The sequence below is a fragment of the Stenotrophomonas maltophilia group sp. RNC7 genome (assembly GCF_030910085.1).
GTDB classification, from domain to species: domain Bacteria; phylum Pseudomonadota; class Gammaproteobacteria; order Xanthomonadales; family Xanthomonadaceae; genus Stenotrophomonas; species Stenotrophomonas sepilia.
In genome coordinates this window covers 1-57,671 of sequence record NZ_JAVFVN010000993.1, presented here as the reverse complement: position 1 = coordinate 57,671, position 57,671 = coordinate 1, and the positions used below count along the sequence as shown (strand labels likewise).

Below are 57,671 nucleotides of genomic sequence, written 5' to 3'. Positions count from 1 at the left end.
GGTCAGCACGCGCCGCCAGGCTTCCGGTTGCTGCTTCGCAACGTCGGCCAGGCCGTCGATCAGCGCCTCCAGAAGTGCATGCTGCACCGCGCGGTACTGGTCATCGCGCTGCAGGTCTTCGCGGCTGGCGGTGGGCGTCAACCGCGAGGATTCGATCACCCCGCCGATGAAACCGGCCCACGGCGGCAGCAGGTCGCGCGCGTCGTCATCCAGCAGCATCCCACGCACGAACACCGACAGGTTGCGGTTGTCGCTGGTGCCATAGGTGGCGCCATCCTGCACCCACAGCAGGCCAGTGGCATCGCTGTTGCCATCGGCACGCAACGGCACGGTGACGATCGGCTCGAAATCATGCTCGAACCGCGCGGCGAACTGCAGTGCCTGCCGGCGGGCCTGCACCGGATGCACGGCGACATCCCCCTGGCCGCGCCACGGCGGCGGCTCGGGATTGAGCGCCTCGCCCGCAGCACCGATGAAGATCGGCTCGGACAGCAACGCGCAGTAGCGGCCCAGCACCTCATGCAGGCGCGCTTCGTTGGCCAGCGGCAGGAAGTCCGGATGCAGCTCCAGCTCCACCTCGGTACCCACCGCGCGTGCCGGCACTTCGCTGACGGTGTACTGCTCGGCGTTGCTGGACACGTACAGGTGGCCCAGATCCGGCGTCTGGTACGAGGTGGTGCGCACGCTGACCCGGCGCGCCAGCACGAAGGCCGACAGGAAGCCGAGGCCGAACATGCCGATCAGCCCTTCATCGTCCTCACCGCCCTGGCGCAGGCCACGGGTGTAGCCGACGCCGACGGTGGCCAGGTAATCGTGGATCTCCTGGCGGGTCAGGCCGGCCCCAGTATCGGTGATGCGCAGCACGCCGGCACCGGCATCAACCTGCACCGAAATGCGCGAAGGCACGTCAACGCCGGGCTGCTCGATGCGGCGGCGGATGATCGAGTCATGCGCGTTCTGTACCAGCTCACGCAGCGCCACCACCGGGGTGGAATACAGGTGCTTGCCCAGCACCGTCATCAGTCCATTGAGATCGACCCCGGCACGACGGATCTCGGCGTTGGGGGCGGTGAGTGCGGTGTCCTGCATGTAATCGTTTACTCCTGGGCACGGAAAGACGCCAGAGGGCGTCTTCGTCGAGCGGGAAAAACTAGCACAGTGAAGCTGACCGTTACTGCATTGGACACGTGTAGAGCCGAGCCCATGCTCGGCTGCTGTTCGACCACCAGTCGAGCATGGCTCGACTCCACAGAAAGCAGCCGAGCGTGGGCTCGGCTCTACAGGGCTGGCATCACGCCGCGTCGATGGCCTCGGACAGGCGTTCTACCGCGATCACCTCCATGCCTTTCACCGAACCGCCCTTGGGCGCATTGGCCCTGGGCACGATGGCGCGCTTGAAGCCATGGGTGGCGGCCTCGCGCAGGCGGTCTTCGCCATTGGGCACCGGGCGGATCTCGCCGGACAGGCCCACCTCGCCGAAGGCGATGGTCTTCTCCGCCAGCGGCCGATCCTGCAGCGACGACAACACCGCCAGCAGCACCGGTAGATCGGCGGCGGTCTCCTGGACGCGGATGCCACCGACCACATTGACGAACACGTCCTGGTCGCCGACCAGTACGCCGCCATGGCGATGCAGCACTGCCAGCAGCATGGCCAGGCGATTCTGCTCCAGGCCGACCGCGACACGGCGCGGGTTCGACAGCGGCGATGCGTCGACCAGCGCCTGTACCTCCACCAGCAGCGGCCGCGTGCCCTCGCGGGTGACCATCACGCAGCTGCCCGGCTGATGGGTGCTGCCGCCGGACAGGAAGATCGCCGAGGGGTTGGAGACCTCCTTCAGGCCCTTGTCGCCCATCGCGAACACACCCAGCTCGTTGACCGCACCGAAGCGGTTCTTGAACGCGCGCAACAGGCGGAAGCGGCTGCCGCTCTCGCCCTCGAAGTACAGCACCGCGTCCACCATGTGTTCCAGCACGCGCGGGCCGGCGATGCCGCCCTCCTTGGTCACATGGCCGACCAGGAACACGGCAGTGCCGGTTTCCTTGGCAAACCGCACCAGCCGCGCCGCGCTCTCGCGCACCTGGCTGACCGAACCGGGCGCAGCGGTCAGGCTCTCGGTCCACAGGGTCTGCACCGAATCGGCCACGATCAGCCGCGGGCCGGCCTTGGATGCGTGCTGCAGGATCGACTCGACCCCGGTCTCGGCCAGCGCATTGACGCCGTCCAGCGGCAGCTCCAGGCGATGCGCACGGCCAGCCACCTGCGCCAGTGACTCCTCGCCGGTGACGTACAGCACAGGCAGCTCAGCGGCCATCTTCGCCACCGCCTGCAGCAGCAGCGTCGACTTGCCGATGCCCGGGTCGCCGCCCACCAGCACCACCGCGCCTTCGACCAGGCCGCCGCCCAGCACACGGTCGAACTCGCCGATGCCGGTGGAGACCCGGCGATGCTCGGTCTGCTCCACATCCTTCAGCGCGGTGATCTTCGGCGGATCGATCTTGCCGGCCCAGCCTGCCCGGCGCGACGCCGGTGCCTTGGCCGCCGCCGCGCTCTCCAGCACGATTTCCGACAACGAGTTCCAGGCGTTGCACTCGGTGCACTGGCCCTGCCACTTGCTGAATTCGGCGCCGCATTCATTGCAGACGTAGGCGGTGCGGGCTTTGGCCATCGGATGATTTCCAGCAACGGGAACAGGCGTGGCAGGATAGCCGAGCCGGGTCGCAGCTGCTGCGACCGCTCAAGTCCTGCCCACCCGCGCCGATAGGGGTCGCGGGCGTGCGCCTTGCGGGCGCTCCCTTCCTCCCCCACTGGATTCAACATGACTGGCAGTTACAGTCAGAGCCTGGTCATCATCTCCCTGCTGGTGGCCATTCTTGCTTCGTACACGGCGCTGGACATGGCCGGGCGCCTGGCCACCGCCGAGGGGCGCGTGGCGCGCTGGTGGCTGGCCGGAGGCGCGGCGGCCATGGGCCTGGGCATCTGGTCGATGCACTTCATCGGCATGCTGGCCTTCGACCTGCCGATCCCGCTGGGCTATGACCTCGGCATCACCCTGTACTCGCTGGCGGTCTCGATCGGTGCCTCGGCCTATGCGCTGTGGCTGGTATCGCGCCCCAGCCTGCCGTGGCGCCGGCTGCTGGCCGGGGCCGTGCTGATGGGCCTGGGCATCGCAGCCATGCACTACCTGGGCATGGCAGCGATGCGCATGCAGCCCGGCATCGACTACCACCCGGGCTGGTTTGCCGCCTCCATCGCGGTGGCCATCGGTGCCGCTGGCGCCGCCCTGTGGATCGCCTTCCGCCTGCGCGCCGAGCAGCGCCGCACCCTCCTCCTGCGTGCGCTCGCATCGCTGGTGATGGGCCTGGCCATCGTCGGCATGCATTACACCGGCATGGCCGCGGCACGCTTCCCGGAAGGCAGCCTCTGTGGCGCCGTCGGCAGTGGCGGCATCGACACGCGCTGGCTGGCGGTGCTGGTGATCGTCACCACCGTGGCCACGCTGGGCATCGCCCTGGTGGCCTCGCTGATCGACCGGCAGATGCGCGTGCGCACCGGGCTGCTGGCCGATTCGCTGGCGCACGCCAACGACAAGCTGATCCAGGCGGCCCTGCACGACCCGTTGACCCAGCTGCCCAACCGCATGCTGCTGCAGGACCGCATCGAGCAGGCTATCGAGAAGGCGCGGCGCCGCAATCATGCGGTGGCGGTGATGTTCTGCGACCTGGATGGCTTCAAGGCGGTCAATGATGCCTATGGCCATCAGCTTGGCGACCGCCTGCTGGTGGCGGTGGCGCAGCGCATCGGCGGCCTGCTGCGCCCGCAGGACACGTTCGCCCGTCTCGGCGGCGACGAGTTCGTGATCGTGCTGGCCATCGATACTCCCGACGATGCGGTCGTGGTGGCCGAGCGCATCATTGCCGCCGCCGGTGAGCCGTTCACGCTGGATGCGGCCGAACTGCAGGTCAGCGCCAGCTTGGGCATCGCCCTGTACCCGGATGACGCCAGCAACGAGCGCGAGCTGATGGCGCACGCCGATGCGGCGATGTACCACACCAAGGAAACCGGGCGGAACGGCTATACCTTCTTCACGCCCTCGATGCAGCTCAGTGCCAATCGCCAACTGCGCCTGCTGCAGGACCTGCGCAAGGCCATCGCCCGCAACGAACTGATCCTGCATTACCAGCCCAAATTTCCGGCCGCGGGCGCACCGGCCACCGGCGCCGAGGCGCTGCTGCGCTGGCAGCACCCGGAGCTGGGGCTGCTGGCGCCGGATGTGTTCATTCCGATCGCCGAACGCAGCGGTCTGATCCTGCCGATCGGTGACTGGGTACTGGACCAGGCCTGCGCGCAACTGCGGGCATGGCACGATGCCGGGCATGCGGAATGGACGATGGCGGTGAACCTGTCGCCGTTGCAGTTCGCCTCGCCGGCACTGCTGGACAGCGTGCGCGAGGTGCTGGAGCGGCACCGGATCGAACCGGCACGGCTGACCCTGGAGATCACCGAGACCACGGCGATGAAGGACGTCGATGCCAGCTTGGCGATCCTCAGCGACCTGACCGCAATGGGCGTGCACATCGCCATCGATGATTTCGGTACCGGCTACTCCAGCCTGCTGTACCTCAAGCGGATGCCAGCCACCGAACTGAAGATCGACCGTGCGTTCGTGCACGACCTGGAGCGCAATGACGAGGACGCCGCCATCGTCTCGTCGATCATCGCGCTGGGCCGCACCCTGCAGCTGCAGGTGGTGGCCGAAGGCGTGGAGACGCAGGCACAGCGCGAATACCTGAGCGAGCTGGGCTGCGACCAGTTGCAGGGTTATCACCTGGGGCGGCCGATGGAGCCCGAGGAGTTCCTGCGCCGGGTGGGGTGAGGCCCCGGTTCCGGGGTCGGATCCCTTGCCGCAGGCAAGGGCTCTGACCCCATCCACGCATGGCGTGGATCTACCCGGGCCCCAGGGTCAGAGCCCTGTCCTGCGGACAGGGATCCGCCCCCATCCATCCGCCAACAAAAAGGCCGCCCGAGGGCGGCCTTTCTGCGCGGCAACGTCGCGAGGACGTCAGTGCATCATGTGCACGTTCATGTTGTGCATGACCCACAGGGTGCCGATCACGATGATGCCGATCACCACGACAGTGAAGGCCGCAGCGTTGACGTTCCAGCGACTTTCCGAAGAGCGGTCCAGGTGCAGGAAGAACACCAGGTGGACCAGCATCTGCAGCACCGCGGTGACCGCGATCACCACACCGTTGACGGTGCGCGAGAAATCGCCCGACATCACCATCCAGAACGGGATGACGGTCAGCACCACCGCCAGCACGAAGCCGATCAGGTACGACTTCACGCTGCCGTGGCTTTCGCCGCCGGTGCCGTGGTCGTGTGCATGGTTGTCATGTGCCATTACAGCGCTCCATTGAGGTAGACGACGGAGAACACGCCGATCCAGATCAGGTCCAGGAAGTGCCAGAACAGGCTCAGGCACGCCATGCGGGTCTTGTTGGTCGGGGTCAGGCCGTACTTCTTCAGCTGCACGAACATCACCAGCAGCCACAGCAGGCCGGCGCTGACGTGCAGGCCGTGGGTACCGACCAGGGCGAAGAACGCCGACAGGAAGGCACTGCGGTCCGGACCGTAGCCCTGATGGATCAGGTGCTGGAACTCCCACACTTCCATGCACATGAAGCCGAAGCCCAGCAGCCAGGTGATGCCCAGCCACAGGTACATCTGGCCCATCTGCCTGCGGTGCATGGCAATCATGCCCAGGCCGAAGGTCAGCGACGAGGTCAGCAGCAGCGCGGTTTCCCACGCCACGAACGGCAGCTCGAACAGGTCCTTCGCGGTGGGACCGCCATCGGTACCGCCTGCCAGCACCACGTAGGTGGCGAACAGCGAGGCGAAGATGAGGCAGTCGCTCATCAGATACACCCAGAAACCGAAGACGGTGTTGCCGCCGGTATCGTGGTGCTCGTGGTCGTCATGGCCATGGGCCGCCGCATGCGCGGCGTGCCCGTGGCTCAGGGTCGAGGTATTGGTGCTCATGCCTTCAGCTCCGACTTCACCAGGCCCTGGGCTTCCAGGTGCTTGCGGTGTTCGTTCTCGATGCGTTCCACCTCGGCGGCCGGGACCCAGTAGTCCACGTCCTGGTCGAAGGTGCGGTAGATGAACGTGGCGATCATGCCGACGAAGCCGACGATGGCCAGCCACCAGATGTGCCAGATCATCGCGAAGCCGAACACCAGGCTGAAGGCACCGATGACAACGCCCGTGCCGGTGTTGCGCGGCATGTGGATGTCGGTGTACTTGGCCGGCTTCGGCCAGGCTTCACCCCGCTGCTTGCGCTCCCAGAAATCGTCCAGCTCGGTGACTTCCGGCAGCGTCGCGAAGTTGTAGAAGGCCGGCGGCGAGGAGGTTTCCCACTCCAGCGTACGGGCATCCCACGGGTCGCCGGTCAGGTCGACGGTCTTCTTGCGGTCGCGGATCGACACGGCCACCTGGATGATCTGGCACAGGATGCCGGCGCCGACGATGAACGCGCCGCAGGCAGCAACCAGCAGCAGCGGCTCGTAGGCCGGGTTCACGGTGCTCTGCAGGCGGCGGGTCATGCCCATGAAGCCCAGCACGTACATCGGCATGAAGGTCACGTAGAAGCCGATGAACCAGCACCAGAACGCGCACTTGCCCCAGAACTCATTGAGGCGGAAGCCGAACATCTTCGGCCACCAGTAGGTGATGCCGGCGAACATGCCGAACACCACGCCGCCGATGATGACGTTGTGGAAGTGGGCGATCAGGAACAGGCTGTTGTGCAGCACGAAGTCGATGGCCGGAATCGCCAGCATCACGCCGGTCATGCCGCCGATGACGAAGGTGACCATGAAGCCGATGGTCCACAGCACCGGGGTGGTGAAGTGCACGCGGCCACGGAACATGGTGAACAGCCAGTTGAAGATCTTCACGCCGGTCGGGATCGAGATGATCATCGTCGTGATGCCGAAGAAGGCATTGACGTTGGCACCCGAACCCATGGTGAAGAAGTGGTGCAGCCACACGATGAACGACAGCACGCCGATGCAGGCGGTGGCGTAGACCATGCCCTTGTAGCCGAACAGCGCCTTGCGCGAGAAGGTCGCGATGACTTCGGAGAACACACCGAACGCCGGCAGGACCAGGATGTACACCTCCGGGTGACCCCAGATCCAGATCAGGTTGATGTACAGCATGGCGTTGCCGCCACCGTCATTGGTGAAGAAGTGCGTACCCAGGTAACGGTCCAGGGTCAGCAGCACCAGGGTGATGGTCAGCACCGGGAAGGCCGCGACGATCAGCACGTTGGTCACCAGGGCGGTCCAGGTGAACACCGGCATCTGCATCAGCTTCATGCTCGGGGTGCGCATCTTGAGGATGGTGATGAAGAAGTTGATACCACTGAGCGTGGTACCCAAACCCGCCACCTGTAGGCCCCAGATGTAATAGTCCATGCCGACGCTTGGACTGTATTCGATGCCCGACAACGGCGGGAACGCCAGCCAGCCGGTGGCAGCGAACTCACCGATCCACAGCGACAGCATGATCAGCACCGCACCGGACACGAACAGCCAGAAGCTGAGCGAGTTGACGAACGGGAACGCAACGTCGCGCGCACCGATCTGCAGCGGCACGGCCAGGTTCATCAGGCCGGTGATCAGCGGCATCGCCACGAAGAAGATCATGATCACGCCGTGGGCGGTGAAGATCTGGTCGTAGTGGTGCGGCGGCAGGTAACCCTCCGAGCCACCGACGGCGATGGCCTGCTGGGTACGCATCATGATGGCGTCGGAGAAACCGCGCAGCAGCATGACGAAGGCGACGATGAGGTACATCACGCCGATCTTCTTGTGATCCACCGAAGTGAACCACTCCTTCCACAGATAGCCCCACAGCTTGAACTTGGTGATCAGGGCGACGACGCCCAGGCCACCAAGAACCGCGCCGACCAGGGTGGTCAGCACGATCGGATCGTGGGGGATCGACTCAAGAGAGAGTTTTCCCAACATGTTCATTCTCCCGAACCCGCGTGGCCGGCATGGCCTGCGTGTTCGTGTTCGGTGGCATCCAGGTTTTCACCCGATTCCTTGGAATCATGCGCGTCACTCGGGGCGTGGCCCTCGTGCGCTTCATGGGTGGCGGCATCGGCAGCGGCGGCACCAGCATGCGAGTGCTTCATGCCGTAATGCTTGTTGTCGCCCATGTGCTTGGCGATGACCCAGTCGAACAGGCCTTCTTCGGTCTTGCCGAAGTAAGTGACCGGATACCACTCGGCGTTGCGTGCTTCACCCAGGGCCTTGAACGAGGCCTTGTCCAGGGTCTGCTCGCCGGCGCGGACCTGGTCCAGCCACTGGCGGTATTCGGCATCGGTGACCGAGTAGGCGGTGAAGTGCATCTTGGCGAAGCCCGCGCCGCTGTAGTGCGAGGACATGCCCGGGAATTCACCGGTCTCGTTGGCGATCAGGTGGAGCTTGGTCTCCATCGCAGCCATCGAGTAGATCATGCTGCCCAGGTGCGGGATGAAGAAGGCATTCATCACCGAATCGGACGTGATCTTGAAGTTCAGCGGCGTGTTGACCGGGAACTTGATTTCGTTGACGACCGCCACCTTCTCTTCCGGATAGATGAACAGCCACTTCCAGTCCAGCGAGATCGCCTCGATGGTGACCGGCTTGACGTCCGAATCCAGCGGACGGTACGGGTCCAGTGCGTGCGACGAGCGCCAGGTCAGGACCGCCAGGACCAGCACGATCATGCACGGGATCGACCACACCACCACCTCGATCGCCGTCGAGTGGGACCACTTCGGCTCGTAGCGGGCCTTGGTGTTGGAGGCGCGATACTTCCACGCGAACGTCAGGGTCATGATGATGACCGGGATGACGACCAGCAGCATGAGCACGGTGGCCGTGATCAGCAGGGTCTTCTCATCCTGGCCGATCTGGCCCTTCGGACTGAGGATGGCCACGGCATCGCAGCCGGTGAGCATCACCAGCAACGACAGCAGCAGGCCCGGGCGCAACCAGCGCCCAAGGGTTTTCAACGGAATCATCGGTCGATCCAATTGCGAGGGAATGCCGTTCCCCGTCCCTGCCTGTTCCGGCCAAAGCCGGTCCCACCGGTCCGGAAGACAGGCAGGGAGGTGGGGTCGAGTCAGCCTTTCAATTTTAGGCCGTCACCCACCATTTAAGAAAGACATTGACATTGATCGAGCGCAGGAAAGGCCCGATTCTGGCTGCGACACGTTGTCGCACCGCGCAGGCGCGGCGGGCAGAACAGCCGGGGGCGGCATCCTGGCATCGAGTGGTGGCCGGCGCTCCGCCCTCGTTCGGCAAAGTCATCTGAACCTGTTCAGGCGTGCTGGCAGGTGCCCGGCATGGGATGCTCGGCGCTGGAGGAAGCCCATGGACAAGATCGACTTCAAGAAGCGCGACCGGGCGCTCTATCAACCGCCCGCCGGCAGGTTCGTACGCGTGGATATACCGCCCCTTCCCTACGTGATGGTCGATGGTCGCGGCGACCCGAACACGGCCCCCGCCTACCTGCAGGCCGTGCAGTGGCTGTATTCGGTGAGCTATGCACTGAAGTTCGCGCTGAAGGCCGAAGGGCGCGACTACGTGGTGCCACCGCTGGAAGCACTGTGGAGTGCCGAGAACCCGGCCAGCTTCGTCGCGCGGCGCAAGGATGAGTGGGCCTGGACCGTGATGATCCGCACGCCTGAGGACATCCGGCCTGCGCAGTGGCAAGCGGCGATCAGCAAGGCGCGCGCGAAGCTGGGAGATGCGCCGCCCAGCCTCCGCCATGAACGCCTTGCCGAAGGCCCCAGCCTGCAGACGTTGCACGTGGGCGCCTACGACGACGAAGGACCCGTCCTGGCGCACCTGCATGACGAAGTAATGGCCGCACTGGGTTACACCTTTGCCGGCCCCCATCATGAGATCTACCTGAGCGACCCGCGCAGGACCGAGGCGGCACGATTAAGAACCGTGCTGCGGCAACCGGTGCGGCCGATTGAGCCTGATGAGGGCTCGCACACGTGATACATGGAATGCCATGCGCCTGATGGACCAGCTGCTGCGCTGGACCAACCTGCCCGCCGTGCGCTGCCTGATGGCCGCGCTGGGTGCTGCGCTGGTGATCGTGCTCGCCTGCAACCCAGTGCTGTCGCCGTTGCTGCCGGTGGTGGACGCGCTCGGGCTGGACGTGCTGATGCTGTTGCTAGGTGCGCAGGTGGTGGCGGTACTGCCTTGGGTGCGGGAGCGGGCCGCGCGCGGGATCAGAGTGCTCGCACGCCTGCTGATCGGCGCATTGGCGGGAGCTGCAGGTGGTTATCTCCGGCAGCTGGCGTGGTGGCTGGCGAAGGATGCAGGGATGACGAGGCGTTGATGAAGGCTTGCAGCCTTCAGTGAGGTGGCCATCCAAGGATCACCGGCGGGCGCAAACAAAAAGCCCCAACCAAGGCCGGGGCTTTTCATTACAACTGGTGCCGGAAACAGGAGTCGAACCTACATTTCATCTCAGTCCCGGGTCTGTCGGCCCAGCGATATTTCCGGTTCCGACCATCCTGTCCAGACTCTCCTCAAATACCTCACCATCTTCAATGTAGAGCTGGACTTCGTGGTCGGATGATAGCCGGATGTCCAGTACCCATACTTGCGGCGCGCCGGCAAGCGCATCGCACAGATCACCCGTAGACACCTCTAACGGCCTGTTCACCATCCGCTCTCGAAGATGACCCAAGGTCGCTTTTGACTCCGCTCCCGAAGGGACATCCAAATGCGATAGCAGCCAAATATCATTCGTGCTGAAGTTATCTCTTAACGCCTCAACTACCCTGTCTCCCGTGATTGGGAAGTCCCAAGCGTTTACCGTCATGACTATCCGCCTCCGTTAAGCGGCCGCGCGGGTCCGCGTGAAGGAGTGCCCCCGGTAGCACTCGGCTCATAAGGATGTTCGTGCGGGTTCGTATGACTGCCCGGCCGGCCGTGGTCAGTAAAATCAATAGTCTTTACCGGCCTCCCGTGACCGTCGAATTCACTCGCCTGATCGTACTTTCCATTTCTACCATCTCGCTGCCCCAGTTGCGTATGCGGGCCAGCCGCATCCGGTTCTGGTGCAGGCTCACCATTGGGCTTCGTGGGTAGTGGTCGGTCGGGGAAACGATTGGGTATTGGCTGCCCGTCTCGCCCCCGCCGAACTGTATCCCGACCTGCGGGACGTTCAGTGGGCCTCGAAGTCGGCCTTCCACTTGGCCCGCTCTCGCGATTCCCCCCGGATGTATCCTCACTGCGCTGGATGTTTCCACCGGGGTTGGGAACCGGGATGGGAAGGATGTAAGGGGCCGGCATCGGAATCGCCTGCCGTCCATCAGGATCAGTGAACTTGTACGGATTCCCGTTCGCATACCGATACCGATTGAACTGCCCAACCGGCTGCTCATACGCTGTCACCGGATCCACCGACAGGAACACTCCCAACTGCGGATCCATGTAGCGCTGCTGCATGTAGCTCAGGCCAGTAGCCGAGTCGCTCACATGCCCGGTATACCCCGGTCCGTCCGGGACTTCCCCGCCTACCACGGCACCGTAAGGCTCGTAGTCATAGCGCTTGATCACGTTGCCGTTGGCATCGCTCTCGGCCACAACCGAGCCCAAGGCATCCGTGTGAATGTACGTGACCGTCGTCTGGGCTATAGCGGATGGCGACAGGCCAAAGCCGATCAGCAACACGCAGCACAGCCAGGCGCCCAATGCCCCCAGCTTCCGAATTCGATCTTCAAATCCTCTGAAGCGGGTCGACACACCGCCTGCAGTTCCCCCCGAACCTGCGCATCCTTCCAATCCCTGAAAGAGCCTCGAAGCAAGGCCGTGTATTCATAGCACAGGAATGACCGGCTGCGGTTGCCAAGTCAGGAACAGGGCGAGGAGGTAAGCGTCTGGGAAGCCGGAGGGGCGAGCTGCCCCCCCCCCCCCGAGATTCGGAAATCGCGACCTGCCAGCCATGGGCTGGCACTACCTGAGCACAAAAAAGCCCCGACCAAGGCCGGGGCTTCTCATCTAACTGGTGCCGGAAACAGGAGTCGAACCTGCGACCTACGCATTACGAATTATATGAGCCAGCTACTAAGGGGACGCTAAGGACTTTTAATAAGGTCCGAAAGGCACTATGGTTACGGGGAATTGGCCGGTTTAAGTTAGAAGGTGACACTACCGGCTTTTAAGGATCAACCTTACTATCCCGTTACTAGAAAGGCCCAGCATGTCCACCTCGATCAAGCTCACCCAGAGCGCCGTCAAGGGGCTCCCCTTCGTCCAAGCCGACGACAAGAAGCGCCAGCACCTGTACTTCGACACCGACCTGAAGGGGCTGGGCGTCTGCGTGGGCGCGAAGTCCAAGACCTTCTTTGTACAGCGTGACATCAACGGCAAGACCGTCCGCACCTCCATCGGGCGGTATGGCGTGTACACCGTTGAGCAGGCCAGGGAGGAGGCGCGCGAACTCCTGATGAAGATGGGCAAGGGGATCAACCCAAACAGGGAGGAGAAGCCCGCCGCCTCCGTCACCTTTGGGGATGCCCTCGACCTTCACCTGAAATCGAACAAAAAGCGGTCGGAGCGGACCCTGAAGGATTACCGCTATCTGGCGGACCAGTACCTGAGCGACTGGCTCAAGAAGCCGCTGACAGAGATCACCCGGAAGGACTGCCGCGAGCGTCACCACAAGATCGGGGAGAAAAACGGCCCCTATGTCGCCAACAGCGCCTTCCGCGTCTTCCGCGCCGCCTACAACCACGCGCTGAAGATTCACGATGAGCTGGGCGTGAATCCGACCATCGCCGTGGACTGGTTCCCGGAGGAGCGCCGCAAGGCGGCGATCCCGAGCACGGACCTGACCGCGTGGTACACCGAGGTCACGGCGATGACCAACCCCATCCGCCGCGATTACCTCCGCTTTGTCCTGTTCACCGGCCTGCGCCGCGAAAGCGCCGCCGCGGTCCGCTGGGAGCATATCGACTGGACGAACAAGGCCCTGCTGATCCCGAGGCCCAAGGGGGGCGAGGCTCGCGCGTTCAAGCTGCCGCTGTCGGACTTCCTGATTGAGCTACTCAAGGAGCGCCAGCAGTGCGAGCAGGCCAAGACCTTCTTCCCCGACTCCCCTTGGGTTTTCCCGGCTGAAAGCAAGAGCGGCCACATTGCCGAGCCGAAGGAGAAGTTGGGCGTGAAGTTCACCGTCCACGGCCTGCGCAATACCTTCATCACGGTCGCGGAGTCGCTGGACGTGTCGCCCTACGCCATCAAGATGCTGGTCAATCACAGCCTACCCGACAAGGGCGACGTGACCGGCGGGTACATGTCCATCGAGCTTGAGCGCCTGCGGGGTCCGATGCAGGAGATAACCGACCGCCTGCGCCTCCTGTGCGATGGCTCGAAGAAAACCCAGCAGCGACAAGCGGTTGAGCGGAAAAAGGCCCCGAAAAAGTAAAGTAAAAAGTATATAGATCAATCACTTAGGACTTAAAAAGGCTTTACGGCATCCAGCCGTAAGTCTTAGAATCGCTCTCAATGTTCCCCGGGTGATCCGGGGACGACCTGAGTGATTGCTAGGTCGGCAAGAGTCTGTGGTGATACGCGTGATGCGGTCCGCTTTCAGCGGTTAGCCCTTACTGGAGCCGTCTCAAATCCGAGCGTGATGCAAGGGGGCAGTCGTGAGCCAAACACCGGCTTGCGCTGCCCCTTTCTTCTTGGTGGCGCGGGCCGAGTTGATCGGAGTTCCCGACCATGACCGAGAAGAACAACCGCGTTGCGCTCCGCCCTGCGCAAGCCGCTACCTATCTGGGCTGCTCTACCGCCACCCTCTGGCGCTGGGCCAAGACCCTCGAACACTTCCCCCAGCCGCACCGCCTCCCCGGCCAGCGCGTCACCGTCTGGTTTCAGGATGAGCTGGACCTGTGGCAAGCCACCCACGGCGCGAACCGGGCGACCCGTCAGAACCTCCTCGCGCTCGCTTGGCATTGCGTCGATGCCGGGCTTGAAGCCGTCGCCCAGCCCGACGAGGCCCCGCACCCCTTCATCACCGCCTTCCTGATGGCTGGCGGGGGCTCGCTTGAGATGCTGGCGATTGAGTCCGGCCTACCGGCGGAGCGCGTCCGGCAACTGGCAGAGAAGTCCGACGAAATCACCGATGAGGAGCTGACCGCGCTTTTCGTACAAGCCGCGGCTCAGGTCCTCCGCCGTCAGCGTCAACTGGCCCAGCAACTCAGCGAGGACCCGAAGCTAAAGGACCGCGACGACTTCCGCCGCGCCGTCCTCGACCTGGACGAGGCGCACCGCCTGAGTCTTCGGCGGACGCTGATGGACTACCTGCTTGAGGAGGACCGCGATCATGGAAACGCGTGAACTCCTGACCCGTGAGCAGGTCGCCCAGCTCCTCGCTGAACTTCAACAAAACGTGTTCACCACCGAGGAGGCCGCGCACTACCTGCGCCTGTCCCGCCAAACGCTCGAACTCCTCCGCCTTCAAGGTGGCGGGCCGCGCTACGCGAAGCTGGGCCGCTCCGTCCGCTATCGCCGCGCCGCGCTCGATGAGTGGCTGGCCGCCAACGAACAAAACCACACGGCGGAGGGTGCGCAATGACGCCGATTGAATTTCTGAACCGCCTGCGCCCGGGTGGCCCTTGGTGCCTGACCGCGATCCCGCCGGAGGGTGGCGCAACCGAGACGCGCACCTTCAAGAACGCCAATGACGCGGAAGCGTGGATTGCCCAGCACAACGGCAAGCGCAACCTGTACTACACCGTGGGCACGGTAGCGAAGCCGACCGGCAAGAAGCCAACGAAGGCCGACATTGCCACGCTCGAATATCTGTGGGTGGACGTGGACCCGTTCGCGGGCGAGGACCTACAGGCCGAACGTGCGCGCATCCTCGACATGTTGAGGGACGCCAAGCCCGAGCCGTCCGTGATCGTTGACAGCGGGGGCGGATTCCAAGCCCTGTGGAAGCTGTCGGAGCCGCTGACCATTACCGACCCGGCGGAGGCCGAACGCTACAACCGCGAGCTGGAACGCATCTTCAAGGCTGACTCCTGCCACAACGTGGACAGGCTTCTCAGGCTCCCGGGCTCACTCAACATCCCGAACGCGAAGAAGCGGGCGAAGGGCCGCGAGGCCGCAGAAGCTGAGGTGTATTGCTGGAATGACACCAGCTATCCGCTGTCGGCCTTCACCGCCGCGCCGCCGATCAACTCCGCCGCCAGCACGAAGCCCCGCGCTGCCACCGGGAAGGCACCCGCGTCCGTGTCGATGGGCGACGGTACAGCCGTGGGCGTCGATGATCTGCGCGCGTGGGCGGAAGCGAACCGGGCGACGATCCAGGATCACACGCTTGCACTCGTGGCGACCGGCGCTGACCCTATAGACCCACAACGCTACCCGTCGCGCAGTGAGGCCCTGTTCCGCGCCGTCTGCGATCTTGTCCGCGTGGGCCTGCCGGATGAATTGATCTTCGGGGCGATCACCGACCCGAACAACGGCATCAGCGCCAGCGTCCGCGAGCAACGCAACTGGCAGGGCTACGCACAGCGCCAAATCGAGAACGCCCGCGCCGCCTGCGCCGATCCGACCCTTGAGGAAATGAACAAGAAACACGCTGTGCTGCTTCAGGAGGGCGGCAAGACGCGCGTGCTGTCTTGGGAGCGGACGGAGCTGGACGAAGACCGCCTTGTGCCGGTGCTGCAATCGTTCGAGGACTTCCGCAACCGCTACATGCACCGCTTCGTGGAATACCCGACCGACAAGGGCGTGGGTTACAAGCCGCTGGGCAAGTGGTGGCTTGAACACGGCCAGCGCCGCGAATACCTCGCCCTGCGCTTCTTCCCCGGCAAGCCCGAGGAGGTGGACGGCTACCTGAACATGTGGCGCGGCTGGTCAGTGATGCCCAAGGCGGGCGACTGGTCGCTGATGCGTGAGCATGTCCGGCGCATTCTCGCCAACGGAGACGAAGCCTGCACCGACTACATCCTGCGCTGGGCCGCGTGGGCCGTCCAGAATCCGGGCGAGCCTGCCGAGGTGGCGCTGGTCCTGCGGGGCGGTCGCGGCACCGGCAAGGGTATCTTCGCCCGCTCGCTCAAGCGCCTGTTCGGTCAGCACGGCTTGCAGGTGAACTCCCCAGCCCAGCTCACGGGCCGCTTCAATGCGCACCTGCGCGACTGCTGCCTGCTGTTCGCGGATGAAGCGATTGTCCCCGGCGACAAGGCCGCGGAAAGCGTGCTGAAGGGCCTCATCACCGAGCCCGAGCTGACGATTGAGGGCAAGGGCGTGAACCTCGTGCAGGCCCGGAACCGGCTGCACGTTGTCATGGCCTCGAACGAAGAATGGGTTGTGCCCGCCGGGATTGATGAACGCCGGTTCGCCGTCTTCGAGGTATCCAGCCAGCACGCGCAGGACAGCGACTACTTCCGCGCCATCGCTGAACAACTTCGGGCCGGGGGCTTGGCGGCGATGCTGCACGACCTCCTGACGATGGATCTTGGCGACTGGCACCCACGCCGCAGCGTGCCCCAAACCGAGGCCCTGCACGCGCAGAAGGCGGCGACGGTCGGCGGCATTGATGCGGTGTTCCTCGACCTGCTGCGCACCGGCGAGATACCCGCACGCCGCTGGGTCGGCTTCAATCAGCCGTTCTTGGCAACTGCCGACCTCCGCGACTACGCGCAAACGCGCCTGCGCCGTGATGACGTGACCCTCAACGCGGTGAACAAGCTCATGCGTGATCTGGGCTTCGAGTACCACGACAGGAGCCGTCCGCGGGGCTTCGTGATCCCGTCGCTGCCGGATGCACGGGCGGCATGGGATCGCGCACGGATGCCAATGCGCTGGGACGACCTCACGGACTGGGCGGAGCTGGGAGCCGATGAATACCCGGCGGCAGCGCGGAGCAAGGGGCCGTTCTGAAGGTCGGTTCATGAACCGACTTAGGCCGATACTTTTTTCAAGGTCGGTAGTGCCGGAAGCCCAGCCCCGCTGGGCTTTCGTGCTTTCTGTACCGACTTATCCCACTTAGCCGCCGTTTTTCTTCGCTAGGGCCGCGGAGGTTTCGGCGGTAATCCCCTGCCCAGAGGGGCGGCGCAGTCCGGCTCCGGCTTCTGCTTTTCTCTCCTGACTATCTCTTAGTCGGTTAAGTCGGTTAAGTAGGAAAAAGCCAATAGCGGTTGGGGTTTCCGCATTACCGACCTTCAACCGACTTACCGACCTGCCGCCGAAGTCGGTAGCCGTCCCCTCCTTGGGCATGGGGCACCCCCGCATCGCCGCCCTGCGCCCTGATTCAACAATTCCGAAAACGTCTCCGAAACCACACCGCCGGATCGCCAGCAAATCCACGCCCCTGTCTTCGCGGTTTTCGCTATTCCATTAACGCTCGATTTCGGAATGGTTCGCAGCTATAGTTACTGTACGCCTATACAGTAATGAGAATCAGTCCATGAGAGTCGCCCTATACGCTCGCGTCAGCACCAACAAAGACCAGACGGTTGAGACCCAGCTACTTGCCCTGCGCGAGTGGGCCGCGGGCCGTGGTCATGAAGTGGTGGCCGAGTTTGTGGATGAGGGCATCAGCGGGACGAAGGGCCGCGACAAGCGCCCCGGGCTGGACGCCCTGATGAAGGCCGCCACACTCGGCAAGTTCGACATGGTCGGAGTAACCGCGCTGGACCGGCTGGGCCGGAGCCTGCCGCATCTGGTCGGGCTGGTGGCGGAACTCGAAGCCCTGAAGGTCGGGCTGTTCGTCCGCAACCTGGCGCTCGACACCTCCACGCCCGCCGGGCAGCTCATGTTCAACGTGATGGGCTCGCTCGCACAGTTCGAGCGGGAGCTGATCCGCGAGCGGACGATGCTGGGCCTTGAGCGCGCCCGCAAGCAGGGCAAGACGCTGGGCCGTCCGAAGGTATCCGCCGGAACCGAGCACCGCATTGCCGACATGCTCCGCGCCAGCGTCCCCGTGAACAAGATCATGCGCCTGACCCGTGTAGGGGCCTCGACCGTGTACCGAATCAAGAAGGAGTTGGAAGCATGTCCGACAAGCAAGTGACCAAGAAGCAGACCGCGCCCGCCCCGGCGCTGCCGTGCCTCTCGCCCCATCAGCTCGAAGTCGCCCGCGAGCTGGCGCAGGAAGGCAACCGTGAGCACACGATCCGGCGGGCCTTGGGCCTTACCCCAGCCCAATGGAAGCGCCTCAAGGAGGACAGCGAGGAAGGCGAGCTGTCGCCGCTTGCGCTCGCCCTCGAAGAAGGCCGCGCCGAAGGGGCCGGTGAGATCGTGGCCTTCATGAAAGACAAGATGAAGAACGAGGGCGACATCAGGGCCGCGGAATGGCTCGCGGATCGCATCTACAAGATCAACAAAGGCGACGGCAACAACGAGGACGCCCCGCGCGTGCTCATCCAGATCAACGCGGCGCTGTCGCCGGAGGACTACGGGAGGATCATCAATGTCGAACGTGCCTAACACCATCCGCCCGACTCCGTTTCAGGCGACCGTCCTGAGCATCCCCGAGGATCATTTCATCTTCTTGGGCGGGGGCCGCGGGGGCGGCAAGTCCTTCGGCCTGCAACTGCTCATCCTGCGGCACTGCGACCAGTACAAGAACCGCGCCCGCGTCCTCGTGACGCGCCGCCGGTTGAAGTCGCTGCTTCAGTTCGCGGAGGAGCTGCGCGGGCTCATGCGCTCCGCCTACGGCTCCGGCTTCACCTACAACCAGAATGACAACGTGTTCCGGCTCTCGAACGGGGCAACGGTCGCGCTGACGCACTGCGAGTCCAGCGCCGCCCTACAAGACACCGTGCAGGGCATGACCTTCTCGCTGATCGTGGTCGATGAGGCGGGCGAAGGTCCCGAGCTGCCGGTGATTGACGCGCTCGCGCTGACCCTCCGCGCTCCGGGCGTCCCGCTGCGCATGGTCTTGGCGGGGAACCCGGGCGGCGCGAACCATTCCGCCCTCGCGGAGCGGTACGTCACGGGCCGCGAGCCTTGGGCACCGTTCGAGTTCGCGGACCAGAAGTGGGTCTATGCGCCTTCAACCGTGGACGACAACCCGCACCTGCCGGACGCCTACAAGCGCAACTTCTCCGTCCTCGCCCACACCGACCCGGCGCTGTACAAGGCGCACCGTCACGGCGACTGGTCGGCCATCGTTGGCGATTACTTCGGCGGCGTCTGGCAGCACGCCCGCGCCGTGTTCGATCATCACGAGGTCCCGCCGCACTTCTTCGGCTCGCTGAAGCTGTCGATTGACTGGGGCAGCGCCGCGCCGTGCGCGTCTGTCTTGGGCGGACAGCTCGCCTATGACGTGCGCCTGAGCGATGACCGGGTGATGCCGCGCGGGGCTTGGGTGATCTATGACGAGCATTTCGAGTGCGACCCGAAGAACATCAGCCGCGGGACGGGCCGGACGCCCGGGCAGATTGCGCCCGCGCTTCATGCGATGGCACACCGGAACGGGGTGCGCGCCCGAGGCGTGATCGACTCCGCCGCCGAAGCCCGGACCGCAGGCCGCGCGGAGGCGTCGATTGGCGACCTGTTCCGCGAAGCCGGGGTGAGGGTATCGCCCGCCCGGAAAGGGGCGCGTGTGCCTCGCTTCGAGTTGTTGAAGCAGCTCATGGCCAACGGTGAATTCTTTGTCGCCTCGCGGTGCCGCTTCTGGTTGGCGACGGTTCCGGCGCTGCCGCGCGATCCGCGCAACCCGGAGGACGTGGACAGCTCCGCGAACGATCACGCCTTGGACGCGACCAGCTACCTGATCGCCGGGGCGTCGCAGGGCCTCGTGAGCGTGGGCGACTTCGCCGGACCGCCGCCGCGCCTGCCCGATACCGGCAACCGCATCATGTACGTCTGAGGAGGTCCCGCCATGCGTAGCCTTGTAGCCGTCGCGCTGCTGATTCTCGCCACCGTAGCGGCAGCGGAGGAGCGCCCCCTGTACTCTGCCCAGGACTCGCTCCGGCGGGCGCAGGTCGGCACATTCTCGCCACGCCTCGCGCCTCCTGTCCGGGTTCAGAAGACGCCCCGGGGCGGCGCGCGTCAGTTCGAGCGCATGGAGTGCCGCCCCGACCCCAGCCGACCACTGGAACGGGCCATCGTCTGCACCCCGACCGAACCCGAAGAAGTAAAGTTAAGTCATTGATCTACAAGATATATTTCTTGCCGAGCGCTGGAAACGGGTCTTATCCTTACTGAAAGTGCGGGCATTGATGCGCCCGCCTTGATAGTGGGATGAGCCCCGCTGGTTACGTGCTTTGGGCCTCTCCCGGTTGTGACAACTGAGACAGGAGCCCGACATGGCAACCATCGACTTCAACACCGTTCCCAAGGGCGTGACGCTCAACGAGGAGCGCGCGCAATACCTCAGCGACCGTGCCGCCGAAACGGCCACCGCCTTCTCGCGCAAGATCGAGAAGCTGCAAAACACGGTCATGGACGCCCGGAACAACTACACCCGGGAAGCCGAAGAATTCATCACCTCCGCCTCGCCGGAGGATCGCGCCACCGCTCGCGCCTTCGCCAAGAAGAACGCCGCGAACAAGGCCGCGAACATCCACCGCCAGCTCATCGCCAGTTCCGAAGCGGACCGCGCCGCCATGCTCAAGGGCTTGCAAGCCTACGCCGCGGAAGCCGCCGCAATCCAAGCCGTGTACACCTCGCCCGCGACGATGTTGGGCCGTGTCGGCTTGGGCGATCCGAAGCGCACCCAATATCAGCTCCAGCTCGAAGGGGCTGGGCCGGTTGAAATGGAAACCGCCGCCCGGACCGCGATCATGACCGGGGACATGGTGCTTGGCGCTGCCATCGCCACCGTGATCGACCGCCGCCCGAAGGATCGCCGCCCGTTCGCCGTGCAGGCCTTCGCGGAGCGTGTCGTGGGCGAGGTCTGGAAGCGCATGACGGCGAAGCTCGAAGGCGTCCAGCTCGCCTACAAGTCCGCCCTTGCGGCTGACCGCGAGTTTGTCCGCGGCAAGGCGGACGGGATCACCAACCTGTCGCTGGCGCTGTCGCGTCAGTCCATTGACGAGGCCGAAGCCGAGGAGGTTTGAACATGGCACAGCACAACGTAGCGAAGGCGAAAGCCATTCACCAAGTACGCCAAGCCCAGCGGGACGCGAACGTGGCCGCGATGAAACGCGGGACCGTCGCAACCCAGCTTCAAGGCTTCATCAATCACGCTTACAAGCGCCCGAACGCGAAGCCGCGCGGGCACTGACCGAATGAAGCCCGCCGCTCACCTCATCGGTGTGCGCCTCACGCTACCGTCCTCGTGATTGGGCGCGCGGGCTTCACCCCTCAAGGCCTGTCGTTGGAGACTTCCGGGAGGCGTAACACCTCGCCCCTCGACCCCGGAGGAGGAAAACGGCGGGCCTTGTCTTTTCCCATACATTGCCGGGAGCCCTGCAAACGGTTATGATGACTATAAGTTCCAATTCCTGAGATAACTGTCGAATGCTAGGCCCCTTTCAACTAAACAGAGCGCACGAAGGCGATTGCCTTGAACTGATCCAACAGTTACCGGACGAGTCCATTGACGTTGTTGTGACCAGTCCGCCTTACTGGGGTCAGCGGCACTCGAAGGGGATTGGCGTGGAAGAAGACCCGCGCGACTACGTCAAATTTCTCACGGACGTATTCATGGGCTTGCTACCCAAGCTCAAGCCGGGTGGCGTTATCTGGATCAACATCGGAGACGCCTACAACACGCCGGTGAACTGGCGAGAAGACGACCGCCAGTTCAGTACCTTGGGCGCAGACAAGAGTGGACTCCCTGCCCACAACTCCGCCTATACCAAGCCGCGCATGAAGCGCAAAGCCTTCATCGAGAAGGAGACGGCTTGGTTGCAGTATGGAAATCTGTTGGCGCTGCCGTACCGGCTTGTCCTTGCGCTATGTGATGGCGGCTATCTGTACCGCGGCGAGGTGATTTGGCGTAAGAAGAACCCGATGCCGGAAGGCCGCTGCCGTCGCCCCCATCGATACCATGAGCCCATCTACCTCTTGGCGAAGGGCGAACGACACAATTTTCGAGTAGCCCCGCCCGTGAAAAGCGTTTGGGAGTTTGCCAACGAGAAAATCGACGGGCTGAAGCACTTCTCCAGATTCCCGGAGGAACTGCCGTTCCGGTGCATCGACGCCTATGGACTAGCCGGAGAAGAAGTTGTTGTCCTGGACCCGTTCTCAGGCTCCGGGACAACCGGCATCGCCGCTTTACGCTTGGGCTGTTCCTATATCGGTTTCGAGATTGAGCCTGAGCAAGTCGCTGCATCGAACGAACGACTGGCAGCGACTGAAGGGGTCAAATCCCAAGCTCTGTTCTGATCCGCTGGCGTTCGGCTACAACGAAGTCTGTGAAGGCATCGTTAGGATTCGAGAAGTCGCAAACTGAGACACGCCCCCGCGCCGGATAGCCCGCGGGAGTGGGAGCGGTGTTCTTGTTGTACGAGAAGCACGCGGAGAAGAATCCATCATCCTCGATGTCTTTCCGCTTCGCGCTTCGGCCATCCGTCCCCTGCCCACTGAAGACGGCCCCAAGCTCACCACGGTTCACAGGGCGAGCGGATGGCGTGCTCTTACAGTCCATCGTCCAAAGAGGGGAAATGTACCCAGCGGCCACGAGCGCCTGACTCATGGGCACGTCATCCGTCCGTCTTTCAGCAAAGCTCGCTTTGACGTGAACAACTCCGATGAGCTTTTCATTGGCACCGGCTCCGACTGTTAGAAGCACGTCCATCTTGTCCGCTTCCAGCCTGTGCCCAACGTCCAAACCTGCCAGCAGCCGAACTTTGCGCTCACCATCGGCAATTACAAGGTTGATGCCGTGTGCCGCGAGCGCCGGCCCATAATGCCTTTCAAGGATGCGCTCCAGTGCCCAGCCCCCGGTTCGCTTCCAGCTCTGCGTGAAATCGAGCCGCGAATGCTCAGAGGGGTGGTTGTACTGGTCGCAGTAGGCACGATAAACCACGAACCACCATAGATCGGAGGGGTTCGCCGTTGGCCAAAGCTCAACGGCCTTCAAGAAGGCACTCGCCACGCTTTCCGTCTTGATAGCCTTCTCTTGTTCGTCGCTCACGTTTTGGCTGCTCAGTTGAGCAAGACCATTCCGAAGCGTAAGCACCACTTCCGTGAACTGCTCCAAGGAGGCATTCAGCAGCCTGTACGTCGCGTCGTGTTGGGCGTAGGCGAAGTGAATGTCTAGGTCTGCGCCTACCGCCTCACCGGCGATAGAGCGGTTGATGTGGGGAACGCTCCCCGTCGCGCCTTCTGCAAGGTCGCTCAGGCTTTTCCCATACACCGAGAGCATCGAAGCGATGACATCAAGACTAGGGTGAATGGTCCCGGCCTCGATTGCACCGACCCATCCGGGACCGAGAATCAGCCGCTCCTCGACTTGGGCCGGGGTGAGCCCTGCCTCTGCCCGGAAGGCACTGAGACGCTGAAGCAAACGAGCGAGGTAGTCAGAATTGGAAGTCATCGTCAAAGAGGTCCTTTGCATTGACGCCCAATGCATCGGCAAGCCTCTTGACGTTCAACAGGCTTACGTTGCGCTCACCGCGCTCGACTCCTCCGATATAGGTGCGGTCGATTCCTGCGAGCTGCGCGAGTTCTTCTTGTGAGAGGTTCTTCTGCTGCCGAAGTCCACGGACTCGGGCACCGAACCATTGCAGGAAGTCGTCATGATGCTTGGGCATGCCAAGCATTGAAACAGAATGATGACAATGGTGCCACGGACTATGAGTACCATTCGACCGCGGAGGAGTGCAGCAGAAGCTAGGAAGGTAAAAACCTTCCTAGAAGCAAAAAGGCCCTCCGAGCGGAGGGCCTTGTGCTTTCTGGTGCCGGCAAGAGGAGTCGAACCCCCGACCTTCGCATTACGAATGCGCTGCTCTACCAACTGAGCTATGCCGGCGAAACCTTACTATAACCTTCTTAGCCGTTCTGAGTCACCCAGAAGAGCCACTATCCACTGGGGTTCCGGTGGGATGACCCTCTACTTACGAATGCGCCGCTCTACCAACTGAGCTATTCCGGCTTAGCTGGCTATTCTAGTGGCTGTCAGGCGCCAAGGTCAATTGCCTTGAGGGCACAGCCAAGACGATCTGCTACACCCTCGGGATTTCCGCTGCGAGCGGGTCGTCTGCCGCATCCTCCTCAATTCTTCAGCTGGCGCGGTGTCACATCGGGCGTGTTCCAGAAGTACCTGAGCATTGGCGCGACGGGAGTCTTCTAGGGCAGACAGCAGCCAGGCAGCACCATGTTCTTCCAACCCATCGCTCTACCTTTAACAATCTTGGCCGCCCTCCCACATCCACTTGCTTTCCCCCCATCTACTGGATCCTGAACGCGCATCCATCCTTGCCCACGACAACGACCAATGTCTGAAGAGCACCGGCAGCAACATAAACATCCCCGCCGCAATGGATCTCCTCCGACTGAGGTGATCGCCGATACACAACTTCCGCCGCCGAATCCGTGACAACGTCCAGACTGCCAGACGCCTTCTCACCCGCCGGCAACTGGTCGGTGCCAAACGTGCTTCCTCCGGCCTGCAATCTGACCTGATAGATCGCCTCACCAGATTCATTGCTCAAACTTACCCCGAGACCCGGTGGCGAACTGCAGCCAATGAGGGACAACAGCCCCGCCGCCAGCAAGATCAAACCTCTCATTTTCCCCACTCCTCTACGTCGGTGCTGAGCGACCCGTCTCCAACTCCTGACATGCATGCGGCCGCGCACGTGCGTCCAGAACCACTATACCTTCGTCCAACTTCATTATTGAAAAGGTCCATAAGCACCTCGCGTCTTGGGCCGCTACTCCATGCTTCGTGTATGTCGCCAACAGACTTAGCGCTGTTCTGACCAATTGTGTTCGCCATGTCACATGACCAAAGACAATGTCGAAATGCGTCTCCCTTGCCATTGTGCTGCCCTGGGAGGCCTGACTCCACCGCCGCAGCCAGTGCTCTGTCGGCTGCAGACTTGGCTTTCCACGTGGGCAGCAGACCGATTGCATTCACGATCTGCTTTTTCTCGCCATTTGAATCGGATTCCTTGTACTCCCTGGATGATGCATTGGATATTGCCATCCTCGGAGCGCCAGTTTCTCGCTTATCGTCGACAGGGCTTCGCGCGGACGTTCGCAAACCCGCGACACCGCCAGAATCGCAGACGCCTTGGATTCTGGTTCCAGTGCATCCGATACGTCCATCTGGGTCAACGAATCGATACGGACTTCCATTTCCATACCTGTACCTGTTGAACTGCGCCATAGTCCCCCCATAGGCCGTCACAGGATCCACACTTAGAAACACACCCAACTGTGAATCCATGTACCGTTGCTGCATGTAGCTCAAGCCTGTCGAGGCATCGGTCACATGCCCGGTATAACCAGGCCCATCAGCAACGGATCCACCAACCACAGCACCATATGGCTCATAGGTGGTACGTCGGATAACGATGCCAGCCGAGTCGGTCTCAGCGACCGGTGACCCTAACGCATCGGTGTGGATATAGGTAATCGTCTCCGCAGCAGCCTGATTGAACAGCCCACCCAGAATCAGCGTGGCCCCGGCAACGGTCCGAATCAGCAGCGTCCTCATTCCTGCGTCCATCGAGTCCACCTCAGTTCGACCATGCCGAGCACGCCTGCGCATTGCAGGCACGCACCTTGTAACCACCCTGGCAGCGCGTATCGAGGTCGTAGCCGATGCCTTCTGCCCTATAGGTCGCGCCGCCGCTGCTTGAACGCATGTTGTAGTAGGTGGCACCCGGCGACGCATTCCAGATGACCGAGCAGATGTTGGGGCCGCTCTTTACGATCCTCACACCCGTAGGTACGGCCGGCGCACTGGAAATCGCAACCAGGCCAGCAGCAGAACTGGGGCTGCAGCCTGCGGGATTGCAGGCACGACCACGGTAGTAGAAGTTGCCTCCGCCGCCCTTATTCAGGGAAACGGTTCGATCCCCCGCAATCAGCGACCAGTTGGCGCCGTCAATACTTTCGTCGATTTCATAGCGCGTCGCGTCCGCTACTTCCAGCAGGGAGATCGAGTAAGCCGCGCCGATTCCCACTCCATCCGGCACGCGCAGGACCGGGGTCGCCGGAGGACCAATCACGCGCACGCCCGCTACCGCTGACCACGGTCCGCAACCGGCGACATTGCAGCCACGCACCTGGTAGTCCCACTGCCCCGGCCAGCGGCCGCCTCGGGCCACAGCGGTCGCACCGTCTTCCTGGGCGAGTCCGAAGCCACCGCCGTTGAGCTGTTCCATCAACTGGTAACTCGTCGCGGTGGGGATTGCGCCCCACCACATGCTCACGGTTGAACTGTAGCTCACGCCACCGAGATTGATTCCCGTGGCTTGGACCGGTGGCAATGTCACGACGATACCGCCTACGGCGCTTGCCGCGCTGCACCCGGCGTCATTGCATGCAAAGGCACGATAGGCGTAACTGCCGGCGATTCGTCCACTAATGGCCAGTTGATTCCCACTGATCCGGTTGATCTCAGTCCATGCCCCCCCGTTGAACTGTTCTTCAATGCGATAGCTGCTGGCCTGGGCCACGCTCGAAACAGAGACGGCGTAGCTGCCGTTGTAGCTCGCAGCAGGTACCGACAGTGCGGGTACGGATGGGGCATACAGCGCAGTAATCGCCGCTTCGGTCGAGTAGGCGCCGCAGCCCTGTGGATTGCATGCTTTGACCCGATAGCGGTAGGTGCCTGCAGGCTTGCTGGTCACTTGATAGGTTCGGCCAGAGCCATCAAAGGCCACATTCCAACCACCCCCCACGGCCTCCTCAAGCACAAAGCGGGCGGCCCCCTGCACCGCTGACCAGCTCAGGGAATAGGTTCCGTTGATACCTTGCGCCGGTGCAGTGATCACCGGCGCAGCGGTGGGAGCAAGCTCCACCTGGATGGAAGCTTCCACACCCCAAGCACCGCAGACAGTGCCATTGCAGGCACGGCCACGATAGCGATAGACGCCGGAGCTTCGCCCGGCCAGCGAAACGTTCAGCGCAGGCCCTTGATAGACAGCCTGCCAGTCACCGCCACCCGACTCCTGCACCTCGTAACGCTGCGCACCGGCAACGGCTGTCCACTGCACCGCAAACGCACCGTCCGCACTGTAACCCGGAACCGTTACGACCAGTGCTGCAGGCGCGATATCCACGGCACGCTTGGCAACAAGGCTGCCGTTGAGCTGGATATAGTCAAAGCCCTTCGCCTGGCGCTGATCGTGCTGATAGCGCAGCACGCCATCCTGCCCATAGAGGGAACGAATGTTGCCATTGGGCGCACTGGCCAGGGTGCGGCGTCCATGCGCGTCGTACTGATAGGCCTCCTTGCCATCGACCTCGCGCAGGCGATTGCCGTAGTCGAACCGGAACGCCACGCCATTGCGGATCTTCAGGTTACCCTGGCTGTCATAGCCAAGCCCGGTCACGGTCGCACCACTGCCGACATCCCGCACGTTCGTCAACCGATTGTTGAAGTCGTACTCAAAGGACTGCCGCCGCGCGCCGACGTTGGCGGCCACGATGTTGTCCAGAACGTTGTACGCATAGCTTGCGTTTCCGAAGCTGGCTGCCGTCACCGCGGTCAGACGATCCAGACCGTCATAGCGCATGTCGCGGTTTCCAGGGGCTGCCGGTAGGCCGTCACTGATGGCCGCCACATTGCCATTGGCATCGTAATCGTAGCCATCATCGATGACCTTGCCACCGGCACCACTGTCGGTGCTGCGATCGGGAAGGCCGCGCGCGTTCTGCGTCATCTGATGCACGACGCCGTTACCATAGGTGAAGCCGCTCATGCCGCCGTTCGCGTAATAGCGCACGTTGGTGGCGAAGGCTCCGGCTCGCGTCGGCTGCCCCAGCGCATTCGGGCCGTAGTCGATCGTCAGGCCGGACGGCTGCACATGGGTTGCCAAAGCGCCATTCGCATCGTAGCCATAGCCCAGCGCCCAGGCCTCACCACCGTCGTAGGCCACGCTCTCGGACGTAGGCAGCCCGCGTAGGTTGTAGGTGTAGTCGTTGGTGGTGACGGCGCCGTTGTTGCGGGTCTGCACACGCTTCACTTTCCCGCCAGGCCAGTAGTTCCAGTCCTGATCACCCTGGCCATCCGAGAAGCGCAGCGTCAGCAAACGATTCATGCTGTCGTAGGTGCGGTCAGCCCGTGAAGGCGACGCATAGGCAGCCTCGCTGTCGCATTGAGGGCCCAGCAACGTCAGGCCCGAGGCAGACCAGAGCAGATTGCCTGCAGCGTCATAGCCCATGCCGGTCGCACCCGTTTCGGGCTCCATGCTCTTGCACAGTCGCTGGGCGCCGTCATAGACGTACTGCCGCCGCACACTGATGCTGCCATCGCCGTTGCGTCGCAGGATCGACAGCGGCTTGCCCAGCGTGTCGCGCTGAATCTCCGTCACCACTCCCTCAGCGTGGAGAATCCGGATGGGCGTGTCCTGGCTGGGCTTGCCGTACATCAGGTAGTCGGTGGTGGTGGCAATGCCGCGCGGATTGGTCACCCTTACGCTGCCTCCACCGAGCTGCTCGGTGGTCGTGACAAGCCGGCCCAGTTCGCTGTCCTGCTCGCTGCGATTGGGGCGCCCGAGCGCGTCATAGCCGGTATGGGTGCCGGGCAGCGCCGAGCGGAAGTCGGACGCCGCGCGCGTCGGATAGGAGGTAAAAACCAGGCGCCCATTGCTGTCATAACGGGTCACCGTCTGGCGCAATGTACCGCCACGGTCCGCAGCGTCGAACGACTCTTCCAATACTGGGCGCCACAACCCATCGTAGTACGTCACCGCGCGTGCGTTGCCGGTACTGGACTCGCGCTTCCAATGTCCCGCTTCCAGCCCGATCTCCGCTCCCGGCACCTGGAAGAATCGCGTTGTAGAAGGATTCCAGGCCACGCTGTCATTGGCGGCCTGGGTCGCCAGTATGATTCGGCCCATCCCGTCGTAGTCGAAGCTCCGGCTGGCACCATTGGGCTCCACCGCTGCGCGCACCCAGCCATTGTCATCGACCTGCAGCGAGGCACTGCTGCCGTCCGGATACGCGACACTCTGCGGCAGGCCACGCTTCCAGCTGCCAAGCGCAATGGCATTGCCCTTGCCATCGGCCACGGAGGCGAGCGTGCCATCGGCGTGATAGCCCAGCGTCTGCTGCAACGCGCCGAAGGCGTAGGTACGTTGCGGGCGCGCCATCGAGTCGAACTCGGTGCGTTCGGTCTCAATCTCAACGCCGCCAACGCTCTGTGTGCTGCGCGCGACTTGGCTGAGTATCCAACGACCCGTGTCGTCGAAGTAGGTGGTTCTCAGCGTTCGCGCGCGCCCCAACGAGTTACTCTCGGTCTGCACCACCGGCCGCACATGCGCATCGAACTGATCGGTCGTGTTGACGAAGTTGACACCATCCTGGCTGAGCACAGATTGCTTCAGGGGACGAATCTTGACGGCGAAGGGATCATCGGCTGCGGTCATCGAACCATAGCTGTCCGGGAACGGTCCGGCCTGGACCTCGTCCGAACTCATATAGGTATTGGTGGTGACCTGGACGATCTGACCGTCCGGCGCGCGCACCGCCTCCTGCAGCAACTGCCCCTCATTCTCGTCGAATTTTCGTCCGAATACGCTGTGACGACGCGTGCCGTCCGGCTCCACGATCGTCGACACTGCGGAGTTCGCCAGGCCCGAGTCATACCCGCCCGATTCGTACGTCCAGGTCAGACTGCCCAACCCGGCCCCCGTCAGCGTCTTGCTGGTGATCGCGAAGAGGTCGAACGCATTGGAGGCGCGTTGCGCGTAGCGCCCACCGCCCATGTCTGCGCAGGCCGTACTTTTCACACCCAGCCGGGTGCGGCGCAGGTACTTGAACTCAAACTGCCCGCGCGTTCCCGATGGGTGGGTCGCGATGAGGGTAAAGCCGGACTGCTCGAACGTGGGCTTGATGCAGAGCTTCGGTTCACCATCCCAGCTCTGATACTCCGGATTCAGCCCTCCGAATCCGCCGTCCTGCCAGCTGTACTCATAGCCGAAGCGAGCACCATCCGGCTGCTGCACGGCACGCAGCGCAGGCCAGCGTGCGAATCCCATTGCACCGGAGCCCTCGTTGTACTCGTAGCTCCAGGTACGGCCATTGGCTGTCGCACTGGCAATGCGGTCCCCGGCATAGGCAATGGAGATGGCACGACCATCACTGCCGCGAATGCCAACCAGCTTGTCGCCCGAATAGTCATAGGCTACCCAGTTGCCGTGGCGATCTTCGACCCGGCTGGCCATCAGCAGAACACGCACCAACTTGGAACCTACGCCCTGGCCGAGATCCATGAAGCCCGCTGTTCGTTCAATACCCACATTGAAGAAGTAGCGATTCCCCGAAGCATCCACGCCCAGGAATCCCTCACCGGGATAGCCATTGGCCGTCGAGCCCAGGCAACTGAGGCGCATATTGCCTCGAGTGCCCCAACGATAGGTTTCACCGTTGGTGGGTTTCGGGTTGGAGGCGTTGGCGATCAGCAGCATCTCCTGCTCGCCCTGGTCGGGGACACGCACCTGCACGCCGGTCCAAATCTCGAAGGTGCCCACGCCGGTACGCGTCTTGGGGTAGAAGGTCTGCGAGCAACGCTGGGTGGCACCATTACCCGACTCGTTCCACTTCCAGATGGAGTCGAAGGTGGCGTGCATGTAGGGGACTTCGATGTCCCAGCTGCCGAATCCCCCCAACGGCTGCCGGTCCTTGAAGGACTGCACAGCGAGACGACGCTGCAATCGCACCGGCAGCGCGTTGTTGCCTGGCAAGTCGATGTCGGTAACGACAAATTCGGTCGACCCCGAGCTGGGGCTGATGCTATCCCCGAACAGGCTCGAGGTCAGCGGTGCCAGCCCCTCGCTGTTCTTGATCTTTTTGTAGTACTCGGTATGCGGGGTGACCGGGCTACTCGCCCAGGTCCACCCGGATGACACGACCAATGCCGCGCCCAACAACGCCTGCCACTGCCAGATACGCATGGAACATCCCTTTGTCCAATTGCGTCGGCAATCACCAGACGATCGGTAATCCACCGACGTGTGCTGGCGTCATGTTCCGGCCAGAAAGCAGCTGCGCCGTCCCTTGCGCCCCCTGTACTTCAAGGGAGGACAAGCCCCCCTTCACGACAGCTTCATATGATATTCACCCAAAGTAAATACCCTAGGTGGGGACTGGGTGAGGCCCACTTCCGCAGCGTGTCTACGCTCCCACCCGGTTCGCACACACCCGCCCCTCGGCGAAATCCCGCAGGTTCCCCAGCGTGATTGCCGAGATCTCCTGCAGCGCCTCTACGGTGAAGAAGCCCTGGTGGCCGGTCACCAGCACGTTGGGGAAGGTCATCAGGCGCTGGAAGGCCTCGTCGTCGATGATCTCGCCGGACAGGTCCTGGAAGAACAGCGCGCTTTCCTGCTCGTAGACGTCGATGGCCAGATGCCCCAGCCGCCGCGACTTCAGCGCGCGAATCACCGCATGGGTATCGACCAGCGCGCCGCGCGAGGTGTTGACCAGCATCGCGCCGGTCTTCATCCGCGCCAGCGAGGCGTCGTTGATCAGGTGCTGGGTATCGGGCGTCAGCGGGCAATGCAGCGACACGATGTCGGCGCGCGCCAGCAGTTCATCCAGCCCAACCATGTCGCCCACGCCGGCGAAGGCCGGCGATGGATACGGGTCATGCCCCAGCACGGTGCAGCCCATGCCGTGGAAGATGCGCGCGGTGGCCAGGCCGATCTTGCCGGTGCCGACGATGCCGACCGTGCGCCCATGCAGAGTGCGGCCGAGCAGGCCATCGAGCATGAAGTTGCCCTCGCGCACGCGATTGTAGGCGCGATGGGTCTGCCGGTTGAGCGTCATCACCAGCGCCAGCGCGTGCTCGGCCACGGCTTCGGGGGAATAGGCCGGCACCCGTGCGACGAACAGCTCCAGCGCTTTCGCGGTGGCCAGGTCCACATTGTTGAAGCCGGCGCAGCGCAGCAGGATGGCGCGTACGCCCAGCGCATGCAACGCGTGCAGAACCGGCGCGTCGAGGCGGTCATTGACGAACACGCATACCGCGGCGCAGTCCTGTGCCAACGCAGCGGTATGCACGTCCAGCGCGGCATCGAAGTACACGAACACAAAGCCCTGCCCGGCCGCATCGCGCTGGTTGGCCTCGCCGAGGAAACGACGATCGTAGGGGCGGGCACTGAAAACGGCGATCTGCATGACGGGGCCTGGCTGGAGTTCCCTGCCGACCATACCGCAGCACCTGCCCTGATGGGATGGCCCCGGCGATACGCATATCGCCGGGGCCGGGTACCACTTAGAACCGATAGCCCAGGCCCAGCATCACGCCGTTCTGGATCTGCCCGTCGCGGCGCTCACCCACGTAGTCGGCCATGATCGACAGGCGCTCGCTGGCACGACTGGTCACGCCCAGGTTCCAGGCCAGCACCTGCTCACCCACGGCCTGGCTGCTGGCACCAAACACTAGGTCCGGGGCCGCAGCAAAGCCGGTGCTGTAGCGCGCCTGGGTGTCACCCAGTTCCTTCTGCCAGACCACGCGGGCACGCGGGGTGATGCGCTCGCCGTTGTTGCCCTCGAAGGTCTTGAACAGCTGCAGGCCGGCACCCACACGAATGCTCTCCAGGCTGCCGCTGCGGCCGAGCAGCGCACCGGCGCCCTGCCCTTCATTGAAACGGGTGGCCGAGGTCCGTGCGTAGTCCACCACCGGCAGCAGCGGCTGGATCACCAGTCCCTTGCCGGTGGTGAAGGAGAACGCGTGTTCGACTCGCGCCGAGATCGCATCGTTGCTGTATCGGGCGCGCAGCGGCTGTTGCAGGCCATCGATGGCCGAAAGGCTGCGGCGGGTGTCATGCCGCAGGTCGGTGTAGCGCACGGCCGCCGACAGATAGCCCCGCGAATAGGTCGCATCCAGATAGCCGCCCACATCCAGCGCGCGTACGTCGCCACTGAAACCGGAGCCATCGCTGGCCTTGGTCGACATGTCGGCCGCGGCCACGCTGACGCCAAGGGTGACGCGGTCATCGGCCACGCGGGTGTCGGCACCGACCACGATGCCACCGATGTTGTGGCTCAGGCCGGCCACGCCGCCGTCGGCATCGATGCGGCCATGGCTGGCGAAACCGCGTGCCCACAGGCCATGGCTGCGCCCCGCCACGCGGCTGTCGCCAGCAGCCTCGCCCGCCGGCTCGACCAGATGCATGGCCAGCTGATTGAACAGGCTGCCATGGCGCATGCCCGGCTGCGCTGAGACCGACTGCGCCGCCTGCGAAGCCAACCCGTCTGCATCGCCGCCACTGCGCATCGCTGCCTGGTGCTGCTGCACGACGTTGCCGATGCTGCCGATCAGTGCATTGTCGGCCAGGCGCAGGCTGGCGTGCGCGTCACCGCGCAGGGCGCCAGCCTGCTGTGCGATCACATCACGGTCAGCGAACTGCAGCGCGCCGAGCAACGACTTCAGGCCGCTGTCCTGGCGGTCCGATGCAGCGGCCAGCGCGCGCCCCAGGCCGTCGCCGGAGGTGCCGTTGGTGAACAGGCCCAGCTGGTCGAAGCCTGGATTGGCAGTCAACCACAGGCCATCGGCGGTCTGGTTGACGTTGAAGCTGAGCAGCGAATTGTGGCGCGGGCGGAACACTTCACCGGCCGTGATGCTGGCGCTGTAGCCGGCATCGCCCAGCCGCACGGCATCCTGGAAGCCCCCCTGGTAGATCGGTCCTTCCACCAGGTCGCGACGGTAGGTGCCGGCATAGAAGCCCTGGGCGACGTTCAACGCCAGGTGCGCGCCCTGCGCGATCACCAGCGCGCCCTCCTCGGTGCCGCCATCGTAGAAGCTGCCGACGCGCAGGCGGCCACTGCCGGCACCACCCGCTTCGGTAACATCGAACAGCACCTGCCCGCCGGGCATGATGTTGACGTAGCCGTGGGTCACCAGATCACCGCCACGCGGCATCAACGTGCCGAACACGCGCAGGCGGTTGAAGCCATCCTCGCGGTAGGACGGGCCGGTGCCATCCAGCAACGCATCGCTGTCGGTGCCGACCGATGCGATATCACCGTGGCCGACCACGATGCTGCCCGGCATCACCCGCAGTTCGGGGGTGCGCAGCGCACCACCCTCCAGTGCGATGGTGCCGTTGTCCACCAGAATGAAATCGGCGCCGGTGGTTTCGGCGGTGCGCCAGGTGGCGCCGTTGCTGACACGGATCACGCCCGCCGAACTGCCCAGGGTGGACGCATCCAGATCGGCCAGCCGCAACTGGCCGCGCAGCTCTTCCTGGAGGTCGGGATCGGCGAGCAGCTGTTGCAGCGACTGCGTGCCGATGCCGTTCGGCCCCCGCGTGGAGACGTTGTACAGGCTCACCGCGTAGTTGATGTAGGTGCTGGCCCAGTCGGTATTCCAGCGCGCGAAATCGTCGTCGACGAAGGCCTGCAGCTGGCGCGCGGTGCGCAGGTAGCCCGGGTTGATGTCGCCGCTGACGTTGCTGGTGACACGGAGGGTGTCGCCCGGATCGCGATAGCCTGCCGTGTTGATGATGTTGTTGCCGCGGATGTCCTGGCCCGGGAACGACTCCAGCTTGCTGCCGCTGCCATCCGGATCGAAGGTGACCGACGTACCCGTGGTGCGCGCCGGGTCGCGGAATACCAGCAGGCCATTGGGTTGAACCACTTCATACATCGCCTTGTGCAACAGGCCCGCATCCATCCCGCCGCCGTAGTTGCCTGTGTAGATCTGGGTCATGCGCGCTGACGGCGCATAGGTGATCTTGCCGCCACTGCTGGCGGCATGGATCTGCACCGAGTCGACCAGTGGCAGATCGCCGCCGAGGTAACGGTTGACGCCACCGGACTGCATGATCGAGCAGGACGAGATGCAGTGGCCGGACACGATGGTGTCCAGGCCCTGGGTGCGGATCACCGCCTGCAGCCACTCGCCGGCGATCAGCGCGCCACCATTGGATGTGCGCAGCACGACTTCGCGGATCGGACGGCCTTCAGCCTGTGCCTTGGCCAGCAGCGCGGGCAGCGCCACCACGTCGGCGACGGTCACGCCGCCGCTGAGGAAGACGCGATCGTCCCGCACGTGATAATTCATTGCCATGACGTCATCAACCGCCGCCATGGCGGTGATGCCCATCAGCCCGGCCAGGGCCAGGCTCAACTTCGAATGCTTCATGTGTTCTCTCTCCACCCGCAACACACGGGTCAGGAGTTCAACGTCCGGGCGGCGCAAACTCCCCCAGCGCACCAGCCCCCGAAACATGAATGCATTCACAATGGAATCAGGGGCCATGCACACTCTTCCCCATCCGGTCATCGTCGCGTAAAACTCGAAGACGCACCCGCCACCGACGCCCGAGGCCAGCCCTGTCCACGCCCTCTCCTCTGATCCATCGCGCGCCGGACCTGTCCGTGCCGACGGACGCGTTCATTGCGTTCGTACGGGAAGAGCGCGCGCCGTTGTGCACTTTCCTGCGCACGCGCGGCGTTGGGCCGGAGGATGCCGAAGACATCGCGCAGGACTGCATGGAGCGGCTGATCCGCTATCGCGCGCACAGTGCCGACGAGCTGCGGTTGCTGCTGTATCGTATCGCCCGCAACCGCCTGGCAGACCGCGGCCGCTCGTCGCAGTCGCGGCCACACCTGTCTCTTGCCGAACACGATGGCGGCGACGAGCCCTCCAGCACGTCGCCCGATCCATTGCGCCAGGCCGAGTCCGGGCAGATGCTGTCCCTGCTGCGGCAGGCCCTGTTCAAGCTGCCCGAGCGCGCGCGCGAGGTGTACCTGCTCAACCGGATCACCGGCATGAGCTATACGCAGATCGCGCGGCACTGTGGAATCACCGCCAAGACCGTGGAAAAACATATCGCCCGCGCCCTGCAGGGCCTGCGCCAGGAACTCGGATCGGATCCGCTGCACAACGACAGGGACAACGGATGAGTCACGCCAGACCCAGGGAAGACACCCTGCTGTTTGAACGCGCCAGCGCCTGGGTGGCGCGGCTGGAGGCTCCGGACTGCACGCCGGGCGAGCGAGAGAGGTTCGAGGACTGGCTGGCCGAGGACCCGGCCCATGTCAGCGCCTGGATCCAGGCCGAGACCCTGTTCCAGCGGGGCGAAGAACTGGCCGCCGACCCATGGCTGCGCACCGCCGCAGCACGTGCGGCACGGCCGGCGCAGCGTCGCTGGCTGCCGGCAGTGGCCGCCGCCGCAGGCGTCTGCCTGGCCATCGGGATCGGCTGGATGGTCGCCATCGACGGCAACCCCACACCGCTGCGCTATGCCAACGATTCCCACCAGCCCCGGCAGCAGACGCTGGCCGATGGCAGCGTGGCCACGCTGGATGCGGGCACCACGCTGCACGCCCGATTCGGTTGGCGCCATCGCAACCTGGTGCTGGAACGGGGCCGCCTGCAGCTGCAGGTCGCACCGTCGAGCAAGGCGCTGCAGCTGCGCGCCGGCGACAGCACCATCCGCGACATCGGCACCACCTTCCAGGTGGAGCGCCTGAACGACGGCCTGGTCGAAGTCGCACTGCTGGAAGGTGCGGTGGAAGTCAGCAATGGCGGGACCCAGCACACCCTGGCACCCGGCCAGCAGCTGCAGGTGCTGCCCTCGGGCCGCTTCCAGCCCGGCCCGGCGCTGTCGTCCAATGCCGCTGCCGAAGGCTGGCTGAAGGGACAGCTGGTGTTCGACGCCACGCCGCTGTCGATCGTGGTCGAGCGCATGAACCGCTACGGTCGCACGCCGCTGGTGATCGCCGATCCCGAGATCGCCAGCCTGGCCGTGAGTGGCACCTTCCGTGCCGGTGATGCGCAGGAACTGCTGTCGGCGCTGGAACTGGGCTGGTCGGTGGCTGGCCAGACGCGACCGGATGGCGCGCTGGAACTGCGCCGCACGTACTGAGGAGGCCTGCAGTGAAGGCAGTACCGGGCGCGCTGCGGGAGGGGCTGCTCCGCACCCTGTTCTGCTTCGCGCTGAGCTTCGCCGCGCTGCCCTCTGCCGATGCAGCCGAACAGGCCGGCACCCTGGAGGTCGATGTGGGTTCAGGCCCGCTCGCACCTGCCCTGCAGCAATGGGCGCGCCAGAGTGGCATCGCCCTGCTGTTCGATGCGCGTGAACTGGATGGCCTGCGCACGGCCGGCACCCATGGCCATAGCGACGCGGTCGTGGCCCTGAAGGAACTGGTCGCCGGCATGCCGGTGACCATCCTGCGCACGCCTGCCGGTGGATTCGTCGTCCGCCGCACCCGGCCGGCACCGCCATCGCCACCGCCGGTCGCGGCGCGTGCGATGCCCGCGGCACCGTCGCCGGGCAGGGTGCCCGAGACGCCACCGCAGGTGGAGCTGGCGCCGATCCATGTCACCGGCAGCCGGCTGCCGCGCACCTCCGTGCAGACCACGCTGCCGGTGACCATCATCGACCGCGATGACATCCTGCGCAGCGGTTACGGCAGCCTGTTCGACCTGCTGCGGCACTTGCCGGGCATGAACGGCCACCCGGCAATGAGCACCTCGCGCAGTGGCGATTCGCAGTACCTGCCGGTGGGTGCGGCCACCACCACCAGCCTGGACGGCATGGGACCGCGTGCGACCTTGTTCCTGGTCAATGGCCGGCGCCTGCCACGCTATCCGATGGTGTCGCTGGAACAGGGCGGGCTCACCGACCTGGGGGGCATCCCGCTCAGCTTCGTCGAGCGCATCGAACTGGTGCGTGGCGGTGCGTCGGCCATCTATGGAGCCGACGCGATGTCCGGCGTGGTCAACATCATCCTGCGTGACCAGGCCGATGGCCCTGAAGCCATGCTGCAGACCGGCCTGAGCGGGCGCGGCGACGCCGGCCAGTATCGCCTGCAGGCGGCCACCGGCGGCGTGCGGGACGGAGGGGACCGCTGGTTCGCTGGCATCGACCTGCATCGCATCGACCACGTGGCCGGCGATCGCCGCGAATGGCATGCGGAAACCTCGCAGTACCTGATCGGCGCGTTCCGCGATGGACGCTACTGGCCGGCAACGCGCTGCGAAGGGCCATTGAAACGGCGCGATGGTGCCTGCTGGTTCGACAGCGCACGCCCGCGTTCGCTGCAACCGGCCTCGGACACCGCCTCGGCCTACCTGCGCTATCGGCATGAGCGCGGCGAGGGTCGCTATGCCTACGCCGAGGCACGGGCCAGCCACAACCGGCAGCGCTTCGACCTCGGCCCGACCGCCGTAGCCATCGGACTTTATGGGTTCACCTTCAACAGCGTGCTGCGCGAAGCCGGCAACGTGCGTCCGCATGTACGTGCCACCGATGCCGACGTCACCTTCGGCATCGGCCGCGACCAGGGCCGCCGCAGCTGGGATGCCGGCATCAGCGCACAGCGCAGCGATGTCACTCTGACGACGTCCGGCACCGTGCGCGCCCAACCACTTTTGCGCGCGGCCGAGACGCTGGATTTCCTGCCCGGCTTCACCTCGTTGCCGGCAGAGACCGCCGCGCAGTTGTTCCCGTCGATCCGCAACCGCGGGCGCACCGAGCAGTGGCAGGGCTGGTGGGGCATGCAGCGCGAGTTGATGCCATTGGCCGGCGGTGCTGCACAAGTGGCCACCGGCATCGACCTGCGCCAGGAACGCTGGACGTCGCATCCCGACGCGCTGCTGAGCCAGGGCGACCTGGCGCTGGGCCTGCCACAGGAACAACGCCACCTGTCACGCCGCAGTGGCGGTGCCTACGCCGAACTCGGCCTGCCATTGGCGCGCACGCTGCGCGTGGACCTGGCAGCACGCTGGGACCGCGATGGCGATTACCAGGCTTTCTCGCCCCGCGTGGGCGTACGCTGGAGCCCGACACCGCAGTGGTCATTCCTGCTTGCCACCGGGCGCGGCTACCGGGCCCCCAGCCTGTTCGAGCAACGGCGGCCGCCGGGCTATTTCGGCGCGATCGAACTACCCGCCTCCAGTGCACTGCCCGACTGCGCGCAGAGCAACGGCAACGGACGCTGCAGCGTAACCGTAGACGTGGTGGAGAACGATGCGCTGAAAGCGGAGCGGTCGCGCAGTCATTCCTTGGGTGCGACCTGGACACCGACCGATGCGTTTTCACTGTCGCTGACCCACAACATCGTCGAACTGCGCAACGAGATCCTGGCCCTGCAACCGGCCGACGCAGTGTGGAATTCAAGCACGTGGGAGTTGGACGAGGACGGCAACCTGCACAACCTGCGCCTGTCCTTCGACAACATCGGCCGCACCACATCGCGCAACCTTGTTCTGCGCGGGGAGTACCACATCGACACCGGCAGCACCGGCCAGTGGCTGTTCTCCGTCGATGCATTGAAACAGCAGGAGCTACGCCGCGAGCGTGGCCACGAAGCGACGGTGGACCTGCGTGGCCATGTCACGCCAGCGATGGCCGCCGTGCTCAATGTGCAGTGGCAGAACAGCAACTGGGACATCGCCCTGCGCGGCAACCAGGTAGGGCGCACGCGTGCCTGGCTGCCCGGTGCGGAATGCCCGGAGGAACAGCGCGAGCAGAACCATTGCATGAATCCGCGGCAGCTGCGCTGGAACCTGCATCTGGCAAGGCGGCTGGGGCCGCGCGTGGTCGCCGCGCTGGACGTGCACAACGTGCTCGACACGCAACCGGTGAACTACCTGGTCGGCAATGGCGGCCAGATGCCGGGGCTGGACGATCCACTTGGCCGCTACTTCCTGCTGACCCTGCAGATCCGCTGAGCGTAGTACCCTACGCGCCCTGTTCCATCGGTCCCCCACCACCCCATGAAGGCCTATCTCTGGTTCTGGGGCGCGTTCCTGCTGTTCTTCGCGTTGCCCTTCCCGAGCATCCTCTACTTCGGCACGTCGTGGCCGGTGCCACTGGCCGACCGCAGCGCGCCATGGCTGGCCCTGCTGCTGCTCGCGCTGTCGCTGGCCCTGTGGCTCGCGTTGCTGCTCGCCTTCCTGCACTACCTGCTGCTGGGCCCGCCGCGCGCGCTGCATCGGGTGCGCACCATCCTGGCCGACGGTGAGCCACGTGAGGCGTTGATCGAACAGGCCGAGCAGACCGGCGTGCACGTGCGCGGCTTCGCGCAGTGGAAGCTGCAACTGGGCTTCCAGAACCTGTCCGGCACGCCGATCAACGAGCAGATGCTGGTGGTGGACAGCAAACCGCAGCTGCAGCGTTTCGTGGCTGGCCAGCGCATCGAGGTTCGCCTGAGCCGGATGCCGGGTGCGTTCCCCAATGTGGTGCTGGACGGTGCCCAGCCCGAACTTGATGTCGCCAGCCTTTGGCGCCGCGGCGCCGGAGCGGTCATCGGCATCGTCGTGGTTGCCAGCGCCTACGTGCTCGCCTATCGGCTGCAGAGCGAGGGCCTGGGCTGGACGTTCCTGTCCTTCGGCCACCCACTGCTGGTGTGCCCGCTGGTGTTGTGCGGCTACGCCCTGGGTCTGCGCGTCCTGGGGCGCCTGCTGCAGGCCGATGCACGCGGCGACGCGCTGAAGTACCGCGGCATCGGCGTGGATGCGAAGGTGCTGAAGCTGCGCCAGACCGGCACCTACCTCAACGAGCAGCCGCAGGTGGAGTTCCAGCTGGAGTACACGGACCGCGAAGGTGGCATACAGCAGGTGAGCGTGCGCCGCTTCATCCCGTTGATCGAGCTGGCCAACCTTCCACGCGAGCAGGTCACGCTGCTGTACGACCCGGAAGATCGCGGCAACGTACGTCTGGAGGGTGTATGAAGCAACCCCCCTCGACGCGGCTGGTATTTTCGATGGTGCTGCTGTTGCTGGCCGGCGTCGCCGTTGCCGGCGGGGCACTGCAGACCCTTGCCGAAACGATGGGCCATCCGGTGCAGGATGACCGCGCAACTACGCCGATCACCACGCCACCACCGCGCGAGCGGCCTGCTTCGCTCGCACCGATTCCCGAACCGCGGTCGATGCCGATGCCCGAACGCAGCAACCGCTTGTTCGATGCGGACTACCTGCTGGCCGCCCGCCAGGCACTGGAACAGATGCCAGCCCTGGCCGGGCACCGGTTGATGGTGTTCCACAGCATCCACTTCTACGATGACGGCCGCATCAATCTGGACCTGGTCGATCCGCAGCAACCCACGCACGTGGACAGCTACCACTTCGAGCACGGCCAGTGGCGCAAGGGCGAGCCGGTCGATCCGCAGCGCTTCGCGCCCACCATCACCCTGCGCCGCAGCAGCACGGCGCTGGCCAACATTGATTTCGAGGCGGTGCCACGCGTCGCCCAGGCGCTGCAGGCGCAGCGCAACGCCCTGATGGCCACGCCGGGTGACGTCGGCCACGTCTATGTGATCGTGCGCAAGGGTGGCAAGCTGGTGTGGCTGCCGGATGAAGTCGCCGGTGATCGCCAGTCCGTGCGACTCTCGTTCGATGCACAGGGCCGTTCCGGCAACGCGAGCCTCCAATAGTCAACGCAAAGAGGGGACGGAGGGGATTAAGTCGTTTGCGCCTTGGTGCCGTCTGCGACTTAATCCCCTCCGTCCCCTTTTTCTATTTCACCGAACGGGCGATGGCGTACTGCGCGCCGTAGTAGGTGGACAGCACCAGCAGGCTGGCCAGCTGCAGGCCGCCGGCGAAGCGGTCCCAGGCCAGCAGCGAATCGCTGGCGACGAACAGCAGCGCACCGGCGGCCGCCCAGCGGGCGCTGCTGGCTTCCATTGCATCGGTGTGCGGTCGCCGCCACTGGCGTGCGAGCGCCAGTACCGCCATCGATGCCAGCACCACCACGTATGCCAGCACCGGAATGCGCATCGGTGCGGGCAGGTGCGGCCACAGCCCAAGCACATTGAGTACAGCGAACGCACCGAGCAGGATGCTGGCGGCGAGCAGGCCACGCCCGGCACGCAGGCCCTCACGGAAGGCGACGATGTAGCAGAGGTGCGCCAGCAGGAACGCCACCAGCCCCGGTACGAACGCGTCCATCGGCAACATCAGCGCGATGTCACCCACGCACGACAGCAGCATGCCGGCCAGCACCGCGCGCCGGTAGGACGGCCGCGCAGGATCACGCACCCGCCAGGCGATGGCAGCGATCAGCAGCGTGGTCGCCGGCTTCGCCAGCCAATGCAGCCAGCGCCCGTCACCGTGCAGGAACGCGCCGATGATGGCGAGGACCGCCATCAGAAGGATCCCGACGTCGCGCACGCGCGCTGTCATCGCGCCTTCCACAGATCCGCCAGACGGTCAGGCTTGCCGGCAATGCGCTCCAGCACCGGATACTGCAGGCCACCGTGGTAGTCGATGTTCATCGTGTCGATCCGATCGAACTGCTTCACCAGCAGCACGATCGGCGCCTTGTCCTTGGCCGCCGTCGCCACCGCATCCTTCAAGCGCTGGCTGCTGTACTCGCGCCCGCCAACCGCGATCACCTTCATGCCGGGTGCAAGACCGGCGTTGAAGGCCGGGCTGTCCCAGATCACGTCGCCGACCACGCCGCTGTCGAGCACGGTCGCGCCCAGCGAGTACGCCAGCAACGCCGCCTTGGCGCGTTTCTCCTGTGCCTTGTAGGCGTCGTTCGGGGTATTGCGGTAGACCAGCTTCCAGCCCGCCAGTTCCAGCCCCCCGGTCAACGAACCGTGGCCGTCCAGGCGCCCGCGCAGGAACGTCGCCCAGTCGTAGCGCGCGATGCCGTTCAAGGTCGCCACTACGTCGTCGAAGGTGTACGGGTTGACGTCCCAGTCGCCGTTGCCGACGCCGAAGAACGCACGCGCGAAGTCATCCAGGCTGCGACGGTTGCCGCTCAGCGCGCGCAGCTTGCCCTCCACTTCCAGCCACAGCATCTGGCCACCGGAGTAATAGTCTTCGCTCATCTGGTAGTTGCGGTACGGCAACGTGCGGCGCTGGGCGATGGTCGGGTCGTTGGTGGTGTCCTGCAACGGCCGCCACGCCAGGCCCGGGCGGCCGCGATCATAGGTCGCGGCCACATTGGCCAGCATGTCGCGTGCCTGCGCGACCGACCACAGCCCAGAGCGCGCCGCCAACACCTGCCCCCAGAACTGGGTCTGCCCCTCGTATACCCACAGCAGGCTGTCACCCATCGGCGTGTTGAAGTTGGCGGTAGCCAGGTCAGCGCCACGGCGGTATTTGCCGTTCCAGGAATGGGTGTACTCGTGCGGCAGCAGATCGCGCATCCAGGCGTTGTCGTCCCACTCGGTGAAGTAACCCGGGTCGGCGCTGTTCTCGCTGGAGCGGTGATGCTCCAGGCCGATGCCACCAAGACGGTCGGTCAACGCCAGCAGGAATTCATAGTGGTTGTAGTGACGCGCACCGTAGAGCTTGTCCGCCTGCTGCACCAGCGCGCGGTGCATCATGATCTGCGCCTCGCTCGGCTTCAGCGACTTGGCTTCGTCGGCAAACACATTGAGGTGCACCGGCACCTTCGCGCCCGGATCGAGATCGATGCGCTGGTAGTGCTCGCCAGCAAACAACGGCGAATCGACCAGATGGTCATACGAGATCGGCTTGAACACCACGGTATCGCCGTCGCGGCGCGCGGTTTCCAGCGCAGTGGCAAACGACCAGCCCTTGGGCAGGGTCACGCTGGCCTGCGCCTGCAGGTCGCGTGCATCGACGCCGGCCGGATACAGCGAGTTGGCATTCCACTGCAGGTTGAGCATCTCCGGGGTCATCACCACCCGCCCCTGGCTGCCCCCCTGCGAGGACAGGAAATCGAAGTGGGCGACGATCTCGCTGACGCCCTCGGGCACGTCCACCTTGAACGCATAGACGTTGTACTGGTCGCGCTGCCAGGCCAGCGGCTTGCCGTTGGCGGTGACACGCAGGCCGGCCAGTTTGTCGATCGGGCCAGTGGGTGAATGGTTGCCGGGAATCCACTGCGGGTACAGCAGGGTCATCGGGCCGGGCTTGGCCGGCACGGTGGCAGTCACCTTGAAGATGCGCCGGGCCAGGTCACGCGCATCCACATCGATGCGCAGCAGTCCTGGGGCTGCGGCATCACCCGATGGCGAGGCCTGCGCCAGCGCGGGCGTGGCGGCCAGCGCGAACAGCAACGACATCGCCAGGGCTCGGGTCTTCATCGGCAACTTCCAGCAGCGGAGAATCCTCCGATGCTAGGCCTGTGCGGTGCCCTGCCCCATGGCCAAAGGTCATGGGCGGTGCGCCCATCAGTGCATGCCAAAGGCGTGCGAACCAAGGTTCGCACCCACCTTGTGCAGTCTCACCTACCAGAGCCAGGCCGGGTCAGTCGACCAGGCGCAGACGCAGTTCCTTCGGCAGCGCGAACACCATCGATTCCGGCTCGCCGTCCAGCTCGGACACGCCACTGGCACCCAGCTCGGCCAGGCGTGCCAGCACGCCATCGACCAGCACCTGCGGTGCCGAGGCGCCGGCAGTCACGCCGATGTGCTGCTTGCCCGCCACCCACGCCGGGTCGATCTCGTGCGCACCGTCGATCAGGTACGACTCCACACCTTCACGGCGGGCCAGTTCGCTCAGACGGTTCGAGTTGGAGCTGTTCGGCGAACCGACCACCAGCACCAGGTCGCAGCGCTTGGCCAGATCGCGTACGGCGTCCTGGCGGTTCTGCGTGGCGTAGCAGATGTCGTCGTTCTTCGGGCCCTGCATCGCCGGGAAACGCTCGCGCAGCGCATCGATGATGCCGCGCGTATCGTCCACCGACAGCGTCGTCTGGGTGGTGTAGGCGAAGTTGTCCGGCTGGTTGATCTGCAGCGTGGCGACCTGCTCGACATCCTCGACCAGGTAGATCTGGCCGGTTCCGGCTTCGCGGTTCCACTGGCCCATGGTGCCTTCCACTTCCGGGTGACCGGCATGGCCGATCAGCACCACGTCACGGCCGGCACGGCAGTGGCGGGCGACCTCGAAGTGGACCTTGGTCACCAGCGGGCAGGTCGCATCGAACACCTTCAGGCCACGACGCTCGGCTTCCTGGCGCACGGCCTGCGAGACGCCATGCGCGCTGAAGATCACCGTGTTGTTGTCCGGCACTTCATCGAGCTCCTCGACGAAGATCGCGCCGCGCTGCTTCAGGTCGTCGACCACGAAGCGGTTGTGCACCACTTCATGGCGGACGTAGATGGGCGCGCCCAGCGTTTCGATCGCGCGCTTGACGATCTCGATCGCACGATCGACACCGGCACAGAAACCACGCGGGTTGGCGAGCAGCACATCCATCAGTTCAATCTCCCGGCAGCGGCCGGCTTACGGTTTCGGATTGGCATTATCCGCCTTTTTGGCGGACTTGCCGTCGAACAGGCCAAACAGGGCGATGCCGATGGCACCCACCACGATGGCCGAGTCGGCGATGTTGAACGAGGGCCAGGTGTAGCTGCCCACGTACCACTGGATGAAATCGACCACGTGGCCGTGCACCTGGCGGTCGATCACGTTGCCGATGGCGCCGCCGATGATCAGCGCGTACGGCACTGCGGCCTTCCAGTTGCCACGGGCGGTACCGCGCAGCCACCAGGCCATCAGGCCGCTGATGGCGATCGCCAGCGCGGTGAAGAAGTACTTCTGCCAACCACCGGCGTCGCTCAGGAAACTGAATGCCGCGCCGGTGTTGTAGGTGCGGTACCAGTTCCAGAAGCCGTCGACGACCACCACCGGCTGGAACTCCGGCAGGCTCGACAGCACCCAGGCCTTGGACCACTGGTCCAGGCCGATGATGGCCGCCGACAGCAGCAGCCAGACCAGGGCGTTCGGATGCGGACGGGGCGCGGCCATCAGAACCAGCTCCGCACTTCGCCGGCGCCGGTCACGTTGCTCACGCAGCGGCCGCACAGTTCCGGATGGTCGGCGTTGCTGCCGACGTCGGCGCGGTGGTGCCAGCAGCGCACGCACTTGGCCTTGGTGGTCGGCTGGGCGCTGACGAACACCTCGTCGGTGGTCGCCGGGCGCACCTGCACGTCGCCACTGATGAACAGGAAACGCAGTTCATCGGCCAGCGGCTGCCAGCGCGCAGCCTGCTCTTCGCTGGCAGCGATGGTGATCTCCGCCTCCAGTGCAGCACCGATCGCACCGTTGGCGCGCATCGGCTCGAGCACCTTGGCCACCTGCTCGCGCACGGCCAGCAGCTGGTCGAAGTCGGCGGCGTTGAGCTGGGCACCGGCCGGCAGCGGCGCCAGGCCGTCGTACCAGGTGGTGAACAGCACATGGCCGGCACGTTCGCCCGGCAGGTACCCCCACAGCTCGTCGGCGGTGAAGGTCAGGATCGGCGCGACCCAGCGGGTGAACGCTTCGGCGATGTGGTACATCGCGCTCTGTGCCGAACGGCGACCGTGCGAATCGGTCGGCATCGTGTACAGGCGGTCCTTGGTCACGTCCAGGTACAGCGAGCCCAGGTCCACGCTGCAGAAGTTCAGCAGCAGCTGCACGATCTCGGCCATGTTGTAGCCGTCGTAGGCCGCCTTGATCTTCTCCTGCAGCTCCCAGGCGCGATGCACGATCCAGCGGTCCAGCGCGACCATCTGCTCGAGCGGTTGCAGGTGCCGGGCCGGATCGAAACCGTCCAGGTTGCCGAGCAGGAAGCGTGCGGTGTTGCGCAGGCGGCGGTAGGCGTCAGCATTGCGCTTCAGGATTTCCTGCGACAGCGACATCTCGTTGCTGTAGTCGGCCGAGGCGATCCACAGGCGCAGGATGTCCGCGCCCAGCTTGTTCATGATGTCCTGCGGCTCGATGCCGTTGCCCAGCGACTTGGACATCTTGCGGCCGTGCTCGTCCACGGTGAAACCATGGGTGAGGCACTGCTTGTACGGCGCGCGCTTGTCGATCGCCACGCCGGTCAGCAGCGAGGACTGGAACCAGCCGCGGTGCTGGTCGGAGCCTTCCAGGTACAGGTCGGCCGGCTTGCCGAAGCCACGCGCGGCGAGCACGCCTTCATGGGTCACGCCCGAATCGAACCAGACGTCGAGGATGTCGGTGACCTTCTCGTAGTCGGCCGCTTCGGCGCCGAGCAGCTCGGCGGCGTCCAGCGAGTACCACACGTCGATGCCCTCGGCTTCGACGCGGTCGGCGACCTGCTGCATCAGCTCCACCGAACGCGGATGGATCTCGCCGGTCTGGCGATGGGTGAACAGTGCGATCGGCACGCCCCAGGTGCGCTGGCGCGAGATGGTCCAGTCCGGGCGACCGTCGACCATGCTCTGGATGCGCGCCTTGCCCCAGGTCGGGAACCAGCCGACAGTGTCGATCGCAGCCAGCGCATCGCTGCGCAGGTTGGCCTTGTCCATCGAGATGAACCACTGCGGGGTGGCGCGGAACACCACTGGCGTCTTGTGGCGCCAGCAGTGCGGGTAGCTGTGGCGGATCGGGTGGAAGGCCAGCAGCGCACCGTTGTCGCGCAGCACGCCGACGATGGCCTCCTGCGCCTTCCACAGGTGCTGGCCGGCCAGCACCACCTCACCGGCCGGCGGGGTCGATTCCAGGTACACGCCACGGCCGTCGATCGGGGTCACCTGCCCGGCGTTGTACTTGTCCAGCAGGCCGTACTTCTGGCTGACCACGAAGTCTTCCTGGCCGTGACCGGGGGCGGTGTGCACCGCACCGGTACCGTCCTCGTCGGAGACGTGGTCGCCGTTGAGCAGCGGGATATCGCGCTGCGGATAGAACGGGTGTGCCAGCAGCTGGTTCTCCAGTGCCGCGCCGGTGGTTTCACCGTGCAGCACCACGCTCTCGACGCCGTAGCGCTGCAGCGCGCGCTCGGCCAGCGCGGCGGCCAGCACCAGCCAACGGCGCTTGCCGTTGTGGGCCGGGCCTTCGGCCAGCACGTAGTTGATTTCCGCACCCAGCGACACCGCCAGCGAGGCCGGCAGCGTCCACGGCGTGGTGGTCCAGATCGGTACGGCCACTTCGACGTCGGCCGGCACGCCCACGCCGAACGCCTGGCCGATGGCCTGCGCATCGCGCGCGGCGTAGGCGACGTCGATCGCCGGCGATTCCTTTTCCTGGTACTCGATCTCCGCCTCGGCCAGCGCCGAGCCACAGTCGAAGCACCAGTACACCGGCTTGGCGCCACGCACCAGGTGTCCGTTGGCCACGACCTTGGACAGCGCACGGATCTCGTTGGCTTCGAAGTCGAAGCTCAGGGTCTTGTACGGGTTGTCCCAGTCGCCGGTCACGCCCAGGCGCTTGAAGTCCACGCGCTGGATGTTGATCTGCTCTTCGGCGAACTCGCGGCACTTCTGGCGGAATTCGACGGCGTCGAGCTTGGTGCCGACCTTGCCCCACTTCTTTTCGACCGCGATCTCGATCGGCAGGCCATGGCAGTCCCAGCCCGGCACATAGGGCGCATCGAAGCCGGCCAGGTAGCGCGACTTGACGATGATGTCCTTCAGGATCTTGTTGACCGCGTGGCCCAGGTGGATGCGGCCGTTGGCGTACGGCGGGCCGTCATGCAGCACGAACAGCGGGCGGCCGGCGGCGTTGTCACGCAGCTGCTGGTAGAGCCCCTGCGCTTCCCACCGCGCCAGAATGCCCGGCTCGCGCTTGGGCAGGTCGCCGCGCATCGGGAATTCGGTGGCTGGCAGGTTCAGGGTGGTCTTGTAGTCCTGGCTCACGCAGTGGCTCGCAATCTATGTTCGGAAAGGAGGGCGCGCGCCTGTTCGGCGTCGCGGTGCATCTGGTCGGTCAGTGCCGCCAGATCATTGAATTTCTCTTCGTCGCGCAGCTTGGCGACAAACTCCACGTCGATGTGGCGCCCGTACAGGTCGCCCTGGAAATCGAACAGGTGGGCCTCCAGCAGCGGCTCCACGCCGTCCACTGTCGGCCGGGTGCCGAAGCTGGACACCGACGGCCACGGCTGGTCGAACACGCCGTGCACCCAGGTCGCGTAGATGCCCGACAGTGCCGGGGTCTTCGGGAAGCGCAGGTTGGCGGTGGGGAAGCCCAGCGTACGGCCAAGCTGGCGCCCGCGCACCACCCGCCCGCTGATCGCGTAGGGGCGGCCGAGCAGGTCGTTGGCGCGGGCGAAATCGCCCCCCTGCAGCAGCTGGCGGATGCGGGTGCTGGAAATGCGCTCGCCATGCAGGTCCACCGCTTCAATCTCGCCGGCGCTGAAGCCCAGTTCGGCGCCCATCTCCTGCAGCAGTGCCAGATCACCGCGGCGGCGGTTGCCGAAGCAGAACTCCGGCCCGATCCAGACTTCGCGGGCGCCCAGCCGGTGCACCAGCAACTGGTGCACGAAGGTCTCGGCCGGCATCGCCGCCATCGCGGCATCGAAACGCAGCAGGCCGATCGCATCGACGCCGAGCTCGCGCAGGATCTCGACCTTGCTGCGCGCCAGGGTCAGCCGCGGCGGCGGCGTGCCCTGCGCGAAGAACTCACGCGGCAGCGGTTCGAATGCCACGGCCACTGCGGCCACGCCCAAGGCGCGCGCGCGGGCGACCGCGTGGCGGACCAGCGCACGATGGCCCAGGTGAAGGCCGTCGAATGCACCGATACAGACCACGCTTCCGTTGGGGAACAGCTCCCCGCCCTCGACGCTTCTGAACAGCCTGCTCATCAACTCTCGTTCCGGCCCGACCGGGGCCGCCGCTTCAATGGTGTAACCCTGAAGTATAGCCGCCACGGGCCGCGATCAATGCCCGCGCAGGTCGCGCGGGCGGAAGCCCATCGCCAGCATGGCCACCGCATAGGTCGCGCCGCCGCCGCCGACCAGCAACGCCAGGGCACCGATCCGCTCCCACACACGCATCGCGGAGAAACCCGGCAGCCAGTGCAGCAGGGCCAACAGCACGCCAACCATGGCCGCGCAGGCCAGCACCAGGCGCAGCAGATAGCCGCCCCAGCCTGGCCGGCGCTGGTAGACATCGGTCTTGCCCAGCCAGTACCAGAGCAGGCCCAGGTTCAGGTAACTGGACAGCGCGCTGGCGATGCCCAGTGCCAGGTGCAGGCCCGGCTGCTTGCCGATCGCCGCCATCACGCCCTGCGCCTTCAGCGCGTCGGGGACCATCACCTGGTACAGCACGGCCAGCAGGGCGAAGTTGAACACCATGTTGGCCACCAGCGCCGCCACCCCGGCGCGCACCGGGGTCTTGGTGTCCTGGCGGGCGTAGAAGGCCGGCAGCACCACCTTCAGCAGGGCGAATGCCGGCAGGCCGAAGCTCAGGCCGTACACCGACAGCGCGGTCATGCGGGTGTCGAAGGCGCTGAACTGGCCGTGCTGGAAGATGGTCGCGATCAGCGGCTCGGCCAGCAGCAGCAGGCCCAGCATGGCCGGCACCGAGATCAGCAGGGTCATGCGCAGGCCCCAGTCCAGCGAACGCGAGAAGCCCTCGCGGTCGGTGCTGACATGGTGGCGGGCCAGCGCCGGCAGGATCACCGTCCCCAGGGCCACGCCGAACACGCCCAGCGGCAGCTCCAGGAAGCGGTCAGCCAGCGACAGCCAGGACTGCGAGCCGTCGGTCAGCTTGGCCGCGATCACCGTATCCAGCAGCAGGTTGATCTGCGCCACCGAGGAACCAAACAGGGTCGGCACCATCAGCGTCATGACCTTGCGCACGCCCGGGTGGCGCCAGCCCCAGCGCGGCAGGGTCAGCAGGTTGATGCCCTTCAGCGAGGGCAGCTGGAACAGCAACTGCAGGATGCCGGCGGCCAGCACCGCCCAGCCCAGCGCCAGGATCTGCTTTTCCGGCGTACCGCCCAGCCGCGGTGCCAGCCACAGCGCGCCGGCGATCATGCACAGGTTGAGAATGACCGGGGTCAGCGCCGGCATGGCAAAGCGCTGGAAGCTGTTCAGCGCACCGCCGGCCAGAGCGGTCAGCGAGACGAACAGCAGGAACGGGAAGGTCAGGCGGAACAGGTCGACCAGCAGGCCCTGCTTGACCGGATCGGTATCAACGCCACTGGAGAAGACCGAGGCCAGCTGCGGCGCGAAGATCAGCGCCAGTGCGGTGACCAGCATCAGCACCCCGCCCAGGGTGCCGGCGGTACGGGCCATCAGTTCGCGCAGCTCGGCGTGGCTGCGGGTTTCCTTCACTTCCGTGAACACCGGCACGAAAGCGGTGGCAAAAGACCCTTCGGCGAACAACCGGCGCAGGAAATTGGGTACTCTGAAGGCGACCCAGAAAGCATCAGTGATGGCGTTGGTGCCGAACGTGGTGGTCACCACGAAGTCCCGGACAAGTCCGAGAACGCGCGAGACCATGGTCATGCTGCTGAACGACAGCAGGCCCCGCAACAACTTGGGTGAACTCACTCAGCGTCCCTCTTGACAATCGACTTGACGTGCATTTCTTACGCCATCATACTAGCTAGCTTGCTGTTCCCATAACACCGATTTTTTCAGGAAACCACCACCGTGGCCAATATCAAGTCCGCCAAGAAGCGCGCCAAGCAGACCGTCGTGCGCAACGCGCGCAACGTGGCTCAGCGCTCGATGCTGCGCACCGCTGTCAAGAAAGTGATCAAGGCGCTGGACGCCAACGATGCCGCCGGCGCCGAAGCCGCCTTCGCCGTTGCCCAGCCGATCCTGGATCGCTTCAGCGCGCGTGGCCTGATCCACAAGAACAAGGCTGCTCGCCACAAGAGCCGCCTGAACGACCGCATCAAGGCCCTCAAGGCCGCCTGATCCGGCGTTGCCGCCCTGCCCTTCGGGGTTGGGCTGCAGACAAAAGCCCGGCCCCGGCCGGGTTTTTTATTGCCTGCGGTTTCCACCCTGTAGAGCCGAGCCCATGCTCGGCTGGCCGCGCGAACAGCAGCCGAGCATGGGCTCGGCCCTACAGAAGAGCGGTAGCCAACAAAAAAACCCGGCCAAAGCCGGGTTTTTTGCACGGAACCACAACGCCATCATTGCGCGTCGCGGGCTTCCTGCTCTTCTTCCTTCTGGCGATCGAAGAAGGCCATGATCCGGCTCATGATCGGGAAGGTGCCTTCGCGACCCAGTGCGGAGACCAGGAACCACGGCTCCTTCCAGCCCAGCTCGGCAACGATCTGCTCGGCCGCAGCCTGCGCCTCGTCTTCGAACATCAGGTCAGCCTTGTTCAGCACCAGCCAGCGCGGCTTTTTCAGCAGTTCCGGGTCATGCTTCTCCAGCTCGCGCTCGATCGCACGCACCTGCTCCACCGGCGAGATGCCGTCCACGCCCCCTTCCATCGGCGAGATGTCCACCAGGTGCAGCAGCAGGCGGGTGCGCTGCAGATGGCGCAGGAACTGCGCGCCCAGGCCGGCGCCATCGGCCGCGCCTTCGATCAGGCCCGGAATGTCGGCGATCACGAAGCTGCGGTGGTTCTCCACCTTCACCACGCCCAGGTTCGGGTACAGCGTGGTGAACGGGTAATCAGCCACCTTTGGCGTCGCCGCCGAAACGGCGCGGATCAGGGTGCTCTTGCCGGCGTTGGGGAAGCCCAGCAGGCCGACATCGGCCAGCAGCTTCAGCTCCAGCTTCAGCGTGCGCTCCTCGCCCGGCTCGCCCGGCAACGCCTGGCGCGGCGAGCGGTTGGTCGAGCTCTTGAAGTGCATGTTGCCCAGGCCGCCACGACCGCCCTTGGCCACCAGCAGGCGATCGCCGTGCCGGGTCAGGTCGCCGATGACTTCATCGGTGGCCACGTTGATCACCACGGTGCCGACCGGCACGGTGATGGTCAGGTCTTCGCCACCCTTGCCATAGGCCTGGCGGCCCATGCCGTTCTCGCCGCGCTGCGCCTTGAAGATGCGGTCATGGCGGAAGTCGACCAGAGTGTTCAGGTTTTCGTCGGCGCGGATGTACACGCTGCCGCCCGCACCGCCGTCGCCGCCGTCCGGGCCGCCGAGCGGAATGAACTTCTCGCGACGGAAGCCAATGCAGCCGTTGCCGCCGTTGCCGGCGAACACTTCGATTTCTGCTTCGTCTACCAGTTTCATTGTTTCGATGCCTGCGATGGGCGTGGCCTGCCGGCCGCCGCCTTGAATGTCATGCCGGCCGTGGGCCGGCAACCCGGCCCAGCCGGTCTTGCTTCAACTCTAACGAAAAGCCCCGCCGAAGCGGGGCTCTTCATGCAGCACTCCCGTGCCGGGGCACGGGTGCCGGCGATGCCTGGATCAGGCGTCGGCCGAGACGATGCTGACGGTGCGACGCTTCTTGGCGCCCTTGACCGAGAACTCCACCTTGCCGTCCACGAGGGCGAACAGGGTGTGGTCACGGCCCAGGCCAACGCCCGAACCCGGGTGGAACTGGGTGCCGCGCTGACGCACGATGATGTTGCCGGCTTCGATGGCCTGGCCGCCGAAGATCTTGACGCCCAGGTACTTCGGGTTGGAGTCGCGACCGTTGCGCGAGGAGCCTACGCCCTTTTTATGTGCCATGACTGCTTCTCCTGATGCTTAGCCGGCGATGCCGGTGATCTCGATTTCGGTGTAGTACTGACGGTGACCCTGACGCTTCATGTGGTGCTTGCGGCGACGGAACTTGATGATCCGGACCTTGTCAGCACGACCCTGGGACAGGACCTTGGCGGTGACGGCAGCGCCCTTCAGCGCATCGCCCAGCTTCACGCCGTCGCTGTCACCCAGCATCAGGATGTTGTCAAACTTGATCTCGCTGCCGACTTCGACTTCGAGCTTTTCAATGCGGAGCTTTTCGCCCTGCGCCACGCGGTATTGCTTACCGCCGGTGACCAGTACTGCGTACATGACCAGGCCTTCCTCTGTAGTTATTGTGGTCTGAGCTGCCGCCATCGAGGGCGGACAGGAGCGGGATTGTACGCAGAACATCGGGCGCGGGTCAAGTCAACCCCTGGACGGCCGGGGGGCCCGGCCGGAACGGGGTCAGATCCCTTTTCACGTCGTGAAAAGGGATCTGACCCCTGCCTGTCGGCCTGTCTCACAAGGTGAGACACGGGGCTGGCATTGTCGCCCATTGCCCCCATCTGGTCACCTCGGTAGGCTGACCGATTGCCGTTCCCTGCTGGCCCGGCACCCAGCCAACGCCCCCACAACCGGATCCCCCATGGCGATGGATTTCATCCGCATCCGCGGCGCGCGGACGCACAACCTGAAGAACCTCGACCTCGACCTGCCCCGCGACAAGCTGATCGTGATCACCGGCCTGTCCGGCTCGGGCAAGTCCTCGCTGGCGTTCGACACCATCTATGCAGAAGGCCAGCGCCGCTATGTCGAGTCGTTGTCGGCCTATGCGCGCCAGTTCCTGAGCGTGATGGAAAAGCCGGACCTGGACCACATCGAGGGCCTGTCCCCGGCGATCTCGATCGAGCAGAAGTCGACCTCGCACAACCCGCGTTCGACGGTCGGCACGATCACCGAGATCTACGACTACCTGCGCCTGCTGTACGCCCGCGTCGGCACCCCGCGCTGCCCGGACCACGGCTACCCGCTGGAAGCACAGACGGTCAGCCAGATGGTCGACCAGGTGCTGACCCTGGACCCGGAACAGCGCTACATGCTGCTGGCGCCGGTCATCCGCGACCGCAAGGGGGAGCACGCGCAGGTATTCGACCAGCTGCGTGCGCAGGGTTTCGTGCGCGTGCGCGTGGACGGCGAGCTGCATGAGATCGACGCGGTGCCGCCGCTGGCGCTGCGCCAGAAGCACACCATCGAGGCGGTGATCGACCGCTTCCGCCCGCGCGAGGACATCAAGCAGCGCCTGGCCGAGAGCTTCGAGACCGCGCTGAAGCTGGGCGACGGCATGGCGTCGGTGCAGAGCCTGGACAACACGGAAACCGCGCCGACCCTGTTCTCCTCCAAATACTCCTGCCCGGTCTGCGATTACTCGCTGCCGGAACTGGAGCCGCGCCTGTTCTCGTTCAACGCACCGATGGGCGCCTGCCCCGGCTGCGATGGCCTGGGCATGGCCGAGTTCTTCGATCCCTCGCGCGTGGTGGTGCACCCCGAGCTGTCGCTGGCCGCCGGTGCGGTGCGCGGCTGGGACCGCCGCAATGCCTACTACTTCCAGCTGATCGCTTCGCTGGCCAAGCACTACCGGTTCGACGTCGACGCGGCCTGGAACTCGCTGCCGGACAAGGTGCAGCAGGCCGTGCTGTACGGCAGCGGCGATGAAGCGATCACCTTCACCTACTTCACCGAAGCCGGTGGCCGCACCCAGCGCAAGCATCGCTTCGAGGGCATCATTCCCAACCTCGAGCGCCGCTACAAGGAAACCGAATCGCCGGCGGTGCGCGAAGAGCTGTCCAAGTACATCAGCGAACAACCCTGCCCGGAATGCCATGGCGCGCGCCTGAACAAGGCTGCACGCAATGTGTTCGTGGCCGACCGCCCGCTGCCGGAGCTGGTGGTGCTGCCGATCGACGAGGCGCTGAAGTTCTTCAGCGAGCTGAGTCTGCCGGGCTGGCGCGGCGAGATCGCCGCGAAGATCGTCAAGGAAATCGGCGAACGCCTCGGCTTCCTGGTCGACGTGGGCCTGGATTACCTGACCCTCGAGCGCAAGGCCGACACCCTGTCCGGTGGCGAGGCGCAGCGCATCCGCCTGGCCAGCCAGATCGGCGCCGGCCTGGTCGGCGTGATGTACGTGCTCGACGAACCGTCGATCGGCCTGCACCAGCGCGACAACGAACGCCTGCTCGGCACCCTCACCCGCCTGCGCGACCTCGGCAACACGGTGATCGTGGTCGAGCATGACGAGGACGCGATCCGCCTGGCCGACTACGTGCTGGACATCGGCCCGGGCGCGGGCGTGCATGGCGGCGAGATCGTCGGCCAGGGCACCCTGCAGGACATCCTGGAGGCACCGCGCTCGCTGACCGGCCAGTACCTGTCGGGCAAGCGCGCGATCGAGATCCCGGCGCGCCGGCACAAGCCGAACCCGAAGATGACCCTGCACCTGCGTGGGGCCAGCGGCAACAACCTCAAGGGCGTGGACCTGGCGATTCCGTCGGGCCTGCTGACCTGCGTGACCGGTGTGTCCGGCTCCGGCAAGTCGACCCTGATCAACGACACCCTGTTCTCGCTGGCTGCCAACGAGATCAACGGCGCCTCGCACCCGATCGCCCCGTACAAGGAGATCGATGGCCTGGACCTGTTCGACAAGGTGGTGGACATCGACCAGTCGCCGATCGGCCGCACCCCGCGTTCGAACCCGGCCACCTACACCGGCCTGTTCACTCCCCTGCGCGAACTGTTCGCACAGGTGCCCGAAGCGCGTGCACGCGGCTACTCGCCGGGCCGCTTCAGCTTCAATGTGCGTGGTGGCCGCTGCGAGGCCTGCCAGGGCGATGGCCTGATCAAGGTCGAGATGCACTTCCTGCCGGACGTGTACGTGCCGTGCGATGTCTGCCACGGCAAGCGCTACAACCGCGAGACGCTGGAGATCCTGTACAAGGGTTTCAACATCAACGACGTGCTGGAAATGACCGTCGAGGATGCGCTGAAGCTGTTCGAGCCGGTGCCGTCGATTGCACGCAAGCTGGAAACGCTGGTCGACGTCGGCCTGAGCTACATCAAGCTGGGCCAGAGCGCGACCACGCTGTCCGGTGGCGAAGCGCAGCGCGTGAAGCTGTCCAAGGAACTGTCGCGCCGCGATACCGGCCGCACCCTGTACATCCTCGACGAGCCGACCACCGGCCTGCACTTCCACGACATCGAAGCGCTGCTGGGCGTGCTGCACAAGCTGCGCGACGAAGGCAACACGGTGGTGGTGATCGAGCACAACCTGGACGTGATCAAGACCGCCGACTGGATCGTCGATCTGGGTCCGGAGGGTGGCCACCGCGGCGGCACCATCCTGGTCACCGGCACGCCGGAAGACGTGGCGGCCTGCCCGCAGTCGTACACCGGCCAGTTCCTGGCCCGCATGCTGCCCTCCACCAGCGCGCGCCCCGAGCAGCCGGCCGCCGTGGCCAACAAGCCTGACGCCCGCCCGCCGCGCAAGGTGAAGCCCGAGAAGCCGGCCAAGGTGGCGAAGAAGGCCGTGGCCGCCAAGAGCACCGGCAAGGCCAGCAAGAGCACGTCGAAGAAGAAGGACGCCTGATGAGCAGCGAACACAAGATCCTGGCCCGCATCCCGATCAGCGTGCGCTGGCGTGACATGGACAGCATGGGCCACGTCAACAACGCCAAGTACATTTCCTACCTGGAAGAAGCGCGCGTGCGCTGGATGTTGGGCGTGGACGGCGTGTCGATGACCGACCGCATCGCCCCGGTCGTGGCCGCGACCAACGTCAATTACCGGCTGCCGATCGTGTGGCCCAACGACATCGTGGTCGAATTGTTCGTCGAGCGCCTGGGCAACAGCAGCGTGACCATCGGCCACCGCATTGTCGACCAGCAGGACGCGTCGAAGCTGTATTCCGACGGCAACGTGGTGGTGGTCTGGATGGATACCCAGACCGGCAGGAGCGCGCCGCTGCCTGAGGCGATCCGCAGCGCTTCCACCTGAAGGTAGTGCCGGGCGCCGGGCGGCCAACGACACACCCCTACCCCCAGCCCGGCCCCCGCCCGCCCAAACCAAAACCATAAAACGACATATATTAAAAAACACACAGAAAAGCCCGACCACCCTCCCCCCCAAGGCCCCAGACCCACCCCAACCACAAAAAAAAAATGGTTTTCCGCCCCCCCCCCCCCCAAACAAAAAAATGTAAACCCAACGAAACCCAAACCCACCCCCCCCCCACAACCCCCCAGGGTAAAAAAACAAAACACCACCAACAA

At 64.9% G+C, this 57,671-nt stretch carries 46 protein-coding genes, 1 tRNA gene and 1 pseudogene (1 of these 48 running past the window's edge); 21 read left to right on the top strand and 27 right to left on the bottom strand.

Annotation, left to right across the window (positions count from 1 at the left end):
- Both RCF13_RS25700 and radA read right to left on the bottom strand, forming a co-directional pair.
- On the bottom strand, positions 1-1,089 hold the 5' portion of the coding sequence (locus tag RCF13_RS25700) for an ATP-binding protein (RefSeq protein ID WP_134969392.1). It extends 768 nt beyond the left edge of the window; only the first 1,089 of its 1,857 coding nucleotides appear in the window; its start codon is at positions 1,087-1,089; its stop codon lies beyond the left edge, outside the window.
- 202 nt (positions 1,090-1,291) lie between these two features.
- Positions 1,292-2,668 carry a DNA repair protein RadA gene (radA, locus tag RCF13_RS25695; RefSeq protein WP_061479145.1) on the bottom strand — a complete coding sequence of 459 codons (1,377 nt, stop codon included), beginning with the start codon at positions 2,666-2,668 and terminating at the stop codon, positions 1,292-1,294.
- Between the two features lie 150 nt (positions 2,669-2,818).
- On the opposite strand from radA, the gene RCF13_RS25690 reads away from it, so the two are divergent.
- A complete protein-coding gene (locus RCF13_RS25690; RefSeq protein WP_231352611.1) occupies positions 2,819-4,876 on the top strand; it encodes a bifunctional diguanylate cyclase/phosphodiesterase in 2,058 nt (685 codons plus the stop codon).
- A gap of 186 nt (positions 4,877-5,062) precedes the next feature.
- On the opposite strand, the gene cyoD is transcribed toward RCF13_RS25690, so the two are convergent.
- Genes cyoD through cyoA form a run of 4 tightly spaced genes read right to left on the bottom strand, consistent with a single transcriptional unit; the run spans position 5,063 to position 9,079 of the window.
- Positions 5,063-5,404 (bottom strand): cytochrome o ubiquinol oxidase subunit IV, encoded by a 342-nt coding sequence (gene cyoD, locus RCF13_RS25685; protein WP_005415725.1) that lies wholly within the window; start codon positions 5,402-5,404, stop codon positions 5,063-5,065.
- On the bottom strand, positions 5,404-6,042 hold the full coding sequence (gene cyoC, locus RCF13_RS25680; RefSeq protein WP_134968501.1) for a cytochrome o ubiquinol oxidase subunit III: 639 nt from the start codon (positions 6,040-6,042) through the stop codon (positions 5,404-5,406). Before cyoC ends, cyoD begins: the two co-directional genes overlap by 1 nt.
- On the bottom strand, positions 6,039-8,036 hold the full coding sequence (gene cyoB / locus RCF13_RS25675; protein ID WP_061479143.1) for a cytochrome o ubiquinol oxidase subunit I: 1,998 nt from the start codon (positions 8,034-8,036) through the stop codon (positions 6,039-6,041). The genes cyoC and cyoB overlap by 4 nt, the downstream gene beginning before the upstream one ends.
- A gap of 2 nt (positions 8,037-8,038) precedes the next feature.
- Positions 8,039-9,079 (bottom strand): ubiquinol oxidase subunit II, encoded by a 1,041-nt coding sequence (gene cyoA, locus RCF13_RS25670; RefSeq protein WP_005415723.1) that lies wholly within the window; start codon positions 9,077-9,079, stop codon positions 8,039-8,041.
- Between the two features lie 352 nt (positions 9,080-9,431).
- On the opposite strand from cyoA, the gene RCF13_RS25665 reads away from it, so the two are divergent.
- Together RCF13_RS25665 and RCF13_RS25660 are read left to right on the top strand one after the other, a co-directional pair.
- On the top strand, positions 9,432-10,067 hold the full coding sequence (locus tag RCF13_RS25665) for a GyrI-like domain-containing protein (RefSeq protein WP_134968503.1): 636 nt from the start codon (positions 9,432-9,434) through the stop codon (positions 10,065-10,067).
- A gap of 13 nt (positions 10,068-10,080) precedes the next feature.
- Positions 10,081-10,413, top strand: coding sequence for a hypothetical protein (locus tag RCF13_RS25660; protein ID WP_134968504.1), 333 nt, complete (start codon positions 10,081-10,083; stop codon positions 10,411-10,413).
- Between the two features lie 126 nt (positions 10,414-10,539).
- On the opposite strand, the gene RCF13_RS25655 is transcribed toward RCF13_RS25660, so the two are convergent.
- Both RCF13_RS25655 and RCF13_RS25650 read right to left on the bottom strand, forming a co-directional pair.
- Positions 10,540-10,902 carry a hypothetical protein gene (locus tag RCF13_RS25655; RefSeq protein ID WP_082783321.1) on the bottom strand — a complete coding sequence of 121 codons (363 nt, stop codon included), beginning with the start codon at positions 10,900-10,902 and terminating at the stop codon, positions 10,540-10,542.
- Positions 10,903-10,904: 2 nt separating this feature from the next.
- Entirely contained in the window at positions 10,905-11,642 is a 738-nt protein-coding gene (locus RCF13_RS25650; protein ID WP_308141673.1) for an RHS repeat-associated core domain-containing protein, read from the bottom strand.
- A gap of 643 nt (positions 11,643-12,285) precedes the next feature.
- On the opposite strand from RCF13_RS25650, the gene RCF13_RS25645 reads away from it, so the two are divergent.
- From RCF13_RS25645 to RCF13_RS25600, 10 genes are all read left to right on the top strand, one after another.
- Positions 12,286-13,509: an integrase family protein gene (locus RCF13_RS25645; RefSeq protein ID WP_058011992.1), complete on the top strand. Its 1,224-nt coding sequence runs from the start codon at positions 12,286-12,288 to the stop codon at positions 13,507-13,509.
- Positions 13,510-13,805: 296 nt separating this feature from the next.
- A complete protein-coding gene (locus RCF13_RS25640; protein WP_308141670.1) occupies positions 13,806-14,423 on the top strand; it encodes an AlpA family phage regulatory protein in 618 nt (205 codons plus the stop codon).
- Positions 14,410-14,661 carry a helix-turn-helix domain-containing protein gene (locus RCF13_RS25635; RefSeq protein ID WP_155680743.1) on the top strand — a complete coding sequence of 84 codons (252 nt, stop codon included), beginning with the start codon at positions 14,410-14,412 and terminating at the stop codon, positions 14,659-14,661. The genes RCF13_RS25640 and RCF13_RS25635 overlap by 14 nt, the downstream gene beginning before the upstream one ends.
- On the top strand, positions 14,658-16,976 hold the full coding sequence (locus RCF13_RS25630) for a DUF5906 domain-containing protein (protein ID WP_308141669.1): 2,319 nt from the start codon (positions 14,658-14,660) through the stop codon (positions 16,974-16,976). The genes RCF13_RS25635 and RCF13_RS25630 overlap by 4 nt, the downstream gene beginning before the upstream one ends.
- A gap of 526 nt (positions 16,977-17,502) precedes the next feature.
- Entirely contained in the window at positions 17,503-18,108 is a 606-nt protein-coding gene (locus tag RCF13_RS25625) for a recombinase family protein (RefSeq protein ID WP_128528676.1), read from the top strand.
- The gene (locus RCF13_RS25620; RefSeq protein ID WP_155680741.1) at positions 18,090-18,524 is read left to right on the top strand and encodes a hypothetical protein; all 435 of its coding nucleotides are present in this window, start codon (positions 18,090-18,092) and stop codon (positions 18,522-18,524) included. Before RCF13_RS25625 ends, RCF13_RS25620 begins: the two co-directional genes overlap by 19 nt.
- The gene (locus RCF13_RS25615) at positions 18,508-19,911 is read left to right on the top strand and encodes a phage terminase large subunit (protein ID WP_308141668.1); all 1,404 of its coding nucleotides are present in this window, start codon (positions 18,508-18,510) and stop codon (positions 19,909-19,911) included. The genes RCF13_RS25620 and RCF13_RS25615 overlap by 17 nt, the downstream gene beginning before the upstream one ends.
- 439 nt (positions 19,912-20,350) lie before the next feature.
- Positions 20,351-21,103, top strand: a complete 753-nt coding sequence (locus tag RCF13_RS25610) for a hypothetical protein (protein ID WP_308141667.1) — start codon at positions 20,351-20,353, stop codon at positions 21,101-21,103.
- Between the two features lie 2 nt (positions 21,104-21,105).
- Positions 21,106-21,270, top strand: a complete 165-nt coding sequence (locus RCF13_RS25605; protein ID WP_308141666.1) for a hypothetical protein — start codon at positions 21,106-21,108, stop codon at positions 21,268-21,270.
- A 236-nt stretch (positions 21,271-21,506) separates the two neighbouring features.
- Complete coding sequence (locus RCF13_RS25600; RefSeq protein ID WP_308141665.1) at positions 21,507-22,376, top strand: site-specific DNA-methyltransferase; 870 nt, start codon at positions 21,507-21,509, stop codon at positions 22,374-22,376.
- Here the strand turns inward: RCF13_RS25600 and RCF13_RS25595 are convergent.
- The 9 genes and pseudogenes from RCF13_RS25595 to RCF13_RS25555 all read right to left on the bottom strand — a co-directional run bounded on the left by RCF13_RS25595 (position 22,354) and on the right by RCF13_RS25555 (position 35,259).
- Positions 22,354-23,529, bottom strand: coding sequence for a helix-turn-helix domain-containing protein (locus RCF13_RS25595; RefSeq protein ID WP_308141664.1), 1,176 nt, complete (start codon positions 23,527-23,529; stop codon positions 22,354-22,356). The two genes, RCF13_RS25600 and RCF13_RS25595, sit on opposite strands and share 23 nt — an antisense overlap.
- On the bottom strand, positions 23,513-23,746 hold the full coding sequence (locus RCF13_RS25590; protein WP_308141663.1) for a helix-turn-helix transcriptional regulator: 234 nt from the start codon (positions 23,744-23,746) through the stop codon (positions 23,513-23,515). The genes RCF13_RS25595 and RCF13_RS25590 overlap by 17 nt, the downstream gene beginning before the upstream one ends.
- Before the next feature lie 142 nt (positions 23,747-23,888).
- A tRNA-Thr gene (locus RCF13_RS25585) sits at positions 23,889-23,964 on the bottom strand.
- Between the two features lie 418 nt (positions 23,965-24,382).
- Positions 24,383-24,724 carry a hypothetical protein gene (locus RCF13_RS25580; RefSeq protein WP_134968505.1) on the bottom strand — a complete coding sequence of 114 codons (342 nt, stop codon included), beginning with the start codon at positions 24,722-24,724 and terminating at the stop codon, positions 24,383-24,385.
- 346 nt (positions 24,725-25,070) lie between these two features.
- A complete protein-coding gene (locus RCF13_RS25575; protein WP_308141674.1) occupies positions 25,071-25,295 on the bottom strand; it encodes a hypothetical protein in 225 nt (74 codons plus the stop codon).
- 25 nt (positions 25,296-25,320) lie between these two features.
- Positions 25,321-25,656, bottom strand: a pseudogene (locus RCF13_RS25570) (RHS repeat-associated core domain-containing protein); the annotation flags it as partial.
- 22 nt (positions 25,657-25,678) lie between these two features.
- A complete protein-coding gene (locus RCF13_RS25565; protein ID WP_231352609.1) occupies positions 25,679-31,066 on the bottom strand; it encodes a hypothetical protein in 5,388 nt (1,795 codons plus the stop codon).
- A 220-nt stretch (positions 31,067-31,286) separates the two neighbouring features.
- Complete coding sequence (locus RCF13_RS25560) at positions 31,287-32,288, bottom strand: 2-hydroxyacid dehydrogenase (RefSeq protein ID WP_134968509.1); 1,002 nt, start codon at positions 32,286-32,288, stop codon at positions 31,287-31,289.
- A gap of 97 nt (positions 32,289-32,385) precedes the next feature.
- A complete protein-coding gene (locus RCF13_RS25555) occupies positions 32,386-35,259 on the bottom strand; it encodes an autotransporter outer membrane beta-barrel domain-containing protein (RefSeq protein ID WP_134968510.1) in 2,874 nt (957 codons plus the stop codon).
- Positions 35,260-35,495: 236 nt separating this feature from the next.
- Between RCF13_RS25555 and RCF13_RS25550 the strand changes: the two genes are divergently transcribed.
- From RCF13_RS25550 to RCF13_RS25530, 5 genes are read left to right on the top strand one after another with little or no spacing between them, the layout of a single operon-like run.
- Positions 35,496-36,023 (top strand): sigma-70 family RNA polymerase sigma factor, encoded by a 528-nt coding sequence (locus RCF13_RS25550; RefSeq protein WP_134968511.1) that lies wholly within the window; start codon positions 35,496-35,498, stop codon positions 36,021-36,023.
- Entirely contained in the window at positions 36,020-36,988 is a 969-nt protein-coding gene (locus tag RCF13_RS25545; RefSeq protein WP_231352608.1) for a FecR domain-containing protein, read from the top strand. Before RCF13_RS25550 ends, RCF13_RS25545 begins: the two co-directional genes overlap by 4 nt.
- Before the next feature lie 11 nt (positions 36,989-36,999).
- Entirely contained in the window at positions 37,000-39,798 is a 2,799-nt protein-coding gene (locus RCF13_RS25540; RefSeq protein ID WP_308141662.1) for a TonB-dependent receptor, read from the top strand.
- Positions 39,799-39,843: 45 nt separating this feature from the next.
- Positions 39,844-40,800, top strand: a complete 957-nt coding sequence (locus RCF13_RS25535) for a hypothetical protein (RefSeq protein ID WP_134968491.1) — start codon at positions 39,844-39,846, stop codon at positions 40,798-40,800.
- Positions 40,797-41,504, top strand: coding sequence for a hypothetical protein (locus tag RCF13_RS25530; protein ID WP_134968492.1), 708 nt, complete (start codon positions 40,797-40,799; stop codon positions 41,502-41,504). Before RCF13_RS25535 ends, RCF13_RS25530 begins: the two co-directional genes overlap by 4 nt.
- Before the next feature lie 82 nt (positions 41,505-41,586).
- Here the strand turns inward: RCF13_RS25530 and RCF13_RS25525 are convergent, their stop codons facing one another.
- The 7 genes from RCF13_RS25525 to murJ all read right to left on the bottom strand — a co-directional run bounded on the left by RCF13_RS25525 (position 41,587) and on the right by murJ (position 51,253).
- The gene (locus RCF13_RS25525) at positions 41,587-42,252 is read right to left on the bottom strand and encodes a lysoplasmalogenase (protein ID WP_134968493.1); all 666 of its coding nucleotides are present in this window, start codon (positions 42,250-42,252) and stop codon (positions 41,587-41,589) included.
- A complete protein-coding gene (locus RCF13_RS25520) occupies positions 42,249-44,132 on the bottom strand; it encodes a M61 family metallopeptidase (RefSeq protein ID WP_134968494.1) in 1,884 nt (627 codons plus the stop codon). The genes RCF13_RS25525 and RCF13_RS25520 overlap by 4 nt, the downstream gene beginning before the upstream one ends.
- Before the next feature lie 163 nt (positions 44,133-44,295).
- Positions 44,296-45,246 (bottom strand): 4-hydroxy-3-methylbut-2-enyl diphosphate reductase, encoded by a 951-nt coding sequence (ispH, locus tag RCF13_RS25515; RefSeq protein WP_019659291.1) that lies wholly within the window; start codon positions 45,244-45,246, stop codon positions 44,296-44,298.
- A gap of 27 nt (positions 45,247-45,273) precedes the next feature.
- Positions 45,274-45,798 (bottom strand): signal peptidase II, encoded by a 525-nt coding sequence (gene lspA, locus RCF13_RS25510; protein WP_134968495.1) that lies wholly within the window; start codon positions 45,796-45,798, stop codon positions 45,274-45,276.
- The gene (gene ileS, locus RCF13_RS25505; protein ID WP_134968496.1) at positions 45,798-48,629 is read right to left on the bottom strand and encodes an isoleucine--tRNA ligase; all 2,832 of its coding nucleotides are present in this window, start codon (positions 48,627-48,629) and stop codon (positions 45,798-45,800) included. The genes lspA and ileS overlap by 1 nt, the downstream gene beginning before the upstream one ends.
- Complete coding sequence (locus RCF13_RS25500) at positions 48,626-49,573, bottom strand: bifunctional riboflavin kinase/FAD synthetase (protein ID WP_231352606.1); 948 nt, start codon at positions 49,571-49,573, stop codon at positions 48,626-48,628. Before RCF13_RS25500 ends, ileS begins: the two co-directional genes overlap by 4 nt.
- Positions 49,574-49,648: 75 nt before the next feature.
- Complete coding sequence (gene murJ, locus RCF13_RS25495) at positions 49,649-51,253, bottom strand: murein biosynthesis integral membrane protein MurJ (RefSeq protein WP_095377769.1); 1,605 nt, start codon at positions 51,251-51,253, stop codon at positions 49,649-49,651.
- A 117-nt stretch (positions 51,254-51,370) separates the two neighbouring features.
- Here murJ and rpsT point away from each other — a divergent pair, with 117 nt between their 5' ends.
- Complete coding sequence (rpsT, locus tag RCF13_RS25490) at positions 51,371-51,640, top strand: 30S ribosomal protein S20 (RefSeq protein ID WP_005408560.1); 270 nt, start codon at positions 51,371-51,373, stop codon at positions 51,638-51,640.
- 218 nt (positions 51,641-51,858) lie between these two features.
- Here rpsT and cgtA read toward each other — a convergent pair whose 3' ends face one another.
- The 3 genes from cgtA to rplU all read right to left on the bottom strand — a co-directional run bounded on the left by cgtA (position 51,859) and on the right by rplU (position 53,679).
- A complete protein-coding gene (gene cgtA / locus RCF13_RS25485) occupies positions 51,859-52,911 on the bottom strand; it encodes an Obg family GTPase CgtA (RefSeq protein WP_061479125.1) in 1,053 nt (350 codons plus the stop codon).
- A gap of 177 nt (positions 52,912-53,088) precedes the next feature.
- Positions 53,089-53,352, bottom strand: a complete 264-nt coding sequence (rpmA, locus tag RCF13_RS25480) for a 50S ribosomal protein L27 (RefSeq protein ID WP_005415704.1) — start codon at positions 53,350-53,352, stop codon at positions 53,089-53,091.
- A gap of 18 nt (positions 53,353-53,370) precedes the next feature.
- Positions 53,371-53,679, bottom strand: coding sequence for a 50S ribosomal protein L21 (rplU, locus tag RCF13_RS25475; protein ID WP_005408557.1), 309 nt, complete (start codon positions 53,677-53,679; stop codon positions 53,371-53,373).
- A gap of 316 nt (positions 53,680-53,995) precedes the next feature.
- Here rplU and uvrA point away from each other — a divergent pair, with 316 nt between their 5' ends.
- A complete protein-coding gene (gene uvrA / locus RCF13_RS25470; RefSeq protein ID WP_061480766.1) occupies positions 53,996-56,989 on the top strand; it encodes an excinuclease ABC subunit UvrA in 2,994 nt (997 codons plus the stop codon).
- Positions 56,989-57,396, top strand: a complete 408-nt coding sequence (locus RCF13_RS25465; RefSeq protein WP_061480767.1) for a thioesterase family protein — start codon at positions 56,989-56,991, stop codon at positions 57,394-57,396. Before uvrA ends, RCF13_RS25465 begins: the two co-directional genes overlap by 1 nt.
- Positions 57,397-57,671 lie beyond the last annotated feature (275 nt).

Coding starts and splice junctions, on each gene's coding strand:
- radA (WP_061479145.1), bottom strand. CDS start 2,668: ATGGCCAAAGCCCGCACCGCCTACGTCTGCAATGAATGCGGCGCCGAA.
- RCF13_RS25690 (WP_231352611.1), top strand. CDS start 2,819: ATGACTGGCAGTTACAGTCAGAGCCTGGTCATCATCTCCCTGCTGGTG.
- cyoD (WP_005415725.1), bottom strand. CDS start 5,404: ATGGCACATGACAACCATGCACACGACCACGGCACCGGCGGCGAAAGC.
- cyoC (WP_134968501.1), bottom strand. CDS start 6,042: ATGAGCACCAATACCTCGACCCTGAGCCACGGGCACGCCGCGCATGCG.
- cyoB (WP_061479143.1), bottom strand. CDS start 8,036: ATGTTGGGAAAACTCTCTCTTGAGTCGATCCCCCACGATCCGATCGTG.
- cyoA (WP_005415723.1), bottom strand. CDS start 9,079: ATGATTCCGTTGAAAACCCTTGGGCGCTGGTTGCGCCCGGGCCTGCTG.
- RCF13_RS25665 (WP_134968503.1), top strand. CDS start 9,432: ATGGACAAGATCGACTTCAAGAAGCGCGACCGGGCGCTCTATCAACCG.
- RCF13_RS25660 (WP_134968504.1), top strand. CDS start 10,081: ATGCGCCTGATGGACCAGCTGCTGCGCTGGACCAACCTGCCCGCCGTG.
- RCF13_RS25655 (WP_082783321.1), bottom strand. CDS start 10,902: ATGACGGTAAACGCTTGGGACTTCCCAATCACGGGAGACAGGGTAGTT.
- RCF13_RS25645 (WP_058011992.1), top strand. CDS start 12,286: ATGTCCACCTCGATCAAGCTCACCCAGAGCGCCGTCAAGGGGCTCCCC.
- RCF13_RS25640 (WP_308141670.1), top strand. CDS start 13,806: ATGACCGAGAAGAACAACCGCGTTGCGCTCCGCCCTGCGCAAGCCGCT.
- RCF13_RS25635 (WP_155680743.1), top strand. CDS start 14,410: ATGGAAACGCGTGAACTCCTGACCCGTGAGCAGGTCGCCCAGCTCCTC.
- RCF13_RS25630 (WP_308141669.1), top strand. CDS start 14,658: ATGACGCCGATTGAATTTCTGAACCGCCTGCGCCCGGGTGGCCCTTGG.
- RCF13_RS25625 (WP_128528676.1), top strand. CDS start 17,503: ATGAGAGTCGCCCTATACGCTCGCGTCAGCACCAACAAAGACCAGACG.
- RCF13_RS25620 (WP_155680741.1), top strand. CDS start 18,090: ATGTCCGACAAGCAAGTGACCAAGAAGCAGACCGCGCCCGCCCCGGCG.
- RCF13_RS25615 (WP_308141668.1), top strand. CDS start 18,508: ATGTCGAACGTGCCTAACACCATCCGCCCGACTCCGTTTCAGGCGACC.
- RCF13_RS25610 (WP_308141667.1), top strand. CDS start 20,351: ATGGCAACCATCGACTTCAACACCGTTCCCAAGGGCGTGACGCTCAAC.
- RCF13_RS25605 (WP_308141666.1), top strand. CDS start 21,106: ATGGCACAGCACAACGTAGCGAAGGCGAAAGCCATTCACCAAGTACGC.
- RCF13_RS25600 (WP_308141665.1), top strand. CDS start 21,507: ATGCTAGGCCCCTTTCAACTAAACAGAGCGCACGAAGGCGATTGCCTT.
- RCF13_RS25595 (WP_308141664.1), bottom strand. CDS start 23,529: ATGACTTCCAATTCTGACTACCTCGCTCGTTTGCTTCAGCGTCTCAGT.
- RCF13_RS25590 (WP_308141663.1), bottom strand. CDS start 23,746: ATGCCCAAGCATCATGACGACTTCCTGCAATGGTTCGGTGCCCGAGTC.
- RCF13_RS25580 (WP_134968505.1), bottom strand. CDS start 24,724: ATGAGAGGTTTGATCTTGCTGGCGGCGGGGCTGTTGTCCCTCATTGGC.
- RCF13_RS25575 (WP_308141674.1), bottom strand. CDS start 25,295: ATGGAAGTCCGTATCGATTCGTTGACCCAGATGGACGTATCGGATGCA.
- RCF13_RS25565 (WP_231352609.1), bottom strand. CDS start 31,066: ATGCGTATCTGGCAGTGGCAGGCGTTGTTGGGCGCGGCATTGGTCGTG.
- RCF13_RS25560 (WP_134968509.1), bottom strand. CDS start 32,288: ATGCAGATCGCCGTTTTCAGTGCCCGCCCCTACGATCGTCGTTTCCTC.
- RCF13_RS25555 (WP_134968510.1), bottom strand. CDS start 35,259: ATGAAGCATTCGAAGTTGAGCCTGGCCCTGGCCGGGCTGATGGGCATC.
- RCF13_RS25545 (WP_231352608.1), top strand. CDS start 36,020: ATGAGTCACGCCAGACCCAGGGAAGACACCCTGCTGTTTGAACGCGCC.
- RCF13_RS25535 (WP_134968491.1), top strand. CDS start 39,844: ATGAAGGCCTATCTCTGGTTCTGGGGCGCGTTCCTGCTGTTCTTCGCG.
- RCF13_RS25530 (WP_134968492.1), top strand. CDS start 40,797: ATGAAGCAACCCCCCTCGACGCGGCTGGTATTTTCGATGGTGCTGCTG.
- RCF13_RS25525 (WP_134968493.1), bottom strand. CDS start 42,252: ATGACAGCGCGCGTGCGCGACGTCGGGATCCTTCTGATGGCGGTCCTC.
- RCF13_RS25520 (WP_134968494.1), bottom strand. CDS start 44,132: ATGAAGACCCGAGCCCTGGCGATGTCGTTGCTGTTCGCGCTGGCCGCC.
- ispH (WP_019659291.1), bottom strand. CDS start 45,246: ATGGATGTGCTGCTCGCCAACCCGCGTGGTTTCTGTGCCGGTGTCGAT.
- lspA (WP_134968495.1), bottom strand. CDS start 45,798: ATGGCCGCGCCCCGTCCGCATCCGAACGCCCTGGTCTGGCTGCTGCTG.
- RCF13_RS25500 (WP_231352606.1), bottom strand. CDS start 49,573: ATGAGCAGGCTGTTCAGAAGCGTCGAGGGCGGGGAGCTGTTCCCCAAC.
- cgtA (WP_061479125.1), bottom strand. CDS start 52,911: ATGAAACTGGTAGACGAAGCAGAAATCGAAGTGTTCGCCGGCAACGGC.
- rpmA (WP_005415704.1), bottom strand. CDS start 53,352: ATGGCACATAAAAAGGGCGTAGGCTCCTCGCGCAACGGTCGCGACTCC.
- rplU (WP_005408557.1), bottom strand. CDS start 53,679: ATGTACGCAGTACTGGTCACCGGCGGTAAGCAATACCGCGTGGCGCAG.
- uvrA (WP_061480766.1), top strand. CDS start 53,996: ATGGCGATGGATTTCATCCGCATCCGCGGCGCGCGGACGCACAACCTG.
- RCF13_RS25465 (WP_061480767.1), top strand. CDS start 56,989: ATGAGCAGCGAACACAAGATCCTGGCCCGCATCCCGATCAGCGTGCGC.